This is a genomic window from Thermostichus sp. MS-CIW-36 (genome assembly GCF_054059035.1).
Genome location: NZ_JBSSBR010000014.1, coordinates 1 through 54,442 on the forward strand (window position 1 = coordinate 1; position 54,442 = coordinate 54,442).

Below are 54,442 nucleotides of genomic sequence, written 5' to 3' on the forward strand. Positions count from 1 at the left end.
AGTGTGGGCATTGTGGATGGGAAGGGGATGCGGACTGGAATGGGGCGAGTATGATTGCCAGACTTGGGGCTGCCTTTGTAAACCAGCCTAGAGGTCCAGGGTTGGCTTGCCGACTCTAGGGCTACTGAAAGCTCCCGCCTTTAGGCGGGGGTAGTTTACCAACACGACCCATGAAGACCAAAGACTATTGGCTTGGCTCTGACAATACAGCCGCCTCTGGATCCACCGACAAATGGGCGATCAGCCGATCCACCAGCCGCGAGAGGGTTGCCCGTTCTTCTGGGCTGAGACAGCCGTAGGTTTGCTCCCGCAACTGCCAAATCAGAGGGGGCAAAACGTCTTTCAGCTCCTCTCCTGCCGGTGTGAGGTAGACTCGCCAAATCCGCCGATCCTCAGGATCCCGCTGCCGCCGGATCAGCTCCCGTTTTTCCATGCCATCCAACACCCCGGTCATGGTGCCCCCCAACTGCTGCAGGCGCTCACAAATGGTGGAAGTCGGGATCCCGTCTTCTTCCCAGAGGCAGCAGAGCACCACCCAATGGGAGATGGTTAGGCCAAAAGGCTCTAAATAGGACTGGAACTTCCGCCGCACCAATTGAGACAACAATCGAATGCGATAGCCCAAGGAGTTGGGGGCGAGAATGTCATGCCACCGTTCTAGGAAAGCCTGTTTTTCCGATTGAACTCTTACTTTGGTTGGACTGTTTCCCATTGGCGGCCTGGAATGCTTAGAGTCTAAATCGCCCTATTTTATCTTTTACTCAGGAGAGAAGGAGCTTGCGATCCGTTCTGCACGAGTGTATGAGCCATCCCCCACCCTCTCCAGTACAGCCTAGCCCTTGCACAGCCAACGGACGATCTGCAGCCATTGCCGTTGCAAAGGATATCCATCAGGCAACACAGCATTTTCTGGCTTCGCATCAGGCTACAGCCGAGGGGGATCCCTGCCAAGCAAAAGATGGGCTCGCATGAACTGGAGTCGATAGCGCTGGAAGAGGCTGCCACAGAGATTTGCAAAGGCAGTTCGGATGGCACTAGAGTAGCGTCAAGTCTTGCCAGCCTGTCGTCTTTTGCAAGTGTCTTTGGTGAGGTCGTCATGCCGCTTATCCCACAGGGGTTGCGCCCCCATCGTCGTTTCCTCTGGGCAGGGATCCCGTTGGCCGGTGCTTTGGCCTTGGGGGCCTGCTGGAGCAATCGCACGGGTGCCGAAGTCGAGTTTCCCACATCGGCTCAGAATCCTTTCCCCCCCATCCCCACCCCACCGCCGCCGCTGCCTTCCCCAAGTGGAACTCCGGGCCTTCCCCCCTGGTGGCCTCGTGCCCAATCGCCGGAGTGGGAAGATTCCCCTTATGCTCCGGTCTTGTCCGGCTTTTTGCAGGGATTGGCAGCCCAAGGGGGAGCGCTCTCTCAACAGGGGATCCTGCTCTGGACACCGGAAGGGGATCTGTTAGCGGAGCATTTATCGGATCGGCCTTTGCCGGTGGGAGCCTTGGATCAGTTGGCCATCAGCTTGATGGCCCTGGAGACTTGGGGCTATGAACGTCGCTTTGAGACCCGGTTCTACACCACAGGCCATCTTTTGGGCCATCGCTTGACGGGAGATTTGATCCTGGTGGGTGGCGGGGATCCCTACTTCACGGAAGCGAATGTGGCAGAGCTGGCCCACCATTTGCATAGCCTCAACATTCGCCAGATCGACGGGGATGTGAAGGTGTTGTACCCCTTCCACCTGCTGGGCCAACCCGATCCTTTGGCCGGTGCTCGGCGTTTGGCAGAGCTCCTCAGCGATACGCAACAGCCCCACCCGGTTGCCATTCGCGGCTCGGTGTCAACCCTGACAGCCCTGCCCGCGGACGCCCACTGCTTGGCTCGTTATACCTCGCTACGCCTGGGATCCCTGTTGCAAATCCTCAACGGCAGCAACGACCGGACTATGGCAGAAGCCCTGTTGGCGGAACTGGGGGGCAAAACAGCCCTGCTGGAGTACCTGCGGCAGCGGTTGGTGGCTCAGCCCATTTCCCGCCTGGATCCCGACATGGCCCCCGCCGAGCAAGACATTCGCTTTGGACAAAGGGGGCAAGCCCTGTACCTCTCCCCTCGCGCCCTAGCTCACCTCTGGGAGCAGTTGGTGGATCTCACGGACGGGGATCCGACTCGGATCTTGCCCAGAGCGGGCATTGGCCACAGCACCCTGCAGGCGCGCACCTTGCCCCCAGGCACGGTGGCTCAGGTGGGATCCGCTGCGGATCGGCTGATGATGATGGGGCAATTGCCGGATGGCACCCGCTTTATCCTGCTCAACCAAGGCCCCGACCTGGGCATTTTGAGCCAACAACAGGATCAGTTTCTGCGGGAGGTGGCGGCCATTTCCGAGCCCCTTCGCCGCTAATGCCGACAATTAGACTTCTTCTTTATGTACCTCTCCCCCACTTCCCGTTAGGGGGCGAGAGATTGCGGCCTTGCAGCTATGCAGGGCAGAGTAGTGCGCTCGCTACTGACTTGGGCGCATGGAGCCTTCAAAGAGCTGCTGAAGGCGGTGGCTAAGCAGTACGGGAAGCTGGTGATTGAAGTCTCAGCTTACTAGCGCAGGAGCCCCGCCCTCTGCCCACAGGGCGAGGGTCGGGAGGAATGCACTTTGATGAGGTACCGTAAGGGTATGACCCAAGTCCTGACCCTTTCCTGCAGGCTCAAGGTGTCTCAGTCGCAAGCCGCAAAGTTGGATGCGACCTTGGATGCCTTCGGCCAAGCCTTGAACTGGGTGAACCAGAACACACCGGAGAAGATCGTTAACGCCGTTAAACTTCAATCTCTGTGCTACCGCGAAATCCGTGCCCGGTTCGGCTTGTCCAGTAACTTGGCCGTACAGGTCTGCAGACGGCTAGCAGGTGCTCGTAAAGTTGCCCGACAGAAAAACCGTCCGGTCAAAGCGTTCAAGGGGGGCTTTGCTACCTATGACGCTCGTATCTTTTCATTTCGCGAGAAAGACTGGACGGTGTCGCTGACCACGGTGGAGGGTCGAGAGCGCTTTGAGCTGGCGATTGGTCATTACCAGAGAGAACAGTTGGCAGGCTCCAATCCCAAATCGGCCACTCTGGTCAAGCGCAAAGACGGTTCCTACTCCATCCAGATTTGCGTGGAAGCAAAGTTACCGGAGCGGCAGAACACAGCTCGGGTAATAGGCGTGGATTTGGGAAGGACAGATATTGCCCATACGTCAGAGGGGGACAACTGGAATGGACAGCAGTTGAGCAAAATACGAGACCGTTATTCCAAGCTGAGAGCGGTACTCCAGCAAAAAGCCAGTAAGGGCACACGCAGTTCGCGGCGCAGATGCCGTCAACTGTTGCAACGGCTGTCTGGCAAGGAAAGACGCTTTCAAACGTGGGTCAATCATCGCATCTCCAAAGCTATTGTCTCCAGGGCAAAGGCTACCAACAGCGCTATCGCTCTGGAAGACCTGACGGGGATCCGGGAAAGAGTCAATCAACAACCCCGCAGCAAAACCGAAAGGCGCAGGGCCAACAGTTGGGCGTTCTACCAACTACGTCAATTTCTGGAATACAAGGCGAGGGTTGCAGGGGTTTCTCTGATTCTTGTTCCGCCTGCCTACACGTCGCAGACCTGCCACCGGTGTTTGCACATCCATCCCGACCCTGCGCAATCCTGTCGCGTCAGCGTTGCGTAGCAAAATCGCAGTGGGAAGCAGTTTAAGTGTGGGCACTGTGGATGGGAAGGGGATGCGGACTTGAATGGTGCAAACGTAATTGCGCTCTTGGGGGCTGCCGTAAACCAGCCTGGAGGTCCGGGCTTGTTTTGTTCTGCCGAGCGAAACAAGCTCAGGGCTACTGAAAGCCCGCACTCTTTCGCTTGAGCGGCGCGGAGCGCTTTGCATCAGCATGAGTGTGGGTAGTTTACGATTGAAAAAGGCGGGAATAGAGGTGTTGGTGGGCTTGACAATCCCGTTCTTGTAGAGGGGTGAAGCTGCTTAGGGGCGGCCAGCCGAGGGAGAGGTTTGGCCTTTCGGCTCGCTTCATGACCGGCAGAATCTCCTGATGCACCACTGCCTCGATCGGCTCATACAATTGGGCCAGCAGGCTTTGCCCCTCGGTATGCCCCAAAGGCACCAAGCGCACTGCCGCCGAGACCAACCCGGTGAGGGAGGAGAACAAGAAGGCACGCAGGGTATCTTCCAGCCCAATGCCCGCCTGAGCGCAGATCCAGCCGAACACCAAGGAATGATGCAGTGGCTCTCCCTCTGCTTTGGGGACGGAGATTCCCCAGGTGCGTTCTGCCAGTTGAGCTAGGCGTTTGCCCAAATCCAAGCTGGCTTGGCGCGGTTCTGCCGCCCAACGGGTTGCTTGCAGTTGCTGCTGCAGTTTCTCCACTCCTGACTCGGCTCCCAATCGGGACAGACGATGGGCCAAGGCACAGGCTCTGCCCTCGGTGGGGGCTAGGCCCATGTGTAAAACCCCCAGCAGATATTGCTGCACCCTGGCCCGATCGCGAAGTTGACCCGCTTGAACGGCAGCTTCCAAGCCCCAGGAGTGGGAATAAGCCCCAATCGGCAGGGCAGAATCGGTGAGCTGTAGCAACAGATAGAAAGTGCCGCTGGATCCTGGAGAAGTAAGTTGGGAGGAGAGCTCACCACGCATCTTCACCAAGCCTTAGCGGGGGCGGATCAGGCCATAGCCGCCATGGTTGCGGACGTAGATAACGTTGATCTCGCCATTTTCGATATTGCGGAAAACGTAGAAGTCGTGATCCACTAGCTCCAACTGGTGCAACGCTTCCTGAACCGTCATGGGTGGCATGGCGAAGTACTTGGTGCGCACCACCTCTGCCGGTAACTCCGCTTGCCGTTCCGTATTTAGCGGATCGGTGGCGGGCTGCTGGGCCACTGCCACGGAGGTTTTGGGGGTGTGGCGGACGCGGTGAATGCCGTTCCGTTCTTTGTATTTGCGCAACTTGCGGGCCAGCTTGTCGGCCACACGGTCGATGCTGGCATAGAGGTTTTCGCTGCTTTCTTCCGCCCGGATCACGGTGCCATTGGCGTAGACGGTCACTTCGGCAGATTGGCTGGCACTGATACGGGGGTTGCGGGCTACCGATAGGTTGACATCAACCTCACTGGTGATCTGGGCAAAATGACTGACAGCGCGCTCAATTTTTTCTTGAACGTAGCTGCGGATGGCCTCGGTAATCTCGACGTTTTTCCCTTGGATCACAAGCTTAGTCATGAGGACTCTCCCAGTCATGTCGGTTTATACCTGAGATAGCGCCTCACCCCCACCTGGGATCCCTCTGGCTTTCGAAAGCGACCCCAGCTCACGGGCGACCTCAGCCCTTTAATTTGCAAAAACGAAGCCCTGTCATCAAGGGTGAGCAGATCGGCTTTGGGAGTGGCACTAACCTCTTGGGTTAAGTCTAAGTTAACATCTCTCTCTGGGATCTCTGCCAGAGGTTAAGAATAAATTTAGGCTCTCTTAATGTTTAAGGAGATCTTGAATTCCTGATTTTTCCCAAATCTTGGGAGTTTTGCGGATAAGCGGGATCCCTGTTATGCAAGACATAGACTCCTAGTTGGCCGTATTGGGTGCTTTTGGGAAAAGTTCTTTCGAGCTTAAGTTGCAAGTTCCCAGGTCAATGGGTTAACCCAAAAGACAAATCTATCATCAAACCCATAGACAGATCCAGCCTACTAAAAAGCTTTCCAAGCTGGATTTTAAGTTGATTAAACAACGTCTCTAACTCTGACCTGCTTTTGAGAAACCAAACCCACGCCGGACTGCCCATAACTCGGCAATCCAAATGCTCCAGTTCTCCGCTTACCGTATGTTGGTGTTACTCCACAGCTTAGCAGAATCTCGATTGGATGGCGCTTGATAGGAAAAATGAAGGGATATTGACATAAATTAAGCTTTTTATCAATATGGGGCTTTCAATTTGAGGGGTATTGTCGCTGTTGGTATTGGCTTTGGCAAGCCTGTTGTCCGCTGTTCCATGCCGTAAGGTTTCTATTCGGAGAGCTACATAAGAAGTTGGAACTCCGTTCTGCCGGCGCAGTCTTATTGGGAAGCTGGGGGGAAAAGACCAGCTCTTTTGGGGGTGGCTAAAATGCTACTCTCGGAATCGCCTTGGTGTGCGAAAGGTGAGGCAGACGGTGTGGGCAGAGGGATCCCGTTGAAGGCGGCAGAGCTTTTGGACAGAGCAGAGGAGGCTCTGCAGGAGCGGTTTCAGGCGGTGGAGAAGACCCTCAGAGAGAACCTGGCGCGGGTGTTGCGGGCCTTTCGCGAGCAGCGGGTGGGATCCCATCACTTTGCCGGGGTGTCGGGGTATGGCCACGACGACCAGGGGCGGCAGGTTTTGGATCGGGTGTTTGCCCAGATCATGGGCTGTGAGGCAGCGGTGGTGCGGCTGCAGATGGTGTCTGGTACCCATGCCATCGCCTGTGCTTTGTTTGGGGTGCTGCGTCCGGGGGATGAGCTGCTGAGCATTACCGGCCCCCCCTACGACACCCTTGAGGAGGTTATCGGCCTGCGGGGCTCCGGGCGGGGATCCCTGCGGGAGTTCGGCATCGATTACCGCCAGTTGGATTTGCGGGAGGGAACTGTTGATTGGCAGGCCCTGAAAACCGCCCTCAGACCGCAAACCCGGTTGGTTCACATTCAGCGCTCCTGCGGCTATGATTGGCGGCCCAGCTTTCCCATCGCCCAGATCGCCGAGATGATCCAAATGGTCAAAGCGCAAAACCCCGAAGTTGTGGTTTTTGTGGACAATTGCTACGGCGAATTTGTGGAAACCCAGGAGCCAACCCATGTGGGCGCAGATCTGATTGCCGGATCCCTGATCAAAAATCCGGGGGGCACCCTCGTTCCCGCAGGGGGCTATGTGGCCGGGCGGGCAGAGCTGGTGGAGCAAGCCGCTTGTCGGTTAACGGCTCCGGGCATTGGTTCTGAAGGGGGGGCGACTTTGGATCTCAACCGCCTTCTGTTTCAAGGTCTGTTCTTGGCCCCGCAGATGGTGGCCGAAGCGGTGAAGATCGCCCATCTGGCGGCGCAGGTGTTTTCTGATCTGGGCTACCCGGTCTCGCCTCTGCCTCAAGCTCCTCGCACCGATATCATCCAGGCCATTCAATTGGGATCCCCGCAAAAGCTGCAGGCCTTTTGCCACGCCATTCAAAACAGTTCTCCTGTGGATTCCTACCTCACCCCAGTGCCGGAGGTGATGCCCGGTTATGCAGACCCGGTGGTGATGGCAGCAGGCACCTTTATTGCCGGGAGCAGTGCAGAACTCTCTGCCGATGGGCCGATGCGGGATCCCTACACCGTCTATTTGCAGGGGGGAACCCATCTTGGCCACGGGCGGCTGGCTCTAGAAGCCGTCTTGCAAGCTTGGGAGGCCCTGTAGACCAGTATGCTCTCGGCTGGAAAAGCAAGGAAGGGGCAGGCCAACAATCTCAAAACTCAGCATGAAGTTCGGCAGAAGTTGTCGTCTCTGGCCAACCTTTTCCCTCAATCAGGGGGTAGGATCAGTCCACAGTTGCCATTCTTTAGAAAGGGATCCCTTCCGATGTTGAGCTGGTATCGTTCTTGCGCATCTCCTCGCCGTTGGGGATCCCGTTTGACTCTGGCTCTGGTGGCATTGGGGTTGGCCGGCGGCTGTCGGCTGTTGGATCGGGTGGGAGAGAGCGGCTTGCCGGTGGGATCTGCGCTGACCCGTTCTGCTCTGTGGAGAGGCAGCCAAACCGTGACGGGAGCGCTGGAGGCGGGAGATGAAGTCAGTCGCCAGTACGGCAGCTTTTGGGATGGGATCCCCATCACCGCTGAGCCAGGGCAGATTTTAATTGCGGCCCTAGAGAGCGAAGATTTTGATGCTTACCTGGAGCTGGTGGACGGCCAAGGGCGGGTGATCGGCTTTAACGATGACTCTGACCCAGATGTGAATGCCCTGTTGGCGGTGCGTCTGCCGGAGGGAGGCACCTACACCTTGCGGGCCACCAGCTTTGAGCCCGAATCCACCGGCAACTACCGGCTCACCTATGTCCTCACCCAGATAGATTGGCAGCAAAGCCTATCGGGCCGTCTGCAGGAGGGATCCCTTCAGCACCCCGAGGATGGCAGTTGGATGGACGAATACCCCATTGCCGCCCGCGCCGGCCAGATCCTGATCGCTTCCATGACCAGCTCTGATTTGGATGCCTTCTTGCAACTGCTGGATCCGAGTGGAGAAGTCATGGCTTGGGATGATGACCAAGGTGGTGGAACCGATGCTCTCATGATTGCCTTTCTGCCCCGCACCGGCACCTACACCCTGCGGGCCAACACCCATAAGCCGGGAGAGGAAGGAGCCTATGGGTTACAGTACACCTTGCGCTAGCATCTGCTCCCTATCTGGAAGCTTGGATAAGGGGGCTTGCGGATCTTCTGGTGCTGATGTCGAGATTTTGACAGGAATCATCGTTTTTTAACGCCTAATGAATGTTGATACACGTCAGGAGTTGCCGGTTTACCCTCCTAAGATCCTCACAAAGCCGGAAGGGGCACTGCTTGCTGAGCTTTGTGGGAAAGCGTGACATCTTATCCTAAGTTGTGACGGAGCCGAAATATTGTCCTCGTGGATGACGTCTTTTTTCTAGAATCAGATCGATGGCCTAGACCATTCTTTTGCAGTTCAGCCCCTATCTCCACAAAATGGATGCCATGACTCCTGAAATGGTACGCCAGTTTTGGTCTTTGGTCAGCGAGATTGGCAGGCCAGATTGGCTCACAAAGCGTGACGATGACTTGGTGAATCTGCTTCTGAGCGCTTGTCAAAAAAAACAGGCCCTCAGCAGTGTCGATGCTTCGATTCTCAACCGCTACATCAGCATTCGCCTGCCCTTGATTCGCGATATCCTTGTGGATTAAGCCCGGAGAGGACAAGGTTTTCCCCATCATGCTGACCGCACAAATCACCTTGCTGGTCTACGGGGCACTGCTTTTGGTGGGCGGAGCAATCGGCTATGTGAAGGGCAAAAGCTCCAAGTCTCTGGTCGGGGGGCACGTACTGGGTCTCGAACTGACTGAACTTGGCCGTGCAGTCCTTCACAACCAGCCTTTTGAGTACCGAGGGGCGAGGAGTGAGAAGGGAGGAGTGAGAGGAAGAAATCTCTTCTCTTTGCTCTCTCCTCTCCATGCTGGGCAAAGTTCAGCTTCGTAGGGACTCCGTCCCGCTAAAGCGACCAGTGTTGCGTAGTCTTTCAGAGCGGCTTTGCGGATTAAACCACCGCTCGATGATGTGGCAAATCTGCCGGGCGGCGGTGCCATCGCCAAAGGGGTTTTGGGCTTGGGCCATGCGGGCATAAGCTTGCGGGTCTGTGAGCAATTCTCGGGCTGCCTTCAGGATCCCTTCGGGATGGGTGCCCACCAAGCGGGCGGTGCCGGCGGCAATCGCTTCAGGACGTTCGGTGGTCTGCCTCAGCACCAGCACCGGTTTGCCCAGGGCAGGGGCTTCTTCTTGAATGCCGCCGGAGTCGCTGAGAATGAGGGTACAGCGCTGCATGGCACTCACCCAGAGGGGATAGTCCAGAGGCTCGGTGAGAAAGGCCCGCTCATGGGATCCCAACAGGGCTTGCAGGGGATCCCGCACCAAGGGGTTGGGATGGAGGGGCAAAAGAAGGGCGGTATCGGGAAACTCGGCCAAAATCTGCAGCAGAGCCTTGCCGATGGCGGTTAAGGGATCCCCCCAATTTTCCCGCCGGTGCACGGTAACCAACAGGACACGGTAGCGCTGCCAGTCCAGCCCGGGAATGGGGCAGGGGATCCCTTGGGAGGCCACTTGCAGTAGGGCGTCGATGACAGTGTTGCCGGTGCAATGGATGGATCCCACCACGTGGCTTCGCTTCAGGTTGTCAACGGCTTGGGGGGTAGGGGCAAAGTGCAGGCTGGCCAACTGGGAGATCAGGCGGCGATTGACCTCTTCGGGGAAAGGATTGTAGAGATCATCGGTGCGCAGTCCGGCTTCCACATGCCCAACCGGGATCCGGTGGTAAAAAGCTGCCAAGGCGGCAGCGAAGGCGGTGGTGGTATCTCCCTGCACCAAAACCAGTTGAGGATGTTGCTCTTGAAAGTAGAGTTCTAGGCCCCGCAAGGTGGCTTCGGTGATGTCCGTCAAGCTTTGGCGGGGGCGCATGATCGCCAGATCCCGATCCGCTTGCAGACCGAATAGCCGCATCACCTGATCCACCATTTCCCGGTGTTGTCCGGTCAAGATCAGCTCGGTGCGCAGATGGGGACTGGCACGCAGGGCTTGAATCACCGGGGCCAGCTTAATGGCTTCGGGCCGTGTGCCCAAGATCACGGCAATGAGGGGAAGGGAGGCCATAAGCTCAAGGACATCGGCACCTGTAGGAGATGGGAAGCGCAGCTCATTGAAGCAAGGCCACCAACAAACCACTAACAAAAACCACTAACAAAACAGAGGCGGCGAAGGGCGTGGGTTGCTCAAGGTCGCAAGCCACCGAGATGTAGACTCTGCTGAGTCAGGCTGAGGGCAATGTCGAGACGAGAGGAACCACAAGGGGGCTATTGCTGCTCACCCCGATCTTACCCCTCCAGCTGCCCCACCAATTTTTCACCGGATGAGCTGGAGAAAAAGGGTTGACGGGATCCCACTCCTGCAACTAGCCTAAAGGGAGCTGAAGAGATCCTCTTCTGGCTGTCCGGGTTGTTTCGGTTAACCTTTTTGGAGGAAAACGTTCAACAGCATGGACGCTTCCGGTAGTCGTAGCGCCAGCCACCAGTGGATGGTCTTCGAGGAGCACGTTCTTGAAGATTGGGCTCTTACTGGTGTCTTCCTTTTCCCCGCTGACAGCTTCTGTCGTCGCTTGAGAGGATCCCGTTTCGCCAACGCGAAGGGGTGGGAGAGTTTTCCCAGCTAGCTTTTGACTTGGGTGGCTCTCTCAGTCGGCGACGAACAGATGAGCTGAGCAGAGCCTTACCTGAGCAATGGGTTTGTGCAGCCCTGTTCAGAAAAGGGGAGATCAGGAGTAATTCCGAGGGGATTCCCCTTGACTTTCCCGTTGTGGGTTTTGGGGTTTCCGCAGGCCTGGGGATCCCTTGGAGTCCCTTTTATTGGCTTGGGCGCTTGCGATCCAAGCTGGGCTTGGAGGCCTGGCGCTAGACCTACGGCTTGCTGCGCGGCCATCCAAGGGTTTCAGGGCTTCCCTGTGAGCCTCGGAGCACCGGTTGGCTGTTGACCTCCTGGTTCTCTTCATCCCGGCTGACCCCAACGTTCGGAGGTTTATCATGCGTCACAACGTTCTTCGCGATCTCCTAACCCCTGCTTCCTTGGAAGCCGCCAAGCGAGAGGCCAACCGCGCTCCCATTGCCGAGCTGGTGCAGCAGTTGATGGAGATTTCACCTCGGCAGCGGGTTTTGGCTTTCCGCTTGCTGGAAAAAGACAAAGCCATTGCAGTGTTTGAGTATCTACGGCCCGAAGAGCAGGCCGATCTCATTCGCAGCATGGAAAGCCCAGAAGTGATCCGGCTGGTAGAAGCCTTACCTCCGGATGAGCGGGTACGTCTGTTTGAGGAGTTGCCGGCCAAAGTAACCAAGCGCCTCATTGCCAACCTCAGCCCAGAAGCTCGGGAAGCAGTGAATATCTTGCTGGGTTATCCAGAGCGCAGTGCCGGTCGGCTGATGAACCTGCGCTACTTGTCGGTACGAGATACCATCACCGTCGGGGCTGCTCTGGCCAGCGTGCGGGACTCTCAACTGGGAGACGATGAGCTGGATGTGATTTTTGTGGTGGACGATCAGCGGTTCTACAAGGGTCTCATCCGCACTGTGCGGCTGGTGAAGGCGGATCCCGACCTACCGATTCGGGAGCTGATTGAAGGGGTTGATACTGTGGCGCGGGTTACCGACCGGGATCTCCAGGCAGCTCGTTTGCTCAAGGATTCGGGCTTGCCGGCTATTCCGGTGGTCGACAGTGAAGGACGCTTGGTGGGTGACATCACTTTTGAAGATGTGATCAATTTGGTGGAAGAAGAGGCTACGGATGCTGCTCTGGCCCAAGCAGGGGTGGGCAGCTTGCTCAGCCGAGACAAGGTTTGGAGCGAGCGCCTGGTTAAAGGCTCCCGTTGGTATGCCGTCCGCCTGCGCATCACGTTTTTAATCATCACCTTGATTGGCGGCATGGTGGTGGGGGGAGTGATCCAAACCTTTGAGGAGGTGTTGGAGGCGGTGACGGCAGCGGCTATTTTCATCCCCTTGGTCATGGATATGGGCGGTAATGTCGGTACCCAATCTACGACCATCTTTGCCCGTGGCTTGGCTTGGGGCCACATCAACGTGCGGCAGTTTCTCCCCTATTTGCTGCGGGAAGCCAGCATTGGTGGCATTATCGGTGTGATCCTGGGGGCCACGGCTGGGGTGATTGCCTACTTCTGGCAGGGGGCACCCAATGGGATCCCACAATTGGGTCTAGCGGTGGGCTTGGCTCTGGCCACTGTCCTCACTTTGGGGGCTATCTTGGGCGCCATTTTGCCCTGGGTGATGTTAAAGCTGGGCTTTGACCACGCTCCGGGAGCGGATCCTTTTATCACCACCATTAAAGACTTCACCGGCCTCTGGGTGTATTTCACCCTGGTGGCTTGGCTAGTCGGGGTTGAAGTGGAGCTCTAGGGCTGCGCCGGCGCTGGATCCAGGGGGCACCTCACCGGCAAAGCGCGTTCCAGGAACGAATAATCCAGCCCTTCTTGAGAAATCAGCCTTTCAGAGTCTCGCCACAAGGCCATCGCGACGGCGGCGCAGAGCACTTTTACGAGGTGTCCTTTGACCAACGAAGGGTTACAGCAAACATTTAGGAGGTGTGCCATGACCTTGAAAGTTCTATCTCCCTTGGCTGCTGCTCAATTTCGGTCACGGCTGCAGCAGTATGCCTATCGGGTGGGCATAACCTGTGCTTTAGAAACAGGTGGTAAGCTGGCCCCAGAATCCGCCTTTGCTCAACTGGAAGCCCTCTGGCAAACCTTGCAACAGGAAGCCACTGCCCTTGGGATCCCAGATGAGGATGGCTAAACTTTATCCTTTCACGAGAACCGGAGCATGACCTGGATTGACTTCACCTTGCGTTTGGCCGTTGCCTTTGTCCTGGGATCCGTGATCGGGCTGGAGCGACAGTGGCGGCAGCGTATGGCCGGCTTGCGCACCAACACCTTGGTGGCCACGGGTGCAGCTTTGTTTGTCATGCTCTCGGTTCTCACCCCTGATGAAAGCAGCCCGACCCGTATTGCGGCCCAAGTGGTATCGGGGATTGGCTTTTTGGCCGGTGGCGTGATCCTCAAGGAAGGAGCCAGCGTCCGTGGCCTGAACACCGCCGCCACCATCTGGTGTGCAGCCGCGGTGGGAGCCTTTGCCGGATCGGGGTACATTCCCCAAGCTGCCATTGGAGCCGGAGCTGTGTTGATCTCCAACGTTGTGCTGCGTCCACTAGGCTACCGCATCAACCAGCAGCCTTTGAAAGGCACAGAACTGGAACTGGTCTATGAGTGTTCGTTCATCTGCAAAAGCCAAGCAGAGGCCCACATCCGCGCCTTGCTCTTGCAGGGTATAGCTCCCACCCATCTCAAACTGCGTGCCCTCTACAGCGAAGACCTGGAGGACAAGCCCGATCTGGTCAAAGTCGAAGCAGAGCTAGTCACCCAGACCCGCGATGACCAGGCCCTAGAACTTGTCGTCAGCCGCCTCAGCCTAGAGCCAGGTGTGATCACTGCCCGATGGCGGATCATCGAACAGGAATTTGGGTAAACTACCCGACTCCGACCGCTAAGCGGTACGGAGCGGGCTTTCAGTAGCCCTGAGCCTGTTCTGCTCTACCAGAGAACAAAACAAGCCCGGACCTCTAGGCTGGTTTACGACAGCCCCCAAGAGCGCAATCACATTCGCACCATTCAAATCCGCATCCCCTTCCCATCCACAGTGCCCACACTTGAACGACTTGCCACTGCGGTAGGATTGCGCAGGATCGGGATGGATATGCAAACACTTGTGGCAGGTCTGCGACGTGTGGGCGGGCGGCACAAGAATCAGAGAAACCCCTGCAACCCTCGCCTTGTATTCCAGAAACTGACGTAGTTGGTAGAACGCCCAACTGTTGGTCCTACGCCGCTCGGCTTTGCTGCGTGGCTGTTGATTGACCCTTTCCCGAATCCCTGTCAAGTCTTCCAGAGCAATAGCGCTGTTTGTCGCCTTTGCCCTAGAGACAATAGCTTTAGAGATGCGATGATTGACCCACGTTTGAAAGCGTCTCTCCTTGCCAGACAGCCGTTGCAACAGTTCTCTGCATCTGCGCCGCGAACTGCGTGTGCCCTTACTGGCTTTGCGTTGGAGTGCCGCCCTCAACCGGGAGTAGTGGTCTCGGACTCTGTTCAACTGCTGTCCATTCCAGTTGTCCCCCTCTGACGTATGGGCAATATCTGTCCTGCCCAAGTCCACCCCGATCACCTTGTCGGTATCTTGTTGCTTGGGTGGTTTTTTCTCTACGCAAATCTGGATGTAGTAGGAGCCATCCTTCCGCTGGACTAGGGTGGCCGATTTGGGGTTAGAGCCAGCCAGCATTCCCCTCTGGTAGTTACCAATGGCTAGCTCAAAGCGTTCTCTCCCTTCAACCGTGGTCAGCGACACCGTCCAGTCTTTCTCGCGGAATGAAAAGATACGTGCGTCGTAGGTAACGAACCTACGCTTGAACTCTTTAACCGGACGGTTGCGCTGTCTCGCCACTTTGCGAGCGCCTGCCACCCGTCTGCACACCTGTTGGTCGCGTAAGCGGGACGTAGTCCTTGCCAAGTTACTGGACAAGCCGAACCGGGCTCGAATCTCGTAGTAGCAAAGGGATTGCAGTTTGACCGCGTTGACGATCTTCTCCGGCGTGTTCTGGTTGACCCAGTTCAATGCCTGCACAAAGACATCCATCGTCGCGTCCAATTTGGCGGCTTGTGACGGGAACGCCTTGAGCTTACAGGATATGGTCAGGACTTGGCTCATAAGTTCATTGTACTTCATCAAAGCGCATTCCTCCCGGCACTGACCCTACGGGTACAGTGCGGGGCTCCTGCGATTTCTAGCTGATCCCGGATCCCAGCAGCTCCCAACCGGTCAGCAACGCAAACACCAGAAATAAGCCGCCCCCCACCCAATGCACGGCGCGTTCAGAGATGTGAGCTGCTAAAAAACGACCTCCCACCACCGCCAGCCCTACCATCAGACCATGACCCAGGGTTGCCCCCGCCCAGACACTGAATCCCGGATGGGTGGCGGCTAGGGAAACGGTAGCAATCTGGGTTTTATCCCCGAACTCGGCTAGGGCGATCAAACTAAAGGCTTCCCAGACGATGGCCCTAACCCCCCCGCGGCCAACTCCTTTTGCTTCTGCCTGCATCACTTGTCTGAGGGCTTCCTCTTCTTCTGGTAATGCCTGTTGAGGTGGCATTCTGCACGCTTGCCAGAGCATTCTCAAGCCAAAAACGGCGAAAACCCCAGCCGATAGCACCCGCACGCCCAAGGGTGGCAGTAGCTTAAAAAGCACTTGCCCGGTTCCTACCGCTAGCAGGTTCATCATCGCTAAAGCCAGCCATGTCCCCAGAAAAACCCAGCGGCGTGGGTGGCGCATCGCCAAAATCAAGGGGGTAAAAAAGGTTTTGTCCCCAAATTCCGCTACCGTCACCAGCAGCAAACTCGATAAAAAACCGGCCCACATTTTCTAGCCTCCAACCTCTCTTGTGTGTGGAATCGGTTCACACCTAGAGGTGAAGGCTGGGAAAGTCAGACGGACTCACCAAGCTCACCTCTGCGTGAACTCAGTGAAAGTCTCGTCACCAAAGCAGCCTGCCGGGCTTGCTTTGTCTCTTGCACCGGGCTGTTTTTAGCCAGTATGTCGATGCAGAGGGCGGTAAGCCGCCTGACTACTCCCTTTCCATCTGAATGGTAGCATGCTGAGCTCCCAGTGGGAGTAGTTCATTTCCGATGGGATCCCCCAAGACTTGCTGTGCCTTGGCCGATATCAGTGCCGCGCATCGCTTACCAGAGGATTGTGAAGGAGCGGCAGGCTATTATGATCACGGTTGAGGAGAAAATCAGGGGAAAACCACGTGGATGCAAAGTTAGTCTTGGTGGGGGTTGCTCTTGTCCTCTCTCTGGCAAGTTTCTACTTCGGCACCCGCAACGGCTTTTACGACACCGACAAGTATCACGGCAATGGCTCTGCTCATTAGAGCCGGGCGCTGGTGATTTTTTTATGGATCCCTTGCCCAGAAGGGCTTCCCTCCAGAATACAGGCAACGTCGGCGAGGGCTGGGTGCGGCAATATCTCTGTCAGCAGGGCTGGCAGATCCTGGCCCAGCGGTGGCGCTGCCCTTGGGGCGAGCTGGATCTGGTTGCCCACAAAGCTGATGTGCTGATTTTCGTAGAGGTGAAAACCCGTAGCCCCGGTAGCTGGGATCGAGGCGGGCTTTTGGCGGTTGGGATCCCCAAGCAGCGACGCTTGATCCGGGCTGCCCAAGCCTTCTTGAGCCAGCATCCCCACCTCTCCGAGTTGTCCTGCCGTTTTGATGTTGCGCTGATAGAACGTCGGGCCTCTGGGGAAGGGGTAAGCTATGCTTTGGTTGATTACCTGCCAGCGGCTTTTGAGATTTGTTGAAGCAAACTTATCTCACTTGTCAAGGCCATCTGCACCAGTACAATTGCCGTTTTGCCGCTATTGCCAAACGCTCAGTTTGTCTTTTTGGCTCTGCCCAATGCTGCCATCATCCAACAATTTCGGCAACTGCCAAATAAGCTCCAAAGTGCGAGATGGCATCGATGCTTCTTGAAATGCTTAACCCAAAGATTTCCGGTTTTTAACTGATTTTTAACTGTCTCTTGAGTTGCATTTCCGTTGATCAGCATCGCTGTGCCGAGCCGATCTTAACAGCTCTACGATGCAGATCTCAGACAGGATAGGCAAGATTTGCATCGAGACTGTCAGTAGAAAGAATCTTTACAGACAAAATATTGTTTATCCTGAGAAGAGGGGTTTGTGTTTTTGAGGATTGGGCCTATGTATGCGGAACAACCCAAGGGGGGATCCTCCAGCAGCTGGAAGCGCCGTCAGTTGAAGCTGGCCAACGTCGCTGCTGGGTTTGCCTCGGCAGTACAGCCGATCTTTGCCCAAACCATCATCACCGATAGCGAAGGATTGGAAGCCGGCCCCGTCACCATTCCCACCCCAGATGGCGAGATCCCTGGCTATCGTGCCAAGCCGACCGGCTCTGGCCCTTTTCCACTGGTTTTGGTGGTGCAAGAGATCTTTGGTGTACACGAGCACATTCAAGACATTTGTCGCCGCTTGGGGAAGTTGGGCTATGTGGCAGTGGCTCCCGAGCTGTTTTTCCGGCAGGGGGATGTTTCTCAGCTGCAGAGCCTTGAGGAGATTCGCGCCATCGTCTCCCAGGTGCCCGATGCTCAGGTGATGTCGGATTTGGATGCGGCGGTGGATTGGGCAATTGGCAACTCAGGTGCGGATCCAGAGCGGGTGGGCATTACTGGCTTTTGCTGGGGTGGTCGAATCACTTGGTTGTACGCGGCTCACCGACCCGGCTTGAAGGCGGGTGTTGCCTGGTACGGTCGTTTGGTGGGAGAGTCCACACCCTTAACCCCAAGGCATCCGCTGGATGTGGCAGCCAGCCTGAAGGCACCTGTGTTGGGTTTGTATGGTGGTGCAGATACCAGCATTCCCTTGGAAACGGTGGAGCAAATGAAGTCAGCTCTGGAAGCTTGCGGAGATCCATCGCAGTTGATCATCTACCCGGATGCTCCCCACGCCTTTTTTGCCGATTATCGCCCCACCTATCGCCCAGAAGCGGCTGGTGACGCTTGGGAACGGTTGCAGGCTTGGTTTCGAGAACACGGCTTGGCCCAGGGATCCCGGTCTCAATGATGGGATCTCATCTGTTCCCGTCGGCAGGACGGAGTCTTTTTTTGACTGCGCCGAAGGCAGAGCTTGGGGCAAGCTGGTATATTCCTAGCCATCTCAGGGAAACAGCATGAAAGCGCATGAGTTCTGGGCTCGTACCGACAGCCAAGGTCAACTGATTTTGCCCATGCGGGCGCAGGAGCAATTGCCCAAAGATCGAGTTGTGCGGGTGCTGGTGTTGGTGGATGAGCGGGAGCTGGCTCCGGCGGATCCTTCACAGGAGCAGTTGCCTACTGCCTCGCCAGATGAGGAGCATCTTTGGTATGGAGCTCCCACCGTTCCCTACGATGGCATTTAGCGCATGGGATCTTGGCCGGACAGCCGCCAGCGGTTTAGGCGCGAGAGAGTATCTGCATCCAAGTAGGCATCAATGCCCCGCTTGCTCGATAGCCGTTTTGGTTGGACGCGCCGGATCTGCTGCTGGGCCTGCTGCACTTCATCCCACAGTTGTTCTGCCGAGACCCATTCGGCGTTGTAGCCGCCAATCACCAACTGCTGGACACGATCGGAGGTAGCCACCCGTACCCGACACCCATCCCTCTGCAACTGGGCACACAGCCGTTCAATACAACTGTCGGCGGTCTCGCCATAGGAGGTATACAGGATCTCGATACCCGAAGGGGAGCGCTCTTGCCGGGCTGGAGTGGGTTGGGCGTAGGCATCGTACACCACGGTCGCCTGGTAGCCCCGGAAGGCCACATAGTTGGCCAAAGATTCCACCAAGCGCAGACGGGCCAATTCCATCAGGGAGCGACGCGCCAACTGGCTCAGGGTGGGCCAAGCTCCGATGATGTTGTAGCCATCAACCAAGAGGAAGGTGGGAGAGGAGGCTTGCATGGATGGCGGTGGATCCCTTGTCCGGGATCACACTTCTTAATCTTAATCTTTATCTTATTTTTAATCTTAGTACCCAGCCTTAAAGGTTACCCCACTACTCCGAATGCTCCGATACTTTCCCGGTTGTGAGCAGATCACGGTCTGCGCTGAATCCAATAGGTGGTGAACAGTTCGCCACTGGCCTGTTTCTGAATTTTGCCCCCCAAGGCTGCGATGCGCCGCTCCCACTCCGTTAGGGGGGTGAAAATCGGTTCGGTGCCTTTGAATAGCTCGATGAGGCCCCATTGTTCCGCCCACACCGAGTCGGGATTGACCACTTCAATAATCACAGGTGCAGCCGGTCGCAACACTCGCATCAACTCTGCCCAAACCGCGTCGAAGTACTCAATCGGGTAGTAGTACAAAAATCCGGTGGCAATGGCCAGATCAAATTGCTCCGACTCGTAGTTTTCCAAATGGTGGGCGGATCCCTGTTGCATTGACTTGAACAGCTTGGAGTTAAGCTGGGGTGCCCGCGAGCGAATAAAGCGCACAATCTCACCGCTCAGCTCATGGCCGTAAAAGTAGGCTTGCCAATCGTTCCAGGGATAGGTCAGGAAGCTTACCCCACAGCCCAAATCCAAACAGGCTTCCCGTTTTTTGGGGGCACGCAGTTGCCAAAAGGGGATCCCGAGGCGCTCTTGCAGGTGATCCCGCTGCTGGGCTTGCCAAAAAGGCAGTTGCTCCAGGTCTGGGGGAAGTTGCCAAGCTGGCTGACCCAGTTGAATTTCCAGCTCCCGATTAAAGCGAGCAGCTACGGCAGCAAGGTAGGGATCCCAGCGTTCCCCGGTTTGTGGTAGCTCCATTTGCTGATGGCTTTGTCCTGGATGGTCGTGAACTTAACTTGCACTTAACCTACACTACCAGGACTCTCGGCCCGTAGGCTCCCGGCTGCAGGGATCCATTTACCCAGCTGTGGCTGCCGAGGATGGTGCCTGCTGGAATCTGAGCTTGGGATCCCAAACGGGTGTGGGCGCCAATGTAGCAGGGGGCGTGCAGTTGAGCGCTGGGATGGATCTCAGCCGTTTTGTGCACCCATATCCCCGGCGCCTGTTGCTGCACATTTTCTAAGGGAAAATCCGTCATTCGACCCAGAAGAATGTCCAGTTGGCCGTGGTAGTAGCTGGCCGGCGTGCCCAGATCCCGCCAGTAGCCTGCGTGGAGATAAGCTTGCATCCGGTGCCCTTGCCTGAGCAAATCGGGGAAGACACGCCGCTCGAAGCTGAGGGGATCCCCACTGGGGTAGTCTTTAAAAATGGCCGGATCCAAGACATAGGTGCCGGCGTTGATCGTGTCGGTGGTGAGGGTGAGGGCTTCTGCAGGGGTGGGTTTTTCCCGAAAAGATTGGATCTGGCCCCCTTCCCCAACTTCCACCAGGCCATAGGCGGTGATATCGTCCACGCGGGCGAGGGTGAGGGTGGCCATGGCCTTGCTCTGCACATGACATTGCATCAACGCCTGCAAATCCAGATCCGTGAGGATGTCGGCATTGAAAACCACCAAGGGATCCCCGGTGAAATAGGGCTGAGCCAGCACCAAGGCTCCCGCCGTATCCAAAGGCGTCTCTTCAGGAATGTAGCGGAGCTTCACCCCCAAAGCAGCGCCATCTCCCAGAGCAGCCTCAATTTGTTGGCCCAGATAACCCACGCTGAGCAAAATATCTGTCAGGCCGGCTCGGCGGCAGCGCCCGATCAGCCACTCCAAAAAGGGCACATCCAAAAGGGGCAACAAAGGCTTAGGCTGCAAAAAGGTAAAAGGCCGTAAACGAGTTCCTTTCCCACCCGCCAAGATCACCGCTTGCATAACCACCCTCAACCCCGTTCTCTTCCAAAAAGATATTGACATCCTCTCCGCCCAATTGCTAAGGGGGATCCATTGGGTCGAGCCAAATGTTTTCTGCTACCCAGAACGTCGATTCTCCGTTGCCCACAGAGGGATACGGATTGCCCCCCCGGGCAACACAGCACGAGTCTTGATCGCAAGTCTCAGGGGATGCCTTTCTGGAGGAGATATTTCAATCTCAATTGGAATTCATAAGCTCAATCCTGAGACAGTTGATTTGCCTTTTTTAGAGCATGTTTGGAGAATTGCGACCCGCTCGCCCCAGTCGGGAATAGCCACCCAAAGCGGCAGTGTCAGGTGATACTACCTTGCAACGGGAATTGTGACAGCCTTGGATAGCTTGGATGGATTCCAATGGGTTTGCCCTTCACCTTCATCTGAGGTTTTGCCGATGTCTGTTTCTCGACGCCGATCCCTACAAGCCCTTTGCTTGACCCTGGCCGGATGCTGGGCTCTAGGCACACACCAGGGATCCCTGCTGGCCCAAGGTAGCGATTTGTTGGCTCAAGTTCAAGAGCGGGGGGTACTCCGGGTTTCCACCGACTCCAATTACCGGCCTCAGAGCTACCTCAATCCCGACGGCAGTTGGGAAGGATTTGACGTGGATGTGGCGCGCGAGATCGCCAAGCGCTTGGGGGTAGAGGCTGAGTTTCTGGATATCAACTTTGATGTCATCACCGCCGGATCTTGGAATGGCCGCTGGGATGTCAATGTCGGGTCGATGACCGTGACTGCCGAGCGCCAGAAAGCTCTGCTGTTTACCATTCCCTACTACTACACCCCCGCCAGCTTCGTGGTCCACCAAGCCTCGACCTTGACCGATATCGCCGCCTTGGAAGGAAAGCGAGTCGGGGTGGGCACCGCCACCACCTATCAAGCCTACCTGGAGGGCAACCTCACTCTGGAAGGAGAGACCATCCAAGTTCCGGCCCCGCGGGTGGACATTCGCATCTACGACACCGATAGCCTGGCTCTGCAGGATTTGGCACTGGGGGATGGCACCCGCCTGGATGCAGTCTTGACAGCTTTGCCGACGGCTGAAAACGCCATTCGGGAAGGGCTGCCCCTGAAAACTCTGGGGGATCCGGTCTACTATGAAGCCTTGGCTGTGGCCTTGGATCGCTCCAGCCCTGCCCCTTCCGAGAGCTTGCAAGCCAAAATTAACGAAATCTTAGAATCCATGCATGCGGACGGCACGCTAACAGCCCTCTCGAAGCGGTATTACGGCATTGATCTGACGAAAAAAGCTGAGTGAGCAAAGACTCTATCCCACTGGAGCAGCCCATTTACCCACCGCCCCGGATTCGAAAAGGGATCCCGTTCCCGGTGGCCCAGGGGTTGTGGTTGGTTTTGTGGCTGCTGTTGTTGGTGTTCACCTTCAGCGGGGTACAGTTGGAGTTGGCCGGGATCCCCATCCGTACCTTGCGTCTCAACGGCAACTTTGTGCGAGAGTGGTGGTGGTTTATCTCGCAAGGGGTGGGCACTACTTTTCAACTGTCCTTGGTCTCCATCCTCTGTGCCACCACCTTGGCCTTTTTGTCGGCAGTGGCGGGCCTCTCCCAGATTGCCCCTCTGAGCAGCCTCTCCGCTCTGTATGTCTCGCTGATGCGGGGCACACCTCTATTCCTGCAGTTTTTGTTTATCTACCAGGCTTTGCCGCAACTGGGTCTGGTGTTCGGCTCGTTCACTTCGGCAGTGCTGGCCTTGAGCCTGAACTATGGCGCCTACATGAGCGAGATCTTCCGGGCCGGGATCCAAGCCATTCCCGTCGGGCAGCGGGAAGCTGCCTATGCCCTAGGGCTTAAGCCCTGGCAAACCCTGTGGTGCATCATTTTGCCGCAAGCTTTTCGAATTGTCTTACCGGACATTGGCAACCAATTCATCGCCATGCAGAAAGACACTGCCCTGGCCAGTGCCATTGCTTTGCAGGAGTTGATGGGCCGGGCTCGACAGGCAGGTTTGCCGCGCCAGCACTTCTTCGAGGCTTTGGTGGTGGCAGCGCTGTGGTACTGGCTGCTGACGTTAATCTTGTCATTTTTCCAGGGACGCTTGGAACGGTACCTGGCCCGCTAGAGGAGCGCAGAAATTGGGGAATGGATCACCTGGCCAGCAGAAGGGCCTGCAGAACTGATAGAGTTTTGGCACCTCTGCCTTCCCATTGCCCATGACCAAGCCCAAAGCTGGGATCCTCTACAACGACGCCAAACCCGCCGCCAAACGCAGCAGCGAAACCCTAGCCCGCTGGTTTCAGGAGCAGGGCTGGGAAGTCTGTGTGGCCCCCAACTGGGGCGGTATCCTCGGCTATGCCAAGCCCGACAGCCCCATCTGCCTGACCAGAGTAGATAGCCTGGCCCCGGCTGGATTTGATCAAACCATGAAGTTTGCAGTGGTGTTGGGGGGAGATGGCACCGTCTTGGCAGCAGCGCGGCAACTGGCCCCCAAAGGGATCCCCCTGTTGGCGGTGAACACGGGCCACCTGGGCTTTCTGACGGAGACCTACCTTTCTCATCTAGAGGAGGCAGCCAGCGCCGCCATTGCCGGGGAATACACCCTGGATCGCCGCAGCATGTTGCTGGTGCAAGCCTACCGAGGGCAGGAATTGCGCTGGGAGGTCTTGAGCTTAAACGAGATGGTGCTGCACCGCGAGCCTTTGACCAGCATGTGCCATTTCGAGATCACCATCGGGGATCACTCACCTCTGGATGTGGCTGCCGACGGAGTGATTTTGGCTACTCCCACCGGCTCGACGGCTTATGCCCTCTCGGCGGGTGGGCCGGTGATCACACCGGGGGTGCCGGTTTTGCAGTTGATCCCCATCTGCCCCCATTCCATGGCCTCGCGGGCCTTGGTCTTTCCCGATTCGGAGGAGGTGTGGATTAGCCCCGTTACCCCTCAGCCGCTGGTTTTGGTGGTGGATGGGAATGCCGGCTGCTATATCATGCCGGAAGACCAGATTCGGGTGGTACGTGCCCCCTATTGGACGGATTTGATGCGCCTGCGCCGACCGGAATTTTTCCGCGTTATGCGCGAGAAATTGGGGTGGGGACTGCCCCATGCTTCCAAGCCCACGTCGGTGGAGCTGCCTTGAAACAGAAGCGGATCTCAGCTTTTGCCCAGCTTCAGCATCTGATCCACCACCCCTAGGGTTTCTTCGTAGAGGTAGTCGGGGCCAAGCCGCTGCAACTCGGCAGCCAGCAGGGTGTCGAGGGAATCCTGCTCCAGGGGAGCCACCTGGCGAACCACGCACCTCTGAGCGCCCCCCATGGCTTCCATGCGCATACACCCTGTGGTTTCGGAGCACAGCACGGTACAGGCGTCGGCTTCCTGGTTGCTGGAGGTGAGGCGCAGCCCGATGAGATCCCCCGGCTGGCTGATTTCCGAGGCCAAGGGCACAGCCGCCAGTTCTGCCATCACCTCGCCGCCCCTTTGGGTTTGCAAGCGGATACGGTCGATCTGGTAATCGTGCTCCTGAGCCTGAACCCGCTCTGTGGGAGTCCACCCCAGGCGACTGGCCAGCCAGCCCAGGAAGAGGAACGCCTGGCAGGGATTGCCGGCTTTGTAGTCGAGGTTCACACGATCCACAAGGTAGAGGGACTCTCGCCGGTCGGGAGGGTCGAAGGCTTGGGCGGTGAGTTCCTGCCAGGGCAGCAGCCGCCGCCAGTTGAGATCCCCGCAGTGGCGCCCCTCACCCACCAAGAGGTGGATTTCTTGCAGATCTTCTTCTGGATTGACAAAGCCCCGCGAATCGACGATGACCCGGTTGCTCAGGGCCACCAATTTTTGAAACAGCAAGCTGTTCAGATCCAGATCCCCCTGCCACCACAAAAAGGTGGGCAAGTTGGGGATCAGCAGAGAGGCAACGGTGCTGCAGGCCCGCACAAAGGCCGATTCGGGCGCTTTCAGGGTGATGTATTCGCAACAGACCAACGAGCTGCGCTGCTCACGGGTCACCGGACAGTAGGCGGCCACCTGGGCCTCGATGGCGTCGTCTGCAGATCCCTCTCGTTTGGCGCGCAGGTCAATGACGCGACAGGGGTTCTGGGTGGCGATGGCTTCGACGGTGGGGGAAGGCAGCAACAGCGCATCGTCCAGAGATTCGTACACCACCAGGGTAAAGGTGGCAGCGCGGGCGGCAACGCTCTCTCCTTTGGAAGACCAGATCTTGTTCAGCTCCTGCTCAATATCTTCGATGGAGACATCTTTCGGGGTTTGTAGGGGCAGGACGGCAGCAGATTGATCCATAGTCTCCTCCTGGAGTGGACTCTTGCTCGATTCTAGGCAGGGGGGTCGGCTGGCTGGGGAGGGCTTAAGGCCAGGTACAGATTGGCCAACTCAAGCCTGCTCTCCGCACTTGCTCCAGGAAACTCGAGGCTCAAGCAGGCCGAGGCTGGATGTTCAGCTCCAAGGGGCGGGCGGGATCCCCTGTCAAGAGCACTCCGCGGCCATTGGCGTGCAAGTGCCGCACAATCCAGTACAGGGTTTCTATGCGCTCCGGGCAGCCCAGTTTCTCTGCCAGTTGGGGCAAAGTCAGGGATCCCTGCTGCTCCTGCACCGTCTCTAGCAATCGCCGTTGCAGCTCCAAGACAGCGCTGGCGGCTTTTTTGCCTGCTTCCACCCCCGGTTGATGGTAAGCGTTGATCTGGATTAGGGAGGCGTAGAGGCCCACGGCTCGCTCGTAGAGGGCAATCAAGGCCCCCACCGAGCGGGCATCCACCCGTGGCAGCGTTACGGTAATGGAGTCGCGACCGTTTTCGTAGAGGGCCTGGCGGGTGCCCTGCAGCAGGCCGTTCAGGTAGTCGCCACTGGTCACCTGCGGCTCCACGAAGGGGGAAGGGATCCCAGGCTCCCGATCCTGAAGCACCTCGATGAAGGTGACAAAGAAGTTGTTCAAGCCATCCCGCAACTGCTGGACGTAGGCATGTTGGTCGGTGGTGCCCTTGTTGCCGTAAACGGCGATGCCCTGCTCCACACGGTTGCCGTTTAGATCGTGGGATTTGCCCAGGGATTCCATCACCAACTGTTGTAAGTAACGGCTAAACAGCAGCAGGCGATCCTTGTAGGGCAAAACCACCATGTCCTTGCGCCCTTGCCCTTGACCGACGATGTACCAGGCCATGGCCAGCAGAGCGGCGGGATTGCGCTCCAGGTGGGGCAGGCGGGTGGCCTCATCCATGGTGGCGGCCCCGGCCAGCAAAGCCCGGATATCAATGCCCTGCAACGCTGCCGGCAACAGGCCCACCGGGGACGTTTCGGAGGTGCGCCCCCCCACCCAGTCGAAGATGGGGAAGACCTCCAACCACCCCTCCTGCCGCGCCTGCTGCTCCAATTGGCTGCCGGGGCCGGTGATGGCCACCGCATGGGCAGAAAAAGGGATCCCGGCTTTTTGGTAGGCCAGCTTCACCTCCACCAAGCCATTGCGGGGCTCCGGGGTGCCGCCGGATTTGGAGGTGGTGATCACCAGCGTTTGCCCCAGTTTGTTGGCCAGCCGTCCCAGCACCCGATCGAACCCGTCGGGATCCGTATTGTCGATGAAGTGGATGTTCAGGGGGGGGTGCAGCGGAGCCAGGGCCTCCGCCACAAATTGCGGCCCCAGAGCTGAGCCGCCAATGCCGATGCAGAGCAGCTCGGTGAACCGTCCCCCCCCGCTGGCCGGGATGGTTCCGCGATGGATCTTTTCGGCAAAGGTTTCCACTCGCTCAATGGAATCCTGAATGGCCTGCCGGATTTCAGGGGTGGGAGCCAGCTCGGGCGCCCGCAGCCAATAGTGGCCCACTTGGCGGCCTTCGTCGGGGTTGGCAATGGCTCCTGCCTCCAAAGCCTGCATATTGGCAAAAGCCTGGGCAAAGCGAGGCCGTAGCGCTTCCACCTGAGGGGGAGTGAAACGGATGCGGCTGATATCGACGAAAATCTCCAGGCCGGGATGGTAGTAAAGCCAATCGCAGTAGCGCTGCCAGAGTTGGAGGCTGTCCATGGGATCCCTTTTGCCGAAATCCCTAACCAGCTTACCAAACTCTTTCTTACTCCCAGCCGAGGGTTGTGCGCTCCAGCCAGGACTGATCCAAACTGATGAGTGCCTCTTTGACCCCCACACCGGTCTCAGGGTGACGCCAGTCGGGAGCGATCTCCCCCAAGGGAGCTAAGACAAAAGCACGTTCCATCATGCGGGGGTGGGGCAACGTCAGCTCAGGGCTGTTCAGGATGCGGCTGCCCATGGCCAGCAGATCCAAATCCAGGGTTCTGGCCTCCCAGCGGATGCGCCGCACCCGTCCTGCCTCCTGCTCGATGGCCAGCAGCGCCCCGAGCAACTCCAGGGGAGACCGGTAGGGGGGAAAGGGATCCAAGGCCACCACTGCGTTAAGGTAGTCAGGCTGTCCGGGTGGCCCCCCTTGGGCTGGGCTGCGGTAGAGACTGGAACAGGCCACCACCTCTCCCAACCGGCGCAACTTCTGCACAGCCAAGCGCAACTGCTGCAGCGGATCCCCCAGGTTGCTTCCCAGGGCAACATAGGCCAGGTCACGATTCATGAGGCTTCCGCCCTGCTTACGGCTCGCCGGCGGTCGACCTCGACGTAAACATCCTCGAACAGCCCCGGCAGGGGAGCATGGGGCTTGTGAACCCGCACAGTTAGGGCCTCCAGTTGGGGATAGCTCTGCCACAGCCGCTCTGCGATCTGATCCGCCAAGGTCTCGACCAAGCGGTAGCGTTGGCCGGTCACCTCCTGCCGCACCCTCTCGTACACCTGGGCGTAGTCCACCGTGCGCGAGAGGTCATCTTGGATCTCGGCTAGGGAAAGCCGCATCTCCACGTCCACCACAAAACGCCCACCCAAAACCGCTTCCTCCGGGCAGTGGCCGTGATAGGCATGAAAGACGAGGCCCTGCAGCACCAGCCTACCCTGCGTCATGGTGCAGAGCTTCCCAAGTGGCAAGGGCGGAAACATGAGCCGGCACGTTGTGAACCCGTACCAGGGCAGCCCCCCGGCTGGCTGCAAACAGGTGGACGGCCACGCTGGCGCTGTCTCGCTGATTAGGTACGGCAATGCCGGAAAGCTTACCCACAAAACTTTTGCGGGAGGCCCCCACCAAGACCGGGTAGCCGTAGGCCACCAGCCGCGGTAGGGCTTTAAGCAGGACTACATTCTGCTCAGCAGTTTTGGCAAAGCCCAAGCCCGGATCCAAAACAACGCTGGGCACGCCCGCCGCCAGAGCCCGCTCCGCCTGTTCCCTGAGGAAACCGAAAACCTCCCCCTCCAGGTCAGCATAGTCGGTCTGCTGCTGCATGGTGCGCGGCTCTCCCCGCATGTGCATGATCACCGCCGGCACCCCCGCCTCGGCACAGACCTGTATCATTTGGGGATCCCGCAGCCCGGTTACGTCGTTCACCAAGTGGGCGCCGGCAGCCAAAGCCGCCGCTGCCACCTCCGGCTTGCGGGTGTCGATGCTGATGGGGATCCCGGATCCCTGCAAAGCTCGAATTACCGGCAAAACCCGGTCGCATTCCACTTCTACCGGCACCGGATCTGCCCCTGGGCGGGTGGACTCGCCGCCAACATCCACCATCAAGGCCCCTGCCGCCGCCATGGCCTCGGCTGCCTGCACGGCTGCTTCTGGGGATCCCCACAGGCCGCCATCGCTAAAGCTGTCGGGTGTTACGTTGAGCACCCCCATCACCGCAACCCCGCGCCACGAGAGGCGATAGCCTTCCGCCGCCTTTTCGGCCCTGGGCAGGGGACGCCGAGAGGTCAAGCTGGTAACACTTCTAACCTTCAGAAGATGATCCTGCGCAAAGAGCATGCTGGTTTGTGCTGCTGGGGCAAGGAAAGAGTCTCCCGCAGCTCAGGATACTATGGCCCAAGCCCCACGCATGGCTGAAATCCAGTGAAATGCTTCGGCGTCTCCGGCTTGCAGAATGCAACCTGGGGAAGAGCCTCCGCCAACTCAGACGCTGGGGTTGGCCTGAGTCGGCAGAGGAACTCATCCCACTCTAGAACATGATGTCGTCTTCCGAACGACCCCAAATACACCAAATGATAGAGGCAAAGATCGCCATGTAAACCCAGGCCATCGGGCCGTATTGCAGCAGATCCATCAATACATCCCTAAAACATTTGTTTATCTAGTCCAATTATTGTGATGTTTCGTTACAGCGTCAACCGTTTTCTTAGGAAAAGGCCCCCTCTCAGACCCAGCCGGAGCTGCGCTGGGATCCCTTGTCCAGGGCGGGTTAAGTCTTTTTGCCTAAAGACAGGGAGCAAGTCTTCAGTTTCTGAGAAAACCCAGCTTGCCTGAGAGATGCAGGAGGATAGGGAACTAGACATTGAAGCGGAAGTGCATCACGTCCCCTTCCTGGACGACGTAGTCTTTGCCTTCGCTGCGCAGCAGGCCCTTTTCTTTGGCGGCATTCAGGGATCCCGCCGCCACCAGATCGGCATAGGCCACCGTCTCGGCCCGGATGAAGCCCCGCTCAAAATCGGAGTGGATCACCCCGGCTGCCTGAGGAGCTGTAGCTCCGACGGGGATCGTCCAAGCGCGGGTTTCTTTGGGGCCAGAGGTAAAGTAGGTGCGCAAGCCCAACAGCTCGTAGGTGGCTCGGATGAGAGATTTCAGCCCGCCCTCTTTTACCCCTAACGAATCCAGATAGGCCTGTCGCTCGTCGGGGGGCAGCTCCACCAGTTCCGCCTCCACCTGGGCTGAGACCACCACCACACCTGCCCCTTCCGCCTCGGCAAATTGCCGCACCTGCTCCACCCAGGCATTGCCGCTGGCCAGATCCGTTTCCGCCACATTGGCGGCGTAGATGACTCTTTTGCGGGTGAGCAGCCCCAACCCTTTGATCAACTGCTCTTCTTCTGGGCTGAGGGGTACCAGGCGAGCCGGCTTGCCCTCGTCCAAGGCAGCCTGTAATTGTTCCAGAGCCTGCAACTCCAGTTGGGCGGTTTTGTCGGACTTTGCCTGCTTGCGCACCCGCTCTATGCGCCGCTCGATCTGGGCCAAATCCGCCAAGGCTAGCTCCAAGTTGATCACCCCGATATCCCGCAAGGGATCCACCGATCCGGCCACATGCACAATGTTCTCGTCCTGGAAGCAGCGCACCACATGCACCACGGCGTCCACCTGGCGAATGTGGGAGAGAAACTGGTTGCCCAGACCCTCCCCCTTGCTGGCTCCAGCCACCAGCCCGGCAATATCCACAAACTCGATTTGGCTGGGGATGATCTCGGCAGAACCGCTGATCTTGGCCAGCACCTGCAAGCGCTCGTCGGGCACCGCCACCCGCCCCACATTCGGCTCAATGGTGCAGAAGGGAAAGTTGGCCGCCTCGGCTTTGGCATTTTCACAGAGGGCGTTGAACAAGGTAGATTTGCCTACGTTGGGCAGGCCGACAATTCCAGCTCTCAACATCCAGATCTTGGGGAAAAAGCCAAAAACCAGGGTAACGGGATCCCTTGCTAGGCCGGAAGATCCCTACTCTGACGTTAGCATTTGCGGCCCCTCGACGGTGCGCTTTCCCAACCGGTGAATCCGCTCCCAAGCGCTCCGCGCCGCCAACGCGACCACCCCTGGCCCCTCTCTCAAGGGAAGAAAGGAAATAGGCGAAACGACTGTATCTTTTGCTCCGCTGCACAGTGCTGGGCGACTGAGGTCTTGCCAAGGTGCGTGATCCTTTCCAATTCAAACTCGCTCCAGAAAGGCCACCCCCTCCACGTGCCCGGTTTGGGGAAAGAAGTCAGCCGCCCGCCATTGGGTGAGGCGATAGGAGCCCTCTGCCAATAAGACCTGTAAGTCTCGCGCCAAAGTGGCAGGGTGACAGCTAATGTAAACGATGCGCGGTGGTCGCCGCAGCTTTAAGGTCTCGAGCACTTGGCGGTCGCAGCCGCGCCGCGGCGGATCCAGCACCACAATGTCGGCAGGGGGCAGGGTCGGCAAAACCTGTTCCACCGTGCCCTGGAAAAATTGGGCTGAGGCGATACCGTTGAACTGGGCATTGTAGCGGGCTTGGGCCACCGCTTCCGGCAAAGCTTCCACCCCCACCACCCGTTTCGCCCGTTGCGCCAGCAGCAAGGTTAAGGTGCCGATGCCACAGTAGGCATCCAGGATGGTTTCCTCTCCCCGCAGGTTCAGTTGGTCGGCTATCCAGGTAAAAAAGGCTTCTGCTTGCTCTGTGTTGACCTGGAAGAAAGAGGTGCTGTCGATCCAGAGGGAAAAACCGGCAAATTCCTCCCGCAAAGACCCCCGACCGGCAATCACCTCAGTCTCCGGGCCGAAGATGGCATTGGTGCGGGCCGAGTTGAGATTGAGACAGACCCCCACCAGGTCAGGGTAGCGCTGCATCCAGCGTTCGGCCCAGCTTTCCAGATGGGGCAGGCGACGACTGCAACTGACCAAGGTCAGGAGCACCTCGCGGGTACGGCGACCGATGCGCAAACCCAAGTGGCGGAGATGACCTTGGTGACGACTTTCGTCGTAGACACTCCAGCCCGTTTCTTGAAGATCGCGCTTGATTTCCCTCAGGAACACATCCAGCCGCTCGTCTTGCACGGGGCATTGGTTGAGGTTCACCAGGCGGTGGCTGCCCCGTTGGTAGTAGCCCATGCGCAAGGGCTGGCCCTCCGGTTTGGTTATGGGGTAGGTGACCTTGTTGCGATAGCGCAGCGGCTGCTGGGATCCCAAAATGGGGACAGGCTCCGGCAGAGCAAGACCGCCAATCCGCTCCAGTGCATCCCTGAGGATTTGCTGCTTGGTGGCCAATTGCTGGGCATAGCTGACATGTTGCCATTGGCAGCCACCACATTTGTCCGCCACAATGCAGGCTGGTCGCACCCGTTGGGGAGAGGGAGAAACCAGCGACCGAATTCGCCCGACCAAGTAGTTGCGCTTGATCTCGGTTATTTGGGCCACCACCTGATCCCCGGGCACCGCCTGGGACACAAACACCACTCGCCCTTGTCCAAGTCCTGCCGTGTGGGCAATGCCATCTCCTTGGGGGGTCAGGGCCGTGATCTCCAACATCAAAAGATCCCCAGGTTTGACGGGATCAGGAAGGACGGAAGGGATCGGATGTTCCATTAAGCCGTTTCGCCGAAATTCGAAGTAACTACAACCATAGGTCAGGTCTGTGTTGGCTGGAGTCAGCATTGCCGGAAAAAGCTGTAGCAAGGCAAAAAGCATGTCAGCCGCCAACTGCTTACGGGATTGAAAACCCCATCCAATGAAGTGGTTCACTCCTTGGTCAAAGCAGATAGAGAAGGCAAAACATCTTCTCGAAAAGGAACCTCGTTTTGATTCACGTTCTCCAGCTCGGCCAACATGAGAGGGTTAACCCGGTTTAGGTAGGGCACCAAAACCTGTTGTAGCCTTCGGCTGTAGAAGCGGTGGTAGCTGTACACAGGCGTGGCCGGAAATCCCCGTCGAATCTTATGGGATCCCCCTGCGCCGGGATCAAAGTTGCGGATCCCTTCTCGGATGGCGAGGGCAATCGGCTCGTAGTAGCAAACGTTAAAGTGCAAAAACTTCACCTCCTCCCGACAACCCCAGTAGCGCCCGAAGAGGCGATCTCCCTTACGAATACAAAAAGACATCCCCACAATTTCTGCATCCCGCTCCCCGGCCACCAGCACAACTCGCTCCCGATAGTTGGGATAGAGAGACTCGAAAAAGCGGCGATTGAGATATTTGCTCCAGTTCCAAAATTGGGCGCAGGTGTTGCTGTAAAAGTCGTACATGAGAGACAACAGGCGGGGCGTGATCTCCTCTCCTGTGTAAATCTTGAGTTCTAGGCCGCTTTTTTCCATTGCAGCCCGCTCTCGCTTGATGTTGCGCCGCTGGTTGGCATTGAACTGGCTCAAAAAGTCTTCGTAAGAGCGGTAGCCGGGGTTGTGCCACTGGTAGTTGTGGGTGATCCGGGGCGTAAATCCATCCGACTCCAATTGAGTCCGCCAGTCCAGATCTACATAAAGCAAGCTAAACACCGAAATATCCTTCTCTTGGCAAAACCGGTCAATGGCTGCCAGCATCAACGACCACACCTCTGCTTCCGAATACTCGGGATGGACGAGGATGCGATAGCCCGTAGCCGGAGTGAAGGGGGCCATGCCGATTAACTTCGGGTAGTAGCGTTCCCCCAATTGGCCGGCAACTGCAGCCCATTCTTGGTCAAAGACAAACTCCCCTTGACTGTGGCTTTTCAAATACAAGGGGGCAGCAGCAATCAACTGGCCGTCCGCCTCCACCAACAAGTGACAGGGCAGCCACCCCGTCTTGCGGCTGGCACAACCTGAGCTTTCTAGGCTGTGCAACCATTCGTATTCCAAAAAAGGAGAGGTGCGCTCCGTTTGCAAGGCGTGCCAGGCCCCTGCTGGGATCTCGCGAATATCGTGGCACCAGCGCCATTTCAACCCGGTTGACATTTGCCTGCTCGGATCAGACCAACCCGCCGCCCAATCGCCTCAGCTTGGCCGGGAAAAGGCCCCCAATGCTCTTGCCGACTCAAGAGGAGATCCCCCGCCGCCAAATGCAGCACCTGGCAGGATCCCTGCGCCTGCTTGATCACGTACCACCCTGAAACGGGGTCGGAAACCACGCTGCTGCTCCTTTGCCCGTCCACAACTTCTCCGGCGGAAAACCACACTTTTGGGTTCTGGTTTGATTTTAATCGGGATCCCTGGGCTCGTAGTAACGGTTGGCCAAATCCAGAGCCATCTGAAACTTCTGCTCGCGGGTGAGATCGGCCCGTCGGGCAATGTGGGCAAAGCGGTTGATATCTGGGGGCAGGAAGTCGAAAGGACGCTGTTCCCGCACGATGTCCAAGACCAAATCGCAAAGGGCCTGCTGGTAATCGTTATAGAAGATCTCTCCCAAAGCCTTGAGCCGCCCATCGGGCACCGGATTGTTAAAGTCGATGGCCTGGAGCTCTCCCTGCTCGTCGATAAATAGCTCCACCGAGTTCATTTCATAGCCCAAAACTCGATTGATAATCCGACAGGTATTGATGACTTTCTGGCCCATTTCCGGGGTAAGAAATTCTGGATCAAACAGATATTCGCTGGCATCGAACTTGCGAAAGATATACTTGATCGGAATGATCTTTCGGCCAATGCAGAGGGCGCGAATCTGCCAAGGGTAAGGGGTTTTGACCTTCTCTTGGATCATCATCACCTGAGATCCAGAGCGGTCGTAAAAATAGAGGAGCTGCTCCATGTTGTGGGCTATTTCTACTCCAATGGCCTCTCGCCCCTCCGCCGGCTTAATCACAATTGGCCAGCCCAGATCTTCCGCCATCCCCTGCCAATCGAAAAACTTGTGATACTTAAAATCTTCTGCTTTCAATGCGGGGGCTTCTTTAGGGGGCAGAATGTAAGTTTTGGGGATGGAGATCCCCAGCTCTTTGACCACCATGTAGGCAGCATCTTTGTTGCGCAGGTAGTAATAAAAGCTAAAGGGGTTGTTGATGAGGTAAACCCCCCGAAAGGCAAAGCCCATGAATAGGCCGATGGCTTGGGGGTAAAGGTAGCTGAAGCGATCCAGGATCAAGCGATACTTGGTGCGGTAATCCAGGTTCACCTCATGAATGGTGACATGTTCGGCCCGGATCTTGTAAGTTTGGCCGTTGCGAGCTTGAACAGGGGGAAGTGCGTTGAGGCGAGCCAGAGTATCGTCCCCGAAAGGCTCGCTGAAGTGCAGGCTGCCAACCCAATAGTCTTCAATCATCAAAGCTCTCTCGTCAAAAGCTATTCCCTGCAAGGGATCCTACGCGAAGGCGCGGATTTGCGCTTGCCAAGTGGGCCAATCGTGATTCCCCTCCCATACCTCCAGTTGATGGGGGATGTTGTTGCGGCTAAGCACTTCCGCCAGACGCAGGTTGTCGCTGAGGCAGTGGTCGTGGCGAGCGGTGAGCAGCTTCAGCTCGGTGTTGCGCCCGCCCAAGTGATCCCAGAGTTGCCGGCTCATGTTGGACATATAGGCCAGCGGGTTGATGAAATACAGCTCCTGCTCTGCCCGTTGGGGATCCCAGCCGGTGACAGAGCCGAGAGCCGCCACATCGTAGGGCCCCCCCAGAGCCAAACAACGGCGCACTAGGCCGGGATGCCGACAGGTGAGGTTGACAGCATGGGTAGCTCCCAGGGAAAACCCAGCCACCACCAGAAACTCATTTTGCGCCTCGGCCTTGGCGTAGGGGATCAGCTCTTCTACCCAGTGCTGCTCCAACAACAGCCAACGATCCCGACGTTGGGGCAAGTCCAGCTCGCGGTTGAAAAAGGTCTCCCAATCCAGGGTTTCCACGCAAAAAGCCTGCAAATAGCCCTGTTCCAGATGATGGCTGAGGCTGGCGATAATGCCGCGATCTTCCAAGTCGAAAAAACGCCCGTTGCTGGTGGGCAGACAGATCAGCGGGTAGCCGTGATGCCCGAAGTGGAGCATCTCCATTTCCCGGCCCAAGATCTGAGAGGGAAAGCGCAAGTAGCGGCGAGCGTAGGCCATGAAAAACGGGGAAGGGATCCTCAAGAAATACCCAACCTTTCCGGGGGAAGCATTCTGCTCTGCCTGGTCGAGAAAGGCAAAGGGCACTCTCTGGAAAGGTCCACAAGAGCCACCAGAACAGATGGGAGCAGACCTGACCAACTGACAGGAACCTCAGGAAATTTCCGTGAACAGATCCTTGAGGGCCGTGCGGGCGGCCAAGTGCTTGCGGGTGGACTCAAGAATTTCGGCTTCCCGGCGCAGCCGGCTTTCGGTACTGACCATTTCCAGCAGAGCTTGCTGCTCTTGGGGGGCTCCATGAAAGTGGCTGGCCACCCAGTAGGACAATTCTATGGGAGTGGTGGGGAGCTGCTCCGGCAACTCTGCATCCCGCTCCATCAGCTTGCCCGAGAGACGCACCACATCCTGAAGGAGAGTGGTAACCTGGCGCACCCAGCCCTGCAGGTCATCGGAAGGGGTGGTCGGCTCATCCTCAATCCATTCCACCAGCCCCACCCGGAAGGGTTTTTCCCGCACGTAATCCAAGACGCGGAAGCGCTGCTGCCCCAAGGTCAAAATGTCCATACGGTCATCCGGCAAGCGCTGCACCTGCAACACCTCAGCACAACACCCTACCCGCACCGGGGATCCCGTCTGGGGATTGAACATCAGCACCCCAAAGCGGCGATCCGTCTCCAGGATGGTGTTGATCATCATGCGGTAGCGGTACTCAAATATGTGCAGCGGCAGAGGGCGGCCCGGAAACAGTACCACCTCCGGCAAGGGAAACAGGGGTAGCTCGCGAACATCCACGGAAGAAGAAGGCATAGGGCTTGTGCTTCTCGTTGTACTGAGTCTAGCCCATCTTTAGGTAGCCCATGTGGGCAACTGTAAGCCTTTTGACTTGCTGTTGGCAATCCTCACCCCCAGCCCCTCTTCCGAAGAGAGAGAGGAGTTTATCGGGAGGGGCTATGGCTGTCCAGGCGCAGGGCCAGGGCGGCACGGGCTTCTTCCCGGTCGTCGAAGTGAATCTTCTCGGTGCCCAGGATCTGGTAGTCCTCATGGCCTTTGCCGGCAATGACCACCGTATCCCCTGGCTGGGCTGCGAGGATGGCCAGGCGAATGGCCTGCCGCCGATCCACCTCCACCGCCCTGGGGGATCCAGGGATCCCGGCCAAAATATCCCGTAGGATCTGCTGGGGATCTTCGGTGCGGGGGTTGTCGGAGGTAACGATCACCTGATCGGCCCAGGTGGCGGCAATGCGTCCCATCTGCGGTCGTTTGCCCCGATCCCGATCCCCGCCACAGCCAAAGACACAGATAAGCTGACCTTGCACCTGGGAGCGCAGGGCCTTGAGCAGGTTTTCCAGCCCGTCGGGGGTGTGGGCATAGTCCACAATCACCGCGATATCCTGCCCCGGCAGGGTCACCCGCTCTATCCGCCCCGGTACGCCCGGAAAGTGGGGCAGGGCCGACTGGATGATCTCGACAGGGATCCCCAAGTGCAGCGCCACCCCCACCGCCGCCAGCAGGTTGGCCAGGTTGAAGGATCCCACCAGGGGGGCTGCCACGGCAAAGGCGCCAGAGGGGGTGTGGAACGTCGCCTGTAAGCCGTTGGGGTGCAATTGAACGTTGCTGGGCCAGAGGCCGGGGATCCCTTCCAGAGGCTGCAGAGAATAGGCCCAGGGATCCAAAGAGGGTTGGATGGCCTGCAAAAGCCGCCGTCCCCCAGCATCGTCGGCGTTGATCACCGCCCGCCCTTGGAGATATTCCTGTCGGAAGAGGGTGGCTTTGGCCTGCCAGTAGTTCTCCATGCTGCCGTGGAAATCCAGGTGATCCTGGGTAAGGTTGGTCCAGACGGCAGCGGCAAAGGAACATCCCCACACCCGATCTTGAGCGAGAGCATGGGAGCTCACCTCCATCACCGCCACCTCCGCCCCGGCTCTCTGGGCTTCCCTGAGGCTGCGCTGCAGTTCAGGCGGAAAAAGGGTGGTGTGGGGAGCAACTTCGCTGTGGCCCGGCCAGCGGTTGTACAGAGTGCCCAGCAAAGCGGTGGAGCGACCGGCAGCCTGCACCAAATGTTCAATGAGATGGGTGGTGGTGGTTTTGCCATTGGTGCCCGTCACCCCCACCAAGGTCAGTTGGCGGGCGGGAAACCCATAGAAAGCTGCCGCCACCTGGGCCACGGCCCTGTTCAGGCTGGCGCGAGGCAAAACCAGGACGGGCTGACTTCCCCATCCAGCCTCTCCGCTGACGCTCTCCCACGCCTCTTGGGAAATGAGGGCCGCCACTGCCCCTGCCGCCAGGGCTTGGGCCACGAAGCTACCTCCATCCACGCGGGATCCCGGCATCCCCAGAAAGAGATCCCCGGCCTGCACCTGGCGGGAGTCGGCACAGAGGCTCCAAACTTGCACCCCCTCCAGGGATCCCTGGGCCAATTGAGGCTGGATCCCGGCTTGGCTGAGCAATTCCCACAGAGGGCGCTCCGCACCCCTAGCGCGAACAATCCCAACAGTCTCCATTCCACCACTCCTCCCTGCTTTGCAGCTTACGGTAGCCGCTCAACCCCCTTTCCGACCAGAGCGCCAGCGAGATCCCCTCTTTACCTTGGGAGAGGAGCCAGGGGTGAAGAAATCAGGCCAGTATCTCCTCCAGCTTCTGCTTGGCCCACAGAGAAGCGTAGAGGCCCTTCTCGTCCGCCAGCAATTCGGCATGGGATCCCTTCTGCACAAGGCGGCCCTGGTCCATCACCCAAATCTGATCGGCCTCCACCGCAGCCGTGAGGCGATGGGTGATGAAGATCACCGTTTTCTGGGCCGTGACCCGACGCAGATGGCGAAGAATGGCCTGAGCCGTCTGGTTATCCACGCTGGAGAGAGAGTCATCCAGGATCAAGATGGGAGCATCCACCAGCAAAGCCCGGGCCAAGGCCACCCGCTGTCGCTGGCCACCGGAGAGGGTGATGCCCCGCTCTCCCACCAGAGTGTCGTAGCCGTTGGGGAAGTTGAGGATCTCGGCGTGGATGTGGGCGGCTTTGGCAGCCCATTCCACCTCCCAATCTTCGGCATCTGGCTTGCCGTAGCGAATGTTATCCCGGACCGTGGCGCTGAACAGGAAGCTCTCCTGGGGCACATAGGCAATGGCCCGGCGCAGGGATCCCAGTTGCAGACGGGTGATATCCCGCCCATCCAAAAACAGTTGCCCCGGCTGGATCTCCAGCAGCCGAGGCAAGGCATTGGCCAGAGTGGACTTGCCCGCCCCAATCGGCCCCACCACCGCCACCATCTGGCCCGGTTCTATGCAAAAGTGCAAATCCTCTAGAGCCGGAGCTGCCGCAGGGCCGGCGAAGGCAAACGCGAGACCTCTGGCCTCGATGCGGCCTTGCACCTTTTCCAGAGGCAACGGCAAAGCGCCTGGGGCGTCTCGGATGGTGGGTTCTACCCCCAACAGAGCATCGATCCGCTCCAAGCTGACCTGCCCCCGCTGGTAGGCCGTGATGGTGAAGCCCAGCAGGGCGGTGGGAAATACCAACCGTTCCACGTAGAGGGTGAGGGCCGAAAAATCCCCGATGGTCAGCGTCCCTGCCGCAATCTGCGGCCCCCCCACCGCCAGCAGTAGCAACAAACTGAGGCTGACCAGCGCCACCAAAGAAGGGAAAAGCAAGTTGCGAGTGAGGGCCAAGCGCAAATTGGCCTGCAGCAGCCGCTGGTTCTGGCGGCGAAACTCCCGCTGCTCGTGCTGTTCCTGGCTGTACACCTTGATCAGGGCAATGCCGTTCAGGTCCTCTTGAATGAGATCGCTCAGATCCGCCAACTCCTGCTGCACCTGGAGCTGCTCCTGCTGCAGGCGGTTGCTGCTCAACTTCACCAGCACCAACATCACCGGAAACACCGACAGCGCCAAGGTGCTCAGACGGGGCTCAATGCCAAACATGGCGGGCAGAGTGGTGGCATAGGCAAAGATCGTGTTGGCCAAATTGAGTAGGGCGAACCCCAACAGGCGGCGGATGTTTTCCACATCGCTGGTGATGCGGGTGAGAATGTCCCCAATGGTCTGCTGGGCAAAGTAGGAAGGCTGCAGGGTGAGCAAATGCTCGAAGATGGCTTGCTTGAGGTGAAACTCCACCTGCCGTCCCACCCCAAACATCCACACCCGCGAGGCAATGCGAATGCCCATCATCAGGCTGGAGACGACCAGCACCGTCAAGGCGTAAAGGGCAATGCGCCGGTCCGACAAAGTGGCCAGGTTCTGGCTCAGGTCATCGATGACCAGCTTGACGTACCAGGGCAGGAACACCCCCAGGCCATTGACCAAGAGCAGGGATCCAATGCCCAACCCCACCTGTCGTCGATAGGGGCGCAGATAATGGGCCAACTGTCGGAGATGGGATCCCGATCCGGTCACTCACTTGCTCCCTGCATCCTCTCCCACTCTAGCGCTCAGCCGGATCCCCCCGGTAGGGATCAGACCAGAACCTGAGCCGGGGCTTGCTGGGCCAGTTGCGCCGTTTCCCGCCGTGCCCAGGCATCTGCCTGCAAAATGTCCTCCAGGCTGGGATCGGCAATGACTTGATGCCGCTCACAAACCCGCTCCAAGAGACGGGGAATATCCAAAAAACGGATGCGCTCCTGCAAGAACAGGGCCACCGCCGCTTCGTTGGCCGCATTCAACACTGCCGGCAGCGTTCCCCCCCTCCGTCCAGCGGCATAGGCCAACTCCATGCAGGGGTACTTGCGGTGATCCGGAGCCTTAAAGGTGAGGGATCCCAGCTTGACCAAATCGAGGGGATCCCAGGGGGTAGCCAGGCGTTCCGGCCAACTGAGGCCGTAGAGGATGGGCAGGTGCATGTCCGGCCAGCCCAACTGGGCCAGAACAGAGGTATCGGCCAGTTCGATCAGGGAGTGGACAATGCTCTGCGGGTGGATGAGGATGTCGATGTGGTCGTAGTCCAGGCCAAACAGCCAGTGGGCCTCGATCACCTCCAGGCCCTTGTTCATTAGGGTAGCCGAGTCGATGGTGATTTTGCGCCCCATCACCCAATTGGGATGCTTGAGGGCATCGGCCAGGGTGACCTGATCCAATTTTTCGGCAGGCCAATCCCGAAAGGCGCCACCCGAGGCAGTCAACAGGATTCTTCGCAGGGATCCCGCGGGCACCCCCTGTAAACACTGGAAAATGGCCGAATGCTCAGAGTCGACGGGGATCAGGTTCACCCCGTACTGCCGCACCAAGGGCAGCACCACCGGCCCCCCTGCCACCAGGGTTTCTTTGTTGGCCAGGGCAATGTCTTTGCCGGCACGGATGGCCGCCAGGGTTGGCAACAAACCGGCGCAGCCGACGATCCCCGTCACCACCCGCTGGGCCGCCGGGTGAGCCGCCACCTGACACAGCCCCTCCGTTCCGGCCACCAACTCCGGCAGCGGTCGGATCCCCGTCAGCAGCGACCGCAGCTCCGGCAGCAGCTCCTCCCGGCCAATGGCAACCATCTGGGGCCGAAACCGCCGTACCTGCTCGGCCAAGAGGGCAACGTTGCTGTAGCTGGTCAGGCCAACAACCTGAAAACGCTCCGGATACTGGGCCACCAAGTCCAGAGTTTGGGTGCCAATCGAGCCGGTGGAGCCGAGCAAGGTGATGGCTTGCATAAAGGATCCCTTTGCACCTGAAAGAGCGTGACATCCTCCCAACACAGACTTCCCCTCGCGCAGCGTGCCCAAAGGCTCCGTCCCGCTATTGCGAACGGCCCCACCTCGCGTTCGGGGATCCCTGCCTCACGCCCCTTCATCTTATTCTTATCTGGCTCTCAACTGGAATCTGTGGGCTCCCTCCGATCCCCGACAGCGGGATCCTATGCGGCTGTGGGGTCCGCGATGCCCCCCTTCCCCAGATTTTGGTTTCAAACCTTTCCCGACTGAGAACGCAGCCACTGGCTGAGCAGCGCCTCGATCAGCTCCGAAAGATCTTGATCCGATTCCAACAGGATGCGCTTCACGGCTCGGTGGGTCTCTTTGGGGATTTAGGCCGTCAATTTGACGTACTCAGAGCTGTTGGGCTTGGCGCCTGCTTCCGGTTGCTCGAGGGTCGGCTTGGGTTCTGGAATCTTGTAGGCTTGGGCGCTCAGCTTTTTCGGGGCGGGTCGGGCCGGGATCCCCTCTGGCTGCCGGTCGAGAAGGCGCTCAAACTTGCTCATGACGAGATTTCCTCCCCCACAGCAACGTAGTCTGACCAAGCTTGTTTGGCTCTCGGCTCTGGGATCTCGTGAACACAGACCCCCTCCAGAGCAGCCCGTTGAAAAGCCACCGTGCGGCGAATGGAATGGTGGCAGAGAGGAATCCCGACTTGCTTGAGAAAGTTGCGGGCCTCCGCTCCATCTCGGTTGGGCCAGGGGGGAACCAGCGTCAGCAAGACCTTGTAGTGCTTTGCCCCCAACCGGTCTAGGGCCTTGGCGGTCAGCATCAAGGCATCTAGAGCCAAGGCATCCGGGGAACAGGGCAAAAGCAGCAGATCACACCGCTGCGCCAGAGCGTGTAACTGTTCCGAGGTGGGACGGGCAGGGGTGTCAATCACCGTGTGCTGAAAGCCTGTGGGCGTGGGAGTGGTGGGATCCCCGGCCAATACCTTGATAGGAAAGGATGATCCCCGTTCTGCCCAGCGAGAGGCCGAGCGATTGGGATCGGCGTCGATCAACAGGGCCATCCCCGACCCACCCAAAGGGGCTGCCCCTTGTTTTTGCTGAAGGTAGAGGGCCAAATGCACCGCTGTAGTGGTTTTGCCCACGCCCCCTTTGAACCCCAAGACCGCGATATTCATCTGCCACACACCCTCCCACCCTGGTTTTACTGCCCAGGTGCACGGGCGGCAAGAGGCAAAAGTGGGCATTGGGGTCTTGGGGCAACTCGGGAGAGCCGGCCGCGGGGGGAAGCGTTCCCGGTTGCGCAATCCTTAGGCTTCGCCGGTAGGATATCCTTGGCTAGCACAACCGGCTGGCTTTGGAGCATGACTCTAGTCAATAATAAGCTCAACTATACTGAAAATAATGTATAATATGTTCAGTACGGATTACTACCAGTTGATCTTTCTGTTTACTTTCGAGTCTGCCAACATGGTAGCCAGAGCAAAGCAGAAAATTGGTAGTAAGACGACACGGAAACTGCGCTTTGGGTATTCTACTCAAAGCTTTGCGGGATACCGCCATTCTGGTTGGAAACAAACAGAATGCTATCGCTGCATAGTTGAACAGCGATGTTCAGCAGTGTTCAGCGTAAATGTATCAGAATCTGACCATGCCTCATCTCTCGCGATCCCATTCCCCCCTTGGCTTGGCTCGCTCTTGGTCTATTCCGCTGGGGTTGTGTCTGGCCTTGAGTGTGAGCGCCTGTGGCGGCAGGGGTTCCAGTCGCCCGCTTCCCCCAGTCTCAGCTCCTCCCACAGGACGAATTGAGGGATCCCATTTCGACGATCTCAACGGCAATGGGCTGCGGGATCCGGGGGAGCCGGGGCTGCCGGGCATCGCCACCTTTTTGGACTTAAACGGCAATGGCCGCCTCGACCCGGGGGAGCCCAGCACCGTCAGCGACGGCGGCGGCAACTTCCGCTTCTCCAACTTGCCCCCTGGCATCTACCGCGTCACCGCCCTTTTGCCCCCAGGGCGAATCTTCACCACGCCGCGCTCAGGCTTGGGGCTGGAGCGGATTGTGGGCGGCAGTCCTGCTCCCGAAGGAGCCTTTCCCTGGATGGTGGCTTTGCTGAGGGCGGCTGAGCCGGATCCTTTTCAAGCGCAGCTTTGCGGCGGATCCCTGATTGCGCCGGAGTGGGTAGTTACCGCTGCCCATTGTTTTTTCGACGAGCAAGGCCGGCAGGTGAATCCCCAAGATCTGGATCTGCTGTTGGGTACCAACCGCCTACAAATCGGCGCCGGTCAACGCATTCGCGCCGCGCAAATTGTCCTCAACCCCGGCTACAACCCCCAGGTGGGGGAGCCTGGGGGGAATGACATTGCCCTGGTGCGCCTTTCTCGGCCAGTGGCTCTGGCCACCCTGCCGCTGGTGCAGCCCAACCAAACCAACCTGACGGCCCCTGGCACTGCCGCCACCATCCTCGGCTGGGGAGCTACCTTCCCCCGTGCTCTGGACAACGAGGAAGCCAGCGGCTTTCCCCAAGATTTGCAGCAGGCCACCGTTCCCATCGTCTCCAATGCGGTGTGCAATGCGCCCGAATCCTACAATGGCACCATTTTAGATACCATGCTCTGCGCCGGCTTTCCTCAGGGGGGAGTCGATGCGTGTCAGGGCGATAGTGGTGGGCCTTTGATTGTGCCCAGCGGCAGGGGTTTTGCCCTGGCCGGGATCACCAGTTTTGGCAGAGGCTGCGCCCAGCCCAATTTCTATGGGGTGTATACGCGGGTGTCTAGCTTCGCCGGTTTTGTGCAATCGGTAATCGGCAGTGCCCCCAGCCCAACTCCAGCACCCTCTCCCCCGCCCCCCACTGGGACAACGGCCTCATTTGTTGTGAATTTGAGGGAAGGTGAGGTGGTTTCGGGGCTCAACTTTGGCAGCCGGGCGCAGTGAACACGAACTGTGGCAGCAAGCAGTGGTGTGGCGATCGTTTAGCTAGGCCGCCGTTCGCGCTAGCGGGACGGAGTCCTTGAAGCCCCGCCCTCTGTCCGTAGGACGAGGGTCGGAATGAAAGGCGGACATCCCCTGTTCTATAATCAACCTGGCTGTGCAAAACGGCATTGCCGGAATCTGGTACAACTACGCGGTGGGGCATCCCGTGTCTGCTCGTGGAGGGTTCTTGCACTAGCTCCCCATTCGCGTCAGCGGTGCGTAGCACTTTGAAGCGAGAAGCCCGCTCCGTACTGCCAGCAGTCGGAGTCGGGAGTATGTCACGATAGGGATCCCTGTTGTAACCAAACCCATTTGATTGACGGAGGAGATGTCTTTCCTATGACCCAAGTGACGATTGGCGAAAACGAAGGGATCGAATCTGCGCTGCGCCGCTTCAAGCGCCAGGTTTCTAAGGCGGGCATTTTGCGGGATTTGCGCAACCATCGGCACTTTGAAACCAACCTAGAAAAGCGCAAGCGCAAAGCGGTAGCCGTCCGGCGGAACCGCCGCAAATCTATGGCCTAGGCCATTGCCGACACTCGGAACCCACCTGGGATTGAAATCCGAACTTCTCCGAGAAGGGCCTGTAGCCCTGCCTGAGGATCCGAGCTAGTTTCTCGGATTCTGGGTTGAGCCAGCCTGCAGGGATCCGCTCAGCACGTCGATTTCCAGCATCAGTTCTTCGCCAACATAGCTTTCGGGCAGAGGCGGAAAGGGAGCTGAGCGCTGGATGGCACTGAGCACGGCTGCATCCAATAGGGGATCTTCTGAGGGGGTTTGCAGGCGCAGTTCCCGCAGGGATCCCTGTCGATCCAGACGCACCTGCACCACCGTTACGTAGGATCCGGATGCCCGCCGTACCATCCAGTGTTGGCGAACCCTTTCTTGGAATTGAGCCAAGTAGTCTCCCCAATCCGGATCGGCGGTGGCATTTAGGCTGGGTGGGCCTGCCTGAGAGGACTCGATCCCACTGGTGCGACCGAAGTCGGAGTTGTGGGATCCGGTAGGAAAAGTCGGGGGCAAGGTGGGAGAAGGCTCTTCCAACGGGGCTGCGATCGGCTCTGGAGAGGGCAAAGTTGGATGCGGATCCGCTGGAGCCGACAAGTAGGGTTGTGGCAAAACCTCAGGAGAACTTGCTGCTCTTTCGGGTTGAGGCTTGAGGGATTGAGCAGGAGAGATCTGAGCCGATTTGGTCTCCACTGCTGCTGCCGAGGAGGTAGCCAGTAGGCTTTGCAGATGCTGACGATAGTCCTGCAGTTGCTGGCGCTGCAGAGAGGACAGAGGCCAGTGATCCAGCCATTCTTCCGTCAGATGTAGCGCCTCCGCCCAATTGTGATCGGCAACTGCCTGCTCCAGAGCTGCTAAACCCGCTGACAGATTTTCTAACCTGGCCTCTGGCTGCTGCTGAGGAGAGGCAGAGTTCCGGGCGGGCTGGGGCACCTCAAGCTCCCTTGTCGGCGGAGAAAGGATCTCAGGGACAGGACTCCCTGCGGCTGAGGCGAGCAGAGGCTGTGCCGTTGCAGAAGTGACCTCTACCCATTCACCTGGATTGGCCACTTGCGACTGCCGCACCGATACGTGATCCCGAGGTTCAGAGACACCGGACTCACGGGCGGAGACGGGCGCAATCCACTGCGGCTCTGGGGGCGGCTCGTCTGCCACCTCCACCCACTGAAAGGGGAGGATCTCCTCCTCTTCCCGGATCCTAGGCTGCCAACCCACCCAGCTCATCGCGATGAAATGCAACCCTGCCGAGAGCACATTGGCCAGCCCCAGACGCCAAGGTAAGGAGCGGCGTTCCTGCTCTCGTTTTTGTTGAGAACGGCTGAGGCGAGGATCTGGATCCGTCAGTTGGTTTGGCCGGCTCTCAGCAGCCGGTTCTGGTTTGGGGGAGGTGGACTCTGCAGTAGGTTGGGCCGGGATCCCTGTGTTACGGAGATCTCGGTTGGGGTTCAATTCGTTTTGCACCTTTCCACCTCTCCCCACAGCCACATGCCAACAGAAGCCCACCGACGCTTCTCTGCTTCCTTCGATCAATAGCCCATCCCCGGGCAGAGGGGTAGCCATCGATGCACAAACGCGCCCAGGGCAAAGCTGTGTTGGCTTATACGGACTTCTGCCATTTCAACGCCTATCTTTTTCAGGGGGGGCGGTGCTTTGAGCCACCTAGGCTCACGAAAAGCCAGCTCATGATTCTCCGAACTAGAGCTTGTGGAGCGGGTTTATGCTTGTTACCCAGCAACCTGTCTTGAGGCGGTTTTGGTACCCCGTGATCCCGATGTCGGCCCTGGAAACCGGCCCACAAGCTTTCACGCTGCTGAAGACTCCTCTGGTGCTTTGGCTCAATGAGTCAGGGCAGCCTTGCGCCGTCTTGGATCGTTGCTGCCATCGCTCGGCCCAACTTTCCAAAGGGGTTGTTTGCAATGGCCACATCCGCTGCCCCTATCACGGCTGGGAATTTGACGGCTCTGGCACCTGTGTGAAGGTACCCCAACTTACAGACAACTTCATCCCTCGCACCTACAAGGTGGAGGGGTTTCGCTGCCAAGAGCGCTATGGCTATGTTTGGGTGGCATTGGCGGATCCCTTGACCGATATTCCCGAGATCTCAGAGGTGGCGGATCCCCGGTTTCGCCAAATTCATCAGTTCTATGAGGTCTGGAAATGTGCTGGCCTGCGCCTGATGGAAAACTCCTTTGACAATGCCCATCCCCACTTCGTCCATCAGCAGAGCTTTGGGGTGATCTCCGAGCCTGTACCCCCCGATCTGGACAGCCTTGAAGAGCTGGAGTACGGCCTTCGGGCCACCTCTGTTTTGCCGGTGTTCAACAGCGACCTGCAGAAGCAAAACTTGCGGATGTCGGAGGATCGCACCGTGCGTATCCTAGAGAGCACTTGGTTTATGCCCTTCAGTCGCAAGCTCAAGATCACCTATCCCAACGGCCTTGTCCACATCATTTTCACAGGGGCTGCCCCCATCGACGACCAAACCTCGCAGGTGGTGCAATTCTGTTTGCGCAACGATTCAGAAGCAGAGGTGAGTGCTGAGAGTATCATCGCCTTCGATCGGCAGGTGACCCTTGAGGATCAACGGGTTCTGGAAAGCACCGACTATGACGTTCCCCTCGATATCAAGGCGGAGCAGCACATGTTTACCGATAAACCCAGCATCGTCATGCGTCGCAAGCTGGCTGCCCTCTTGAAAGCTCACGGAGAGGTGGAAGTGCGACGCAGCAGGGGACAGGGATCCCGAACCCACGCCAATGGTCGGGCAGACCCAAAAGAGGGGCCGAAGCAGCCCCCCTTCTTGGGTTTGAGTGTCTCGATTGGATTTCTCGTTAGACCAGAAAGAAGCGCTTTCCCCGTAACTTGAACTACTTGATCTTGACGGTAGCGCCGGCTTCTTCCAGCTTCTTCTTGATGTCGTTGGCTTCCTCTTTGGCAACCCCTTCTTTGACGGGTTTGGGAGCCGCCTCGACCAGATCTTTGGCATCCTTCAGACCCAAGCCGGTCAACTCGCGCACCACCTTGAGGATGGCGATCTTCTTGTCGGCTGGCACAGCCTCGAGGATGACATCAAAGGCAGTTTGCTCTTCCACCGGCTCAGGGGCTGCCGCCGGAGCTGCCGCCGCCGCTGCCACAGGAGCTGCCATGACCATGCCGCCGGCTGGGGCTGCTGCACTGACGCCAAAGGTTTCCTCGATGGCTTTCACCAGCTCGGAAGCTTCCAGCAAGCTCAAGGCTTTCAACTCTTCCAAAATCTTTGCAACGCGCTCTGAAGACATGATGGTTTCTCCTTGGGGGTAACAGAATCGATACACAGGTTTGGGCTGATGAACTGAAGCCCTTTATGCGGCCTCCTTGTCGGCAATGGCCCGGATGGCCCGCCCCAGAGAGGCTGGGATCTCGTGGATACCGCGCGCCACTTGCGTGGGCACAGCATTGAGCCCGACCGCCAGGCCGGTGGCCACCGACTTGAGGCTGCCCGCCACTTGGGCCATGAGCACTTCCTTGGGCGGTAGCTCGGCGATGGCCTTGGCCTGCTCCAAGGTCAGGGATAGCCCTTCAATGCCAGCACCGCGGAACTCGGTTTTCTTGGTTTGCTTGGCAAAATCTTGATACGCCTTCAGGGCGGCTGAAATATCGCCCCGAATCAAGATAAAGGCCGTCGGCCCCGCCAAAAAGGGAATGATCCCTGCCCAAGCTTTTTGGTCGGCGATGGCTCGCCGCATCAGGGTATTCTTAACAACCATGCAAACCGAATCCGACTTGCGCAGCTCTGCCCGCAGTTGGTCCATCTCCGCAACGGTCAGCCCCTTGTAGTCGATCACCAGCACCATTTGGCTGGCCTGCAGCAGGGATCGGACTTTATCGACGATCTCCGCTTTCTTCGCTAAAGGTTGCTTGCCCATGCGCTCACCTCCTTTGTTGTCAATGGTCACCCAGGGTTAACGGGTGGTGAATCTGGGTTCTGCCAAACAGAATGCGTCCCAGCCGTGGCCGAGACGCATGGAGATAAGCGCACCATCAAAAGCGATCCAAGAAGGGATCCCTTTGAACTTCGCTCAAACCTCGGCAGGACATTAAGCCCGCGGGCACCTGCTGTCTTCGGCTTGCTATTCGACTGGGGAAAGATGTTCTGCCGGGATCCTCCTCCAAATTCACTCACTCAAACCCTTTTCAACCCATCGCAGCGCCGAAGCCAGGCTTAGGTCGCCAACTTCAGCTCCCGCAGGGCATTGATATCAACCTCAATCGAGGGGCCCATTGTAGCAGAAACGTGTAGGGTTCGCCAATACTTGCCCTTGGCTCCAGAGGGACGGTTGCGATCGATGGACTCCTGCACTGCCTTTAGGTTCTCCAGCAGAGCTTCGACGGGGAACTTGCACTTGCCGAAGATCAAATGCACAATGCCGGTGCGATCTGCCCGATACTCCAGCTTGCCGGCTTTAAACTCTTTGATCGCCTGGGCCAGATCCATGGTCACCGTTCCCCCCTTGGGAGAAGGCATGAGGCCGCGCGGCCCCAACAGCCGCCCCAGCTTAGCCACCTGGGGCATCACATCGGGGGTGGCGATCAGAAGGTCAAAATCCATCATGCCCTTGCTGATTTCCTCGATCAGGTCTTCATATCCAACCCGATCCGCCCCTGCATTTTGGGCCTCCACCACTTTCTCGCCACGGGCAATCACCGCCACCCGGATCTCTTGGCCGGTGCCCCTGGGCAAGACTACAGTGGTGCGCAGTTGTTGGTCGGCGTACTTGGGGTCGATCCCCAGGCGGATGTGAACCTCTGCCGCCTCTTCAAATTTGGCGGTGGCCGTCTCTTTCATCAGGGCCAAAGCCGCTTCGGGAGCATAGGCAATGGGCTTCACCTTCTCCCGCAAAGCCTGCATACGTTTGGAAAGCTTTCGAGCCATCGTTTCTCCTCGGGGTACTGGCGAGAACTTCTCTCCCCCACAGTGGTTTGCTAGAACAACTTTTTCAAGACCGTGAACACCTCAGACCGGGCAAGGGATCCCTCCATCAATCCACCACCGTCACCCCCATGCTGCGAGCAGTTCCGGCAATAATTTTCATGGCCGCCTCCACATCGTGGGCATTCAAATCCGGCAGCTTCTGCTCGGCGATCTGGCGCAGTTGAGCTCGGGTCAGGGATCCCACCTTGGTTTTGTGGGGCTCGCTGGAGCCAGACTCAATGCCCAGAGCCTTCTTGATCAACACCGAAGCCGGCGGCGTCTTGAGGACGAAGGTAAAGCTGCGATCCTCGAAGATGGAGATCTCAACCGGTACCACCATCCCGGCCTGATCCGCCGTCTTGGCGTTGTACTCCTTACAAAAGGCCATGATGTTGACCCCGTGTTGACCCAAGGCTGGGCCAATGGGGGGAGCGGGGGTGGCCTTGCCCGCCTGAATGGCCAACTTGACCACGGCCACCAACTTCTTAGCCATGAAACGCAGTTACACCTCTTTTCGCACTTGACCAAACTCTAATTCTACCGGGGTATCGCGCCCGAAAATCGAGATCAACGCCTTGAGCTTGCCCCGTTCTGGGCTGACCTCCACCACCTCGCCGTAGAAACCCTGGAAGGGGCCGGATAGCACCTCGATGCGATCCCCAGGGGCCATGTCGATTTTGAGGGGCACTTCCTCCACCTCGACGCTGCTGAAGATGCGCTGGACTTCGCTTTGGCTGAGGGGACGCGGTGTAACATGCCCCCGACCGCGACCGTAGGCCCGCTTTTCTTCGGTGCCGACAAAGTTGATCACGTTGGGGGTTGTTTTCACCACCATCCAAGTGTCGTCGTTCATGTCCATGCGCACCAGGACATAGCCGGGAAAAATCTTCTCCTCTTGCTCCTGGCGCTTGCCGGATCGATCCAGCTTGAAGCCCGTCCGCTTCGGGATCACCACCTCGACAATTTGATCCGCCACATCCAAAGCAGCCGCCCGTTGCATCAGGGTGCTCTTCACTTTGTTCTCGCAGCCTGAGGCCACCTGCACGGCGTACCAGCGCAGGTTGCGACGCTCTTGACCTTCCCCCTCGTCTGGTTCCGGGATCGCGTCTGCAGGCTCAAAGTGCTCCACACGGCCCCCACGACGTTTTCGCTGCTGCTCTGGCCTCATCACCTCACATCCTCCCTGTAGCCATCCTTGAACATGACTCTCTTGCCCCTCAGGACAGAACATCACAAGAACAGCTGAGTGGCTACCCAAGCAAACACTTGATCGACCAGGTAGATGAAGGAAGCAAAAGCCAACACAATCAGTAAGACCCCTACCGACTCGCCGATCAATTGCCGGCGGCTCGGCCAAACAATCTTGCTTAATTCTGTGCGGGTCTCTTGAATAAAACCCAGGATCCCTTTGGGTGCGGTGGAACTGTCTTTGGAGTGACCCCGGCTGGCGGGATCCAAACGCTGCTCCGTATCGGTTTTGCTGGAGGGGGTGCTCTTAACCACGGCGGTGTTCTCCTAATGGATCCCGAAAACGGTGTACCGCATTTCAGCAGGCACGGGATCGGCTTTGCGATCCTAACAGATTTACCGGGAATGGGATCCAACCTTAGGGAGTGGGGGTGGGCTCAGGTGCCAAGGAACCGGGAGAAAGCGGGAGGGAGCGGCGGCGGGATTGGTTAAATTGCTCCACAGCAGCATCAACGCTGGCCTTGCCGTCCCAGCGGGAAGCAGCACTTTGGCGGGAGAGGAAGTCGGCAGCCCGGAAGAGATCGTTGACGTTGATGCTGGTGCCATCCAACAGAGGGGGATTGCTGTCGCGGCGAATGGCCTCGTTGACACTTCCACTTTGAGTTTGAGCCAGGGCCACCCCAGAACCGCTCAGAACCGAGCTCAAGGCCATTCCCACCAGGAGCAGTGCTGGGGGCGAGGGGATCCCACGCCAGGAGACAAGCGATGGATTCAGGAGACGGTTGAGAAGATTGCCGAGCATGATTTCATTTCTCCACATCGTTCACGCCAGGGTGCTGCTCCGCCAACCCCTCTGCCAACAACTGTTGCTCTTCGGCGGTCAAGGGGCGCTTGGCCAACAGGTCTGGCCGCCTTTGCCAGGTTCGAACCAGCTGCTGCTGCAGACGCCAACGGGCAATGGCTTGATGGTCGCCTGAGAGGAGCACCGGCGGCACCTTGTGCCCCTGAAACTCTGGCGGGCGGGTGTACTGAGGATAGTCCAGCAGCCCCGCCTGGAAGCTTTCGCTCTTTAACGAGTCTACCTTGCCCACAGTGCCCGGCAAGAGCCTCACCACGCCGTTGATCAGGGCCAGCGCCGGAATTTCCCCCCCCGTCAGGACAAAATCCCCCAGCGACACCTCGCGGGTGGCCAGGTATTGGCGGATGCGTTCGTCAAAGCCCTCGTACTGGCCACACAGCAGGATCAGTTGCGCTTTCTGGGCCAGCTCCTGCAGCAGCGCCTGGTTCAGCGGTTGCCCCTGGGGCGTCAGCAGAATGATCTCGCAGGGATCCAACCGGGGCAGGGAGGCGACAGCAGCGAAGAAAGGCTCTGGCTTGAGCACCATGCCCACCCCACCCCCGTAGGGCTCATCATCGACACGGCGGTGCTTATCGGTGGCGAAGTCGCGTGGATTGGTGCAGTGGACTTCGGCGATCCCCTGCTGTAGGGCTTTGCCCACCAGCCCAATGCGCAGCGGCGTTTCAAAAAATTCGGGGAAAAGGGTAAGGATATCGAACCGCACAGGACTCAGGACGAGGTGCGCAACCGCTCCAAATCCAGGCGCAAGGACTCAATCTGATGGATCAGCTCCATCAACTCAGCCATCTCTTCTCTGGAGATAGCCGGCTTGTTGGGGGAGGAAGCTGGTGTCGGGGGAGCATTCTCGACAGGCGCTTCAGAGTCAGGACTTGCCGAGGGGGCGTTGGCGGCTGGATCCCTGAGACTCTCAACGTAACGAACTGCCTCCTGCTCGATCAACTCTCCCTTTTGCTCCAGCTCTGCCGCCAGTTGGCCCAAGTCCATCGAGAGGCGGTTGAGGTTTTCGGTGCGCTTTTCCGGGTCTTGCAGGATTTCCACCAGAGCAGTGGCCGTGCCGTAAAAAATGTGGCGAGCCCGCGTGAACCAATCTGAAGAGTGAGAACTCATGGCAGCAGAAAGAGGTGGGTTGTGGATTATTCTAGGCGATCCACCCGACGGGATGAGCCCAAGGATACAAGCAGAATACCCGGCGTTCGAGGACAGACTGGAGTCTAGTTCTCCAAAGTCTTGAGGGCAATCTCAACCTGAAGACAGGGTTTAATCGACGGCGCGGATCTCGCCGCTGTTCAGGCGCTCCACAACCGACTCCAGCAGCTCGTGCTCTTCTGGGGAAATTTCTTGATCGGCCATGACGGCACTGAGAATCTGCTGTTGCTCGGCGCGAGTCAAGACTTTGTCCGCCAAAGCCCGGTTGATTAGAGCTCTCAGCTCAGAGGGTTGAGAGGGTTCCACCGTTTTTCTCCTAGCGCTGGAGGGCAAGGGATCCCATAATGGGGTTCTGGATCCAAGAAGCGATGGATAGCGACCCACTACTCAGTATAACGGTACGGCTGTGGAACCCCAGGTATCCCCAGAAACTCAGAGATCCCAACCTGTGGGGGTGATCGGCGGCGGGCAGTTGGCGCAGATGTTGGCCTTGGCGGCTCGCCAGATGGGGATCCCGCTGATCGTGCAGGCTGCTGCTCCCACCGATCCGGCGGTGGCAGTGGCCGATGGGGTGGTTTGGGGATCCACAGCCGACAGCCAGGCCACGGCCCAGTTGTTGGAGCGCTGCCCGGTGGTTACTTTTGAAAACGAGTTTATCCCTCTGCCGGAGCTGAAAAAACTGGATCCGGAGGGATCCCGCTTTCGTCCCAGCCTCAGCACGCTAGAGCCGCTGCTGGACAAGTTGCACCAACGGCAGTTCCTGGCGGGGTTGGGGTTGCCGGTGCCGACTTTTTTTCCGCTGGAGGCGGTGTTGGATTCGGCAGACCTGGCCGGGTTGGGCTTTCCGGTGGTGCTCAAGCGACGGCGGCAGGGCTACGATGGGCAGGGCACCTGCATCTTGCGCGACCGAGTGGCTTTGCAGCAGGCCATTGGCCAATCCAAGGGGATCCCGCTATTGCTGGAGGAATGGATCCCGTTCGAGCGGGAGCTGGCGGTGATGGTAGCGCGGGGGCTGAAGGGAGAGATCCGGGTTTACCCGGTGGTGGAAACTGTGCAGATTGAGCAAATCTGCCGCCATGTCCTGGTGCCTGCCCGCATCCCCCCAACCACCGAGGCCGAGATCCGGCGCTTAGCAGCCGATCTGATGGAAAAATTGGGTGCAGTTGGCGTGTTTGGCATCGAGCTGTTCTGGGTGCCGCCCCCCCATCCCAAGGCCGGGATCTGGATCAACGAAATCTCGCCGCGGGTCCACAATTCCGGCCACTACACCCTGGAAGCCTGCCACACCTCACAATTCGAGCAACACCTGCGGGCCATCCTCGGCCTGCCTTTGGGGGATCCCTCCCTCAAGTGCGCGGGGGCAGTGATGGTGAACCTCTTGGGCTATGAGCATGCCACCGGCGATTACCCAGAAAAGCGGCAGCGCCTGGCCCAGCTCCCCAATGCCACGGTGCATTGGTACCACAAAACCCCTGCCCGCCCAGGGCGGAAACTGGGCCATGTAACCGTCTGTCTGCCGACCACTTCTTCCCTACAGCAAGCAGAGACCATTGTTCGCACCCTCGAATCCCTCTGGTACCCCCAGCCATGAGCCAAGTGTCGGATCCCTCATTTTCTCCAGCCACACAAGCCCTGATCCAGGCGATGCAACGGCGGGATGTGCCCGCGGTAGCTCAGCAGGTGAACGGCTTGTCCCCTCAAGAGCGCCCCGCCGTGTTGACCCCTGCCCTCCAATACCTGGCCGAGGTGGATCCCGCCAGCGCCCAGTGGTTTGTTCGCCACCTCATGGCCCCTGCGGTCAAAGCGCAACTGCGAGAAGGGATCCTCAAAGCCGCCCAAGACTACCTACAGGAAGCCGGCTTCACCGAAGGGATCGACTACGAATTCAAGCCTGTTCGCGAAAGCGGTGTGGAGCACCATCCCCAATCGGGGGGCAACATCTTGAGCATCAGCCGCAGAGCCTTGCCCTACGCGGCTCCCGATGACGATCCCTTGGGGCAGTTGTTGTTGGCGGAATTCTGCG

At 58.3% G+C, this 54,442-nt stretch carries 57 protein-coding genes, 2 pseudogenes and 1 other annotated feature (1 of these 60 cut by a window edge); of the genes and pseudogenes, 22 read left to right on the top strand and 37 right to left on the bottom strand.

Annotated features, from left to right (window positions below; all coding sequences use genetic code 11):
* Positions 1-184 precede the first annotated feature (184 nt).
* A complete protein-coding gene (locus ACVWVQ_RS07740) occupies positions 185-712 on the bottom strand; it encodes a MarR family winged helix-turn-helix transcriptional regulator (protein WP_414358452.1) in 528 nt (175 codons plus the stop codon).
* Between the two features lie 384 nt (positions 713-1,096).
* Here ACVWVQ_RS07740 and ACVWVQ_RS07745 point away from each other — a divergent pair, with 384 nt between their 5' ends.
* Both ACVWVQ_RS07745 and ACVWVQ_RS07750 read left to right on the top strand, forming a co-directional pair.
* On the top strand, positions 1,097-2,389 hold the full coding sequence (locus tag ACVWVQ_RS07745) for a D-alanyl-D-alanine carboxypeptidase (RefSeq protein ID WP_414398668.1): 1,293 nt from the start codon (positions 1,097-1,099) through the stop codon (positions 2,387-2,389).
* A gap of 267 nt (positions 2,390-2,656) precedes the next feature.
* Positions 2,657-3,871: pseudogene (locus ACVWVQ_RS07750) on the top strand (RNA-guided endonuclease InsQ/TnpB family protein).
* 40 nt (positions 3,872-3,911) lie between these two features.
* Here ACVWVQ_RS07750 and ACVWVQ_RS07755 read toward each other — a convergent pair.
* Positions 3,912-4,652, bottom strand: coding sequence for an urease accessory protein UreF (locus ACVWVQ_RS07755; protein ID WP_457507790.1), 741 nt, complete (start codon positions 4,650-4,652; stop codon positions 3,912-3,914).
* Positions 4,653-4,664: 12 nt separating this feature from the next.
* On the bottom strand, positions 4,665-5,237 hold the full coding sequence (hpf, locus tag ACVWVQ_RS07760) for a ribosome hibernation-promoting factor, HPF/YfiA family (RefSeq protein ID WP_414374807.1): 573 nt from the start codon (positions 5,235-5,237) through the stop codon (positions 4,665-4,667).
* A gap of 943 nt (positions 5,238-6,180) precedes the next feature.
* On the opposite strand from hpf, the gene ACVWVQ_RS07765 reads away from it, so the two are divergent.
* The 4 genes from ACVWVQ_RS07765 to ACVWVQ_RS07780 all read left to right on the top strand — a co-directional run bounded on the left by ACVWVQ_RS07765 (position 6,181) and on the right by ACVWVQ_RS07780 (position 9,198).
* Positions 6,181-7,407, top strand: coding sequence for a methionine gamma-lyase family protein (locus ACVWVQ_RS07765; RefSeq protein ID WP_457507867.1), 1,227 nt, complete (start codon positions 6,181-6,183; stop codon positions 7,405-7,407).
* A gap of 162 nt (positions 7,408-7,569) precedes the next feature.
* Complete coding sequence (locus ACVWVQ_RS07770) at positions 7,570-8,376, top strand: PPC domain-containing protein (RefSeq protein WP_457507792.1); 807 nt, start codon at positions 7,570-7,572, stop codon at positions 8,374-8,376.
* Between the two features lie 323 nt (positions 8,377-8,699).
* A complete protein-coding gene (locus ACVWVQ_RS07775; RefSeq protein ID WP_414358077.1) occupies positions 8,700-8,906 on the top strand; it encodes a hypothetical protein in 207 nt (68 codons plus the stop codon).
* A gap of 28 nt (positions 8,907-8,934) precedes the next feature.
* On the top strand, positions 8,935-9,198 hold the full coding sequence (locus tag ACVWVQ_RS07780) for a TMEM14 family protein (protein WP_414358080.1): 264 nt from the start codon (positions 8,935-8,937) through the stop codon (positions 9,196-9,198).
* Here the strand turns inward: ACVWVQ_RS07780 and wecB are convergent.
* A complete protein-coding gene (wecB, locus tag ACVWVQ_RS07785) occupies positions 9,187-10,362 on the bottom strand; it encodes a non-hydrolyzing UDP-N-acetylglucosamine 2-epimerase (protein ID WP_457507794.1) in 1,176 nt (391 codons plus the stop codon). The two genes, ACVWVQ_RS07780 and wecB, sit on opposite strands and share 12 nt — an antisense overlap.
* A 923-nt stretch (positions 10,363-11,285) precedes the next feature.
* Between wecB and mgtE the strand changes: the two genes are divergently transcribed.
* From mgtE to ACVWVQ_RS07800, 3 genes are all read left to right on the top strand, one after another.
* Positions 11,286-12,665, top strand: coding sequence for a magnesium transporter (gene mgtE, locus ACVWVQ_RS07790; RefSeq protein ID WP_457507796.1), 1,380 nt, complete (start codon positions 11,286-11,288; stop codon positions 12,663-12,665).
* Between the two features lie 192 nt (positions 12,666-12,857).
* Positions 12,858-13,061 (top strand): DUF7219 family protein, encoded by a 204-nt coding sequence (locus ACVWVQ_RS07795; RefSeq protein WP_238376758.1) that lies wholly within the window; start codon positions 12,858-12,860, stop codon positions 13,059-13,061.
* A 27-nt stretch (positions 13,062-13,088) separates the two neighbouring features.
* Entirely contained in the window at positions 13,089-13,790 is a 702-nt protein-coding gene (locus ACVWVQ_RS07800; protein ID WP_457490745.1) for an MgtC/SapB family protein, read from the top strand.
* Positions 13,791-13,808: 18 nt separating this feature from the next.
* On the opposite strand, the gene ACVWVQ_RS07805 is transcribed toward ACVWVQ_RS07800, so the two are convergent.
* Together ACVWVQ_RS07805 and ACVWVQ_RS07810 are read right to left on the bottom strand one after the other, a co-directional pair.
* Positions 13,809-15,026 carry an RNA-guided endonuclease InsQ/TnpB family protein gene (locus ACVWVQ_RS07805; RefSeq protein ID WP_457507798.1) on the bottom strand — a complete coding sequence of 406 codons (1,218 nt, stop codon included), beginning with the start codon at positions 15,024-15,026 and terminating at the stop codon, positions 13,809-13,811.
* A gap of 76 nt (positions 15,027-15,102) precedes the next feature.
* Complete coding sequence (locus tag ACVWVQ_RS07810; RefSeq protein ID WP_414375085.1) at positions 15,103-15,738, bottom strand: TMEM165/GDT1 family protein; 636 nt, start codon at positions 15,736-15,738, stop codon at positions 15,103-15,105.
* Between the two features lie 391 nt (positions 15,739-16,129).
* Between ACVWVQ_RS07810 and ACVWVQ_RS07815 the strand changes: the two genes are divergently transcribed.
* From ACVWVQ_RS07815 to ACVWVQ_RS07830, 4 genes are all read left to right on the top strand, one after another.
* The gene (locus ACVWVQ_RS07815) at positions 16,130-16,252 is read left to right on the top strand and encodes a hypothetical protein (RefSeq protein ID WP_011429573.1); all 123 of its coding nucleotides are present in this window, start codon (positions 16,130-16,132) and stop codon (positions 16,250-16,252) included.
* A 23-nt stretch (positions 16,253-16,275) separates the two neighbouring features.
* Positions 16,276-16,677 (top strand): YraN family protein, encoded by a 402-nt coding sequence (locus ACVWVQ_RS07820; protein ID WP_414343270.1) that lies wholly within the window; start codon positions 16,276-16,278, stop codon positions 16,675-16,677.
* Between the two features lie 399 nt (positions 16,678-17,076).
* Positions 17,077-17,955 (top strand): dienelactone hydrolase family protein, encoded by an 879-nt coding sequence (locus ACVWVQ_RS07825; RefSeq protein WP_414330528.1) that lies wholly within the window; start codon positions 17,077-17,079, stop codon positions 17,953-17,955.
* 106 nt (positions 17,956-18,061) lie between these two features.
* Entirely contained in the window at positions 18,062-18,289 is a 228-nt protein-coding gene (locus ACVWVQ_RS07830) for a hypothetical protein (protein ID WP_457507800.1), read from the top strand.
* On the opposite strand, the gene ACVWVQ_RS07835 is transcribed toward ACVWVQ_RS07830, so the two are convergent.
* The 3 genes from ACVWVQ_RS07835 to ACVWVQ_RS07845 all read right to left on the bottom strand — a co-directional run bounded on the left by ACVWVQ_RS07835 (position 18,286) and on the right by ACVWVQ_RS07845 (position 20,670).
* Positions 18,286-18,828, bottom strand: coding sequence for an NYN domain-containing protein (locus ACVWVQ_RS07835; RefSeq protein ID WP_011429576.1), 543 nt, complete (start codon positions 18,826-18,828; stop codon positions 18,286-18,288). The genes ACVWVQ_RS07830 and ACVWVQ_RS07835 overlap by 4 nt on opposite strands.
* Positions 18,829-18,962: 134 nt before the next feature.
* Positions 18,963-19,673 (bottom strand): class I SAM-dependent methyltransferase, encoded by a 711-nt coding sequence (locus ACVWVQ_RS07840; protein ID WP_414375084.1) that lies wholly within the window; start codon positions 19,671-19,673, stop codon positions 18,963-18,965.
* 49 nt (positions 19,674-19,722) lie between these two features.
* Positions 19,723-20,670 (bottom strand): sugar phosphate nucleotidyltransferase, encoded by a 948-nt coding sequence (locus tag ACVWVQ_RS07845; RefSeq protein WP_457507869.1) that lies wholly within the window; start codon positions 20,668-20,670, stop codon positions 19,723-19,725.
* A gap of 430 nt (positions 20,671-21,100) precedes the next feature.
* Here ACVWVQ_RS07845 and ACVWVQ_RS07850 point away from each other — a divergent pair, with 430 nt between their 5' ends.
* From ACVWVQ_RS07850 to ACVWVQ_RS07860, 3 genes are all read left to right on the top strand, one after another.
* Complete coding sequence (locus ACVWVQ_RS07850; RefSeq protein WP_457507803.1) at positions 21,101-21,964, top strand: ABC transporter substrate-binding protein; 864 nt, start codon at positions 21,101-21,103, stop codon at positions 21,962-21,964.
* Positions 21,961-22,782 (top strand): amino acid ABC transporter permease, encoded by an 822-nt coding sequence (locus ACVWVQ_RS07855; RefSeq protein ID WP_457507805.1) that lies wholly within the window; start codon positions 21,961-21,963, stop codon positions 22,780-22,782. The genes ACVWVQ_RS07850 and ACVWVQ_RS07855 overlap by 4 nt, the downstream gene beginning before the upstream one ends.
* A gap of 91 nt (positions 22,783-22,873) precedes the next feature.
* Positions 22,874-23,797, top strand: coding sequence for an NAD(+) kinase (locus tag ACVWVQ_RS07860; RefSeq protein ID WP_414355837.1), 924 nt, complete (start codon positions 22,874-22,876; stop codon positions 23,795-23,797).
* Positions 23,798-23,811: 14 nt separating this feature from the next.
* Here ACVWVQ_RS07860 and ACVWVQ_RS07865 read toward each other — a convergent pair whose 3' ends face one another.
* The 17 genes from ACVWVQ_RS07865 to ACVWVQ_RS07945 form a co-directional block, all read right to left on the bottom strand.
* The gene (locus ACVWVQ_RS07865; protein ID WP_457507807.1) at positions 23,812-24,951 is read right to left on the bottom strand and encodes a glucose-6-phosphate dehydrogenase assembly protein OpcA; all 1,140 of its coding nucleotides are present in this window, start codon (positions 24,949-24,951) and stop codon (positions 23,812-23,814) included.
* Between the two features lie 130 nt (positions 24,952-25,081).
* Positions 25,082-26,680: a glucose-6-phosphate isomerase gene (locus tag ACVWVQ_RS07870; protein WP_457507809.1), complete on the bottom strand. Its 1,599-nt coding sequence runs from the start codon at positions 26,678-26,680 to the stop codon at positions 25,082-25,084.
* 46 nt (positions 26,681-26,726) lie between these two features.
* Positions 26,727-27,233: a 2-amino-4-hydroxy-6-hydroxymethyldihydropteridine diphosphokinase gene (gene folK, locus ACVWVQ_RS07875; protein WP_414355834.1), complete on the bottom strand. Its 507-nt coding sequence runs from the start codon at positions 27,231-27,233 to the stop codon at positions 26,727-26,729.
* Positions 27,230-27,613 carry a dihydroneopterin aldolase gene (folB, locus tag ACVWVQ_RS07880; protein ID WP_414355833.1) on the bottom strand — a complete coding sequence of 128 codons (384 nt, stop codon included), beginning with the start codon at positions 27,611-27,613 and terminating at the stop codon, positions 27,230-27,232. Before folB ends, folK begins: the two co-directional genes overlap by 4 nt.
* Positions 27,600-28,502: a dihydropteroate synthase gene (gene folP, locus ACVWVQ_RS07885; protein WP_457507811.1), complete on the bottom strand. Its 903-nt coding sequence runs from the start codon at positions 28,500-28,502 to the stop codon at positions 27,600-27,602. Before folP ends, folB begins: the two co-directional genes overlap by 14 nt.
* Before the next feature lie 516 nt (positions 28,503-29,018).
* On the bottom strand, positions 29,019-30,110 hold the full coding sequence (gene ychF, locus ACVWVQ_RS07890; protein WP_457507813.1) for a redox-regulated ATPase YchF: 1,092 nt from the start codon (positions 30,108-30,110) through the stop codon (positions 29,019-29,021).
* Positions 30,111-30,380: 270 nt separating this feature from the next.
* Positions 30,381-31,775 carry a 23S rRNA (uracil(1939)-C(5))-methyltransferase RlmD gene (gene rlmD / locus ACVWVQ_RS07895; protein WP_457507815.1) on the bottom strand — a complete coding sequence of 465 codons (1,395 nt, stop codon included), beginning with the start codon at positions 31,773-31,775 and terminating at the stop codon, positions 30,381-30,383.
* 152 nt (positions 31,776-31,927) lie between these two features.
* The gene (locus ACVWVQ_RS07900; RefSeq protein ID WP_457507817.1) at positions 31,928-33,115 is read right to left on the bottom strand and encodes a GNAT family N-acetyltransferase; all 1,188 of its coding nucleotides are present in this window, start codon (positions 33,113-33,115) and stop codon (positions 31,928-31,930) included.
* The gene (locus tag ACVWVQ_RS07905; RefSeq protein WP_457507819.1) at positions 33,100-33,288 is read right to left on the bottom strand and encodes a DDE transposase family protein; all 189 of its coding nucleotides are present in this window, start codon (positions 33,286-33,288) and stop codon (positions 33,100-33,102) included. The genes ACVWVQ_RS07900 and ACVWVQ_RS07905 overlap by 16 nt, the downstream gene beginning before the upstream one ends.
* Before the next feature lie 68 nt (positions 33,289-33,356).
* A complete protein-coding gene (locus ACVWVQ_RS07910) occupies positions 33,357-34,415 on the bottom strand; it encodes an ATP-grasp domain-containing protein (protein WP_414350608.1) in 1,059 nt (352 codons plus the stop codon).
* Positions 34,416-34,454: 39 nt separating this feature from the next.
* Positions 34,455-35,273: an alpha/beta hydrolase-fold protein gene (locus ACVWVQ_RS07915; protein ID WP_457507821.1), complete on the bottom strand. Its 819-nt coding sequence runs from the start codon at positions 35,271-35,273 to the stop codon at positions 34,455-34,457.
* Positions 35,274-35,339: 66 nt separating this feature from the next.
* Positions 35,340-35,993, bottom strand: coding sequence for an LON peptidase substrate-binding domain-containing protein (locus tag ACVWVQ_RS07920; RefSeq protein ID WP_414355826.1), 654 nt, complete (start codon positions 35,991-35,993; stop codon positions 35,340-35,342).
* 128 nt (positions 35,994-36,121) lie between these two features.
* Entirely contained in the window at positions 36,122-37,687 is a 1,566-nt protein-coding gene (locus ACVWVQ_RS07925) for a UDP-N-acetylmuramoyl-L-alanyl-D-glutamate--2,6-diaminopimelate ligase (RefSeq protein ID WP_457507823.1), read from the bottom strand.
* Between the two features lie 112 nt (positions 37,688-37,799).
* Positions 37,800-39,569, bottom strand: coding sequence for an ABC transporter ATP-binding protein (locus ACVWVQ_RS07930; RefSeq protein ID WP_457507825.1), 1,770 nt, complete (start codon positions 39,567-39,569; stop codon positions 37,800-37,802).
* A 59-nt stretch (positions 39,570-39,628) separates the two neighbouring features.
* Complete coding sequence (locus tag ACVWVQ_RS07935; protein ID WP_414329119.1) at positions 39,629-40,807, bottom strand: 1-deoxy-D-xylulose-5-phosphate reductoisomerase; 1,179 nt, start codon at positions 40,805-40,807, stop codon at positions 39,629-39,631.
* A 371-nt stretch (positions 40,808-41,178) separates the two neighbouring features.
* Positions 41,179-41,352: a hypothetical protein gene (locus ACVWVQ_RS07940; RefSeq protein ID WP_457507827.1), complete on the bottom strand. Its 174-nt coding sequence runs from the start codon at positions 41,350-41,352 to the stop codon at positions 41,179-41,181.
* Complete coding sequence (locus tag ACVWVQ_RS07945; RefSeq protein WP_457507829.1) at positions 41,349-41,972, bottom strand: ParA family protein; 624 nt, start codon at positions 41,970-41,972, stop codon at positions 41,349-41,351. The genes ACVWVQ_RS07940 and ACVWVQ_RS07945 overlap by 4 nt, the downstream gene beginning before the upstream one ends.
* Before the next feature lie 238 nt (positions 41,973-42,210).
* Here ACVWVQ_RS07945 and ACVWVQ_RS07950 point away from each other — a divergent pair.
* The 3 genes and pseudogenes from ACVWVQ_RS07950 to rpsU all read left to right on the top strand — a co-directional run.
* Positions 42,211-42,394: pseudogene (locus ACVWVQ_RS07950) on the top strand (hypothetical protein); the annotation flags it as partial.
* Positions 42,395-42,427: 33 nt separating this feature from the next.
* The gene (locus ACVWVQ_RS07955) at positions 42,428-43,729 is read left to right on the top strand and encodes a trypsin-like serine protease (protein ID WP_457507831.1); all 1,302 of its coding nucleotides are present in this window, start codon (positions 42,428-42,430) and stop codon (positions 43,727-43,729) included.
* 378 nt (positions 43,730-44,107) lie between these two features.
* Entirely contained in the window at positions 44,108-44,293 is a 186-nt protein-coding gene (rpsU, locus tag ACVWVQ_RS07960) for a 30S ribosomal protein S21 (protein WP_011432857.1), read from the top strand.
* Between the two features lie 84 nt (positions 44,294-44,377).
* On the opposite strand, the gene ACVWVQ_RS07965 is transcribed toward rpsU, so the two are convergent.
* Complete coding sequence (locus tag ACVWVQ_RS07965) at positions 44,378-45,835, bottom strand: TonB family protein (protein WP_457507833.1); 1,458 nt, start codon at positions 45,833-45,835, stop codon at positions 44,378-44,380.
* 157 nt (positions 45,836-45,992) lie between these two features.
* On the opposite strand from ACVWVQ_RS07965, the gene ACVWVQ_RS07970 reads away from it, so the two are divergent.
* The gene (locus tag ACVWVQ_RS07970) at positions 45,993-47,141 is read left to right on the top strand and encodes an aromatic ring-hydroxylating dioxygenase subunit alpha (protein WP_457507835.1); all 1,149 of its coding nucleotides are present in this window, start codon (positions 45,993-45,995) and stop codon (positions 47,139-47,141) included.
* A gap of 1 nt (position 47,142) precedes the next feature.
* On the opposite strand, the gene rplL is transcribed toward ACVWVQ_RS07970, so the two are convergent.
* The 10 genes from rplL to ACVWVQ_RS08020 form a co-directional block, all read right to left on the bottom strand.
* Positions 47,143-47,553, bottom strand: a complete 411-nt coding sequence (gene rplL, locus ACVWVQ_RS07975) for a 50S ribosomal protein L7/L12 (RefSeq protein WP_414329114.1) — start codon at positions 47,551-47,553, stop codon at positions 47,143-47,145.
* 63 nt (positions 47,554-47,616) lie between these two features.
* On the bottom strand, positions 47,617-48,180 hold the full coding sequence (gene rplJ / locus ACVWVQ_RS07980) for a 50S ribosomal protein L10 (protein ID WP_011432851.1): 564 nt from the start codon (positions 48,178-48,180) through the stop codon (positions 47,617-47,619).
* Positions 48,181-48,238: 58 nt separating this feature from the next.
* Positions 48,239-48,398 (bottom strand) — a sequence feature (ribosomal protein L10 leader region).
* Positions 48,399-48,476: 78 nt separating this feature from the next.
* Positions 48,477-49,187 carry a 50S ribosomal protein L1 gene (gene rplA / locus ACVWVQ_RS07985; protein ID WP_011432850.1) on the bottom strand — a complete coding sequence of 237 codons (711 nt, stop codon included), beginning with the start codon at positions 49,185-49,187 and terminating at the stop codon, positions 48,477-48,479.
* A gap of 106 nt (positions 49,188-49,293) precedes the next feature.
* Entirely contained in the window at positions 49,294-49,719 is a 426-nt protein-coding gene (gene rplK, locus ACVWVQ_RS07990) for a 50S ribosomal protein L11 (RefSeq protein ID WP_011432849.1), read from the bottom strand.
* A gap of 9 nt (positions 49,720-49,728) precedes the next feature.
* Positions 49,729-50,394, bottom strand: coding sequence for a transcription termination/antitermination protein NusG (gene nusG / locus ACVWVQ_RS07995; RefSeq protein WP_011432848.1), 666 nt, complete (start codon positions 50,392-50,394; stop codon positions 49,729-49,731).
* 62 nt (positions 50,395-50,456) lie between these two features.
* On the bottom strand, positions 50,457-50,729 hold the full coding sequence (gene secE, locus ACVWVQ_RS08000) for a preprotein translocase subunit SecE (protein ID WP_414329112.1): 273 nt from the start codon (positions 50,727-50,729) through the stop codon (positions 50,457-50,459).
* A 103-nt stretch (positions 50,730-50,832) separates the two neighbouring features.
* Positions 50,833-51,216, bottom strand: a complete 384-nt coding sequence (locus ACVWVQ_RS08005) for a hypothetical protein (protein ID WP_457507837.1) — start codon at positions 51,214-51,216, stop codon at positions 50,833-50,835.
* 4 nt (positions 51,217-51,220) lie between these two features.
* On the bottom strand, positions 51,221-51,976 hold the full coding sequence (gene trmD / locus ACVWVQ_RS08010) for a tRNA (guanosine(37)-N1)-methyltransferase TrmD (protein ID WP_457507839.1): 756 nt from the start codon (positions 51,974-51,976) through the stop codon (positions 51,221-51,223).
* 5 nt (positions 51,977-51,981) lie between these two features.
* The gene (locus ACVWVQ_RS08015) at positions 51,982-52,380 is read right to left on the bottom strand and encodes a hypothetical protein (protein WP_414329472.1); all 399 of its coding nucleotides are present in this window, start codon (positions 52,378-52,380) and stop codon (positions 51,982-51,984) included.
* Positions 52,381-52,530: 150 nt separating this feature from the next.
* Positions 52,531-52,725 (bottom strand): hypothetical protein, encoded by a 195-nt coding sequence (locus tag ACVWVQ_RS08020; RefSeq protein WP_041436399.1) that lies wholly within the window; start codon positions 52,723-52,725, stop codon positions 52,531-52,533.
* A 100-nt stretch (positions 52,726-52,825) separates the two neighbouring features.
* Here ACVWVQ_RS08020 and ACVWVQ_RS08025 point away from each other — a divergent pair, with 100 nt between their 5' ends.
* Together ACVWVQ_RS08025 and ACVWVQ_RS08030 are read left to right on the top strand one after the other, a co-directional pair.
* Positions 52,826-54,010 carry a 5-(carboxyamino)imidazole ribonucleotide synthase gene (locus tag ACVWVQ_RS08025; protein WP_457507841.1) on the top strand — a complete coding sequence of 395 codons (1,185 nt, stop codon included), beginning with the start codon at positions 52,826-52,828 and terminating at the stop codon, positions 54,008-54,010.
* Positions 54,007-54,442: the 5' portion of a hypothetical protein gene (locus tag ACVWVQ_RS08030; RefSeq protein ID WP_457507843.1), read on the top strand. Its footprint extends 14 nt past the window's final position; the window shows 436 of its 450 coding nt (coding positions 1-436); it begins with the start codon at positions 54,007-54,009; its stop codon lies off the right edge, out of view. Before ACVWVQ_RS08025 ends, ACVWVQ_RS08030 begins: the two co-directional genes overlap by 4 nt.

Excerpts from the sequence above, each read along its gene's own strand:
- ACVWVQ_RS07925 (WP_457507823.1), bottom strand. The coding sequence starts at position 37,687 with ATGGAGACTGTTGGGATTGTTCGCGCTAGGGGTGCGGAGCGCCCTCTG.
- rpsU (WP_011432857.1), top strand. The coding sequence starts at position 44,108 with ATGACCCAAGTGACGATTGGCGAAAACGAAGGGATCGAATCTGCGCTG.
- rplK (WP_011432849.1), bottom strand. The coding sequence starts at position 49,719 with ATGGCTAAGAAGTTGGTGGCCGTGGTCAAGTTGGCCATTCAGGCGGGC.
- folK (WP_414355834.1), bottom strand. The coding sequence starts at position 27,233 with ATGAATCGTGACCTGGCCTATGTTGCCCTGGGAAGCAACCTGGGGGAT.
- folP (WP_457507811.1), bottom strand. The coding sequence starts at position 28,502 with ATGCTCTTTGCGCAGGATCATCTTCTGAAGGTTAGAAGTGTTACCAGC.
- ACVWVQ_RS07740 (WP_414358452.1), bottom strand. The coding sequence starts at position 712 with ATGGGAAACAGTCCAACCAAAGTAAGAGTTCAATCGGAAAAACAGGCT.
- ACVWVQ_RS07910 (WP_414350608.1), bottom strand. The coding sequence starts at position 34,415 with ATGATTGAAGACTATTGGGTTGGCAGCCTGCACTTCAGCGAGCCTTTC.
- folB (WP_414355833.1), bottom strand. The coding sequence starts at position 27,613 with ATGACGCAGGGTAGGCTGGTGCTGCAGGGCCTCGTCTTTCATGCCTAT.
- nusG (WP_011432848.1), bottom strand. The coding sequence starts at position 50,394 with ATGAGGCCAGAGCAGCAGCGAAAACGTCGTGGGGGCCGTGTGGAGCAC.
- ACVWVQ_RS07900 (WP_457507817.1), bottom strand. The coding sequence starts at position 33,115 with ATGTCAACCGGGTTGAAATGGCGCTGGTGCCACGATATTCGCGAGATC.
- ACVWVQ_RS07840 (WP_414375084.1), bottom strand. The coding sequence starts at position 19,673 with ATGGAGCTACCACAAACCGGGGAACGCTGGGATCCCTACCTTGCTGCC.
- ACVWVQ_RS07955 (WP_457507831.1), top strand. The coding sequence starts at position 42,428 with ATGTATCAGAATCTGACCATGCCTCATCTCTCGCGATCCCATTCCCCC.
- ACVWVQ_RS08015 (WP_414329472.1), bottom strand. The coding sequence starts at position 52,380 with ATGAGTTCTCACTCTTCAGATTGGTTCACGCGGGCTCGCCACATTTTT.
- ACVWVQ_RS07945 (WP_457507829.1), bottom strand. The coding sequence starts at position 41,972 with ATGAATATCGCGGTCTTGGGGTTCAAAGGGGGCGTGGGCAAAACCACT.
- ACVWVQ_RS07770 (WP_457507792.1), top strand. The coding sequence starts at position 7,570 with ATGTTGAGCTGGTATCGTTCTTGCGCATCTCCTCGCCGTTGGGGATCC.
- ACVWVQ_RS07745 (WP_414398668.1), top strand. The coding sequence starts at position 1,097 with ATGCCGCTTATCCCACAGGGGTTGCGCCCCCATCGTCGTTTCCTCTGG.
- ACVWVQ_RS07830 (WP_457507800.1), top strand. The coding sequence starts at position 18,062 with ATGAAAGCGCATGAGTTCTGGGCTCGTACCGACAGCCAAGGTCAACTG.
- ACVWVQ_RS07920 (WP_414355826.1), bottom strand. The coding sequence starts at position 35,993 with ATGCCTTCTTCTTCCGTGGATGTTCGCGAGCTACCCCTGTTTCCCTTG.
- ACVWVQ_RS07810 (WP_414375085.1), bottom strand. The coding sequence starts at position 15,738 with ATGTGGGCCGGTTTTTTATCGAGTTTGCTGCTGGTGACGGTAGCGGAA.
- ACVWVQ_RS07835 (WP_011429576.1), bottom strand. The coding sequence starts at position 18,828 with ATGCAAGCCTCCTCTCCCACCTTCCTCTTGGTTGATGGCTACAACATC.
- mgtE (WP_457507796.1), top strand. The coding sequence starts at position 11,286 with ATGCGTCACAACGTTCTTCGCGATCTCCTAACCCCTGCTTCCTTGGAA.
- rlmD (WP_457507815.1), bottom strand. The coding sequence starts at position 31,775 with ATGGAACATCCGATCCCTTCCGTCCTTCCTGATCCCGTCAAACCTGGG.
- ACVWVQ_RS07775 (WP_414358077.1), top strand. The coding sequence starts at position 8,700 with ATGACTCCTGAAATGGTACGCCAGTTTTGGTCTTTGGTCAGCGAGATT.
- hpf (WP_414374807.1), bottom strand. The coding sequence starts at position 5,237 with ATGACTAAGCTTGTGATCCAAGGGAAAAACGTCGAGATTACCGAGGCC.
- ACVWVQ_RS07825 (WP_414330528.1), top strand. The coding sequence starts at position 17,077 with ATGTATGCGGAACAACCCAAGGGGGGATCCTCCAGCAGCTGGAAGCGC.
- rplL (WP_414329114.1), bottom strand. The coding sequence starts at position 47,553 with ATGTCTTCAGAGCGCGTTGCAAAGATTTTGGAAGAGTTGAAAGCCTTG.
- ACVWVQ_RS07865 (WP_457507807.1), bottom strand. The coding sequence starts at position 24,951 with ATGGATCAATCTGCTGCCGTCCTGCCCCTACAAACCCCGAAAGATGTC.
- ACVWVQ_RS07845 (WP_457507869.1), bottom strand. The coding sequence starts at position 20,670 with ATGCAAGCGGTGATCTTGGCGGGTGGGAAAGGAACTCGTTTACGGCCT.
- ACVWVQ_RS07820 (WP_414343270.1), top strand. The coding sequence starts at position 16,276 with ATGGATCCCTTGCCCAGAAGGGCTTCCCTCCAGAATACAGGCAACGTC.
- ACVWVQ_RS07805 (WP_457507798.1), bottom strand. The coding sequence starts at position 15,026 with ATGAGCCAAGTCCTGACCATATCCTGTAAGCTCAAGGCGTTCCCGTCA.
- ACVWVQ_RS08005 (WP_457507837.1), bottom strand. The coding sequence starts at position 51,216 with ATGCTCGGCAATCTTCTCAACCGTCTCCTGAATCCATCGCTTGTCTCC.
- wecB (WP_457507794.1), bottom strand. The coding sequence starts at position 10,362 with ATGGCCTCCCTTCCCCTCATTGCCGTGATCTTGGGCACACGGCCCGAA.
- ACVWVQ_RS07970 (WP_457507835.1), top strand. The coding sequence starts at position 45,993 with ATGCTTGTTACCCAGCAACCTGTCTTGAGGCGGTTTTGGTACCCCGTG.
- ACVWVQ_RS07940 (WP_457507827.1), bottom strand. The coding sequence starts at position 41,352 with ATGAGCAAGTTTGAGCGCCTTCTCGACCGGCAGCCAGAGGGGATCCCG.
- rplA (WP_011432850.1), bottom strand. The coding sequence starts at position 49,187 with ATGGCTCGAAAGCTTTCCAAACGTATGCAGGCTTTGCGGGAGAAGGTG.
- ACVWVQ_RS07935 (WP_414329119.1), bottom strand. The coding sequence starts at position 40,807 with ATGCAAGCCATCACCTTGCTCGGCTCCACCGGCTCGATTGGCACCCAA.
- ACVWVQ_RS07780 (WP_414358080.1), top strand. The coding sequence starts at position 8,935 with ATGCTGACCGCACAAATCACCTTGCTGGTCTACGGGGCACTGCTTTTG.
- ACVWVQ_RS07965 (WP_457507833.1), bottom strand. The coding sequence starts at position 45,835 with ATGGCTACCCCTCTGCCCGGGGATGGGCTATTGATCGAAGGAAGCAGA.
- ACVWVQ_RS07800 (WP_457490745.1), top strand. The coding sequence starts at position 13,089 with ATGACCTGGATTGACTTCACCTTGCGTTTGGCCGTTGCCTTTGTCCTG.
- ACVWVQ_RS07755 (WP_457507790.1), bottom strand. The coding sequence starts at position 4,652 with ATGCGTGGTGAGCTCTCCTCCCAACTTACTTCTCCAGGATCCAGCGGC.
- ACVWVQ_RS07795 (WP_238376758.1), top strand. The coding sequence starts at position 12,858 with ATGACCTTGAAAGTTCTATCTCCCTTGGCTGCTGCTCAATTTCGGTCA.
- ychF (WP_457507813.1), bottom strand. The coding sequence starts at position 30,110 with ATGTTGAGAGCTGGAATTGTCGGCCTGCCCAACGTAGGCAAATCTACC.
- ACVWVQ_RS07870 (WP_457507809.1), bottom strand. The coding sequence starts at position 26,680 with ATGGACAGCCTCCAACTCTGGCAGCGCTACTGCGATTGGCTTTACTAC.
- ACVWVQ_RS07850 (WP_457507803.1), top strand. The coding sequence starts at position 21,101 with ATGTCTGTTTCTCGACGCCGATCCCTACAAGCCCTTTGCTTGACCCTG.
- rplJ (WP_011432851.1), bottom strand. The coding sequence starts at position 48,180 with ATGGGCAAGCAACCTTTAGCGAAGAAAGCGGAGATCGTCGATAAAGTC.
- ACVWVQ_RS07860 (WP_414355837.1), top strand. The coding sequence starts at position 22,874 with ATGACCAAGCCCAAAGCTGGGATCCTCTACAACGACGCCAAACCCGCC.